At 70.4% G+C, this 42221-nt stretch carries 41 protein-coding genes and 1 pseudogene; 17 read left to right on the plus strand and 25 right to left on the minus strand.

Annotation, left to right across the window (positions count from 1 at the left end; genetic code table 11):
* Positions 1–315: 315 nt before the first annotated feature.
* The 8 genes from fahA to ACZ7HQ_RS40805 all read left to right on the plus strand — a co-directional run bounded on the left by fahA (position 316) and on the right by ACZ7HQ_RS40805 (position 10078).
* Positions 316–1533 (plus strand): fumarylacetoacetase, encoded by a 1218-nt coding sequence (gene fahA, locus ACZ7HQ_RS40770; protein ID WP_471001383.1) that lies wholly within the window; start codon positions 316–318, stop codon positions 1531–1533.
* Positions 1534–2093: 560 nt separating this feature from the next.
* Positions 2094–3032 (plus strand): M56 family metallopeptidase, encoded by a 939-nt coding sequence (locus ACZ7HQ_RS40775; RefSeq protein WP_471001386.1) that lies wholly within the window; start codon positions 2094–2096, stop codon positions 3030–3032.
* Positions 3033–3166: 134 nt separating this feature from the next.
* Positions 3167–3955, plus strand: a complete 789-nt coding sequence (locus ACZ7HQ_RS40780; protein WP_351246300.1) for a GntR family transcriptional regulator — start codon at positions 3167–3169, stop codon at positions 3953–3955.
* A 62-nt stretch (positions 3956–4017) separates the two neighbouring features.
* The gene (locus ACZ7HQ_RS40785; protein WP_031166915.1) at positions 4018–4245 is read left to right on the plus strand and encodes a 4Fe-4S dicluster domain-containing protein; all 228 of its coding nucleotides are present in this window, start codon (positions 4018–4020) and stop codon (positions 4243–4245) included.
* A 14-nt stretch (positions 4246–4259) separates the two neighbouring features.
* Positions 4260–5618, plus strand: a complete 1359-nt coding sequence (locus tag ACZ7HQ_RS40790) for an ABC transporter substrate-binding protein (protein ID WP_471001390.1) — start codon at positions 4260–4262, stop codon at positions 5616–5618.
* Complete coding sequence (locus ACZ7HQ_RS40795; protein ID WP_471001393.1) at positions 5615–6529, plus strand: ABC transporter permease; 915 nt, start codon at positions 5615–5617, stop codon at positions 6527–6529. Before ACZ7HQ_RS40790 ends, ACZ7HQ_RS40795 begins: the two co-directional genes overlap by 4 nt.
* Complete coding sequence (locus ACZ7HQ_RS40800) at positions 6513–7301, plus strand: ABC transporter ATP-binding protein (RefSeq protein WP_471001396.1); 789 nt, start codon at positions 6513–6515, stop codon at positions 7299–7301. The genes ACZ7HQ_RS40795 and ACZ7HQ_RS40800 overlap by 17 nt, the downstream gene beginning before the upstream one ends.
* An 11-nt stretch (positions 7302–7312) precedes the next feature.
* Positions 7313–10078, plus strand: a complete 2766-nt coding sequence (locus ACZ7HQ_RS40805; protein ID WP_471001399.1) for a fumarate reductase/succinate dehydrogenase flavoprotein subunit — start codon at positions 7313–7315, stop codon at positions 10076–10078.
* Positions 10079–10113: 35 nt separating this feature from the next.
* Here ACZ7HQ_RS40805 and recQ read toward each other — a convergent pair whose 3' ends face one another.
* From recQ to ACZ7HQ_RS40880, 15 genes are all read right to left on the minus strand, one after another.
* Entirely contained in the window at positions 10114–12075 is a 1962-nt protein-coding gene (gene recQ, locus ACZ7HQ_RS40810; RefSeq protein ID WP_471001402.1) for a DNA helicase RecQ, read from the minus strand.
* 244 nt (positions 12076–12319) lie between these two features.
* A complete protein-coding gene (nuoN, locus tag ACZ7HQ_RS40815; RefSeq protein WP_471001405.1) occupies positions 12320–13969 on the minus strand; it encodes an NADH-quinone oxidoreductase subunit NuoN in 1650 nt (549 codons plus the stop codon).
* A complete protein-coding gene (locus tag ACZ7HQ_RS40820; protein WP_471001408.1) occupies positions 13966–15537 on the minus strand; it encodes an NADH-quinone oxidoreductase subunit M in 1572 nt (523 codons plus the stop codon). Before ACZ7HQ_RS40820 ends, nuoN begins: the two co-directional genes overlap by 4 nt.
* Positions 15538–15542: 5 nt before the next feature.
* The gene (gene nuoL / locus ACZ7HQ_RS40825; protein WP_471001411.1) at positions 15543–17489 is read right to left on the minus strand and encodes an NADH-quinone oxidoreductase subunit L; all 1947 of its coding nucleotides are present in this window, start codon (positions 17487–17489) and stop codon (positions 15543–15545) included.
* A 15-nt stretch (positions 17490–17504) separates the two neighbouring features.
* Entirely contained in the window at positions 17505–17804 is a 300-nt protein-coding gene (nuoK, locus tag ACZ7HQ_RS40830; protein ID WP_028420845.1) for an NADH-quinone oxidoreductase subunit NuoK, read from the minus strand.
* Entirely contained in the window at positions 17801–18643 is an 843-nt protein-coding gene (locus ACZ7HQ_RS40835) for an NADH-quinone oxidoreductase subunit J (RefSeq protein ID WP_471001414.1), read from the minus strand. The genes nuoK and ACZ7HQ_RS40835 overlap by 4 nt, the downstream gene beginning before the upstream one ends.
* Entirely contained in the window at positions 18640–19281 is a 642-nt protein-coding gene (gene nuoI / locus ACZ7HQ_RS40840; RefSeq protein WP_471001417.1) for an NADH-quinone oxidoreductase subunit NuoI, read from the minus strand. Before nuoI ends, ACZ7HQ_RS40835 begins: the two co-directional genes overlap by 4 nt.
* Positions 19274–20635, minus strand: coding sequence for an NADH-quinone oxidoreductase subunit NuoH (nuoH, locus tag ACZ7HQ_RS40845; protein ID WP_471001420.1), 1362 nt, complete (start codon positions 20633–20635; stop codon positions 19274–19276). Before nuoH ends, nuoI begins: the two co-directional genes overlap by 8 nt.
* A complete protein-coding gene (locus ACZ7HQ_RS40850; protein WP_471001423.1) occupies positions 20632–23136 on the minus strand; it encodes an NADH-quinone oxidoreductase subunit G in 2505 nt (834 codons plus the stop codon). The genes nuoH and ACZ7HQ_RS40850 overlap by 4 nt, the downstream gene beginning before the upstream one ends.
* Positions 23133–24479 carry an NADH-quinone oxidoreductase subunit NuoF gene (gene nuoF / locus ACZ7HQ_RS40855; RefSeq protein WP_471001426.1) on the minus strand — a complete coding sequence of 449 codons (1347 nt, stop codon included), beginning with the start codon at positions 24477–24479 and terminating at the stop codon, positions 23133–23135. Before nuoF ends, ACZ7HQ_RS40850 begins: the two co-directional genes overlap by 4 nt.
* Positions 24479–25345 (minus strand): NADH-quinone oxidoreductase subunit NuoE, encoded by an 867-nt coding sequence (nuoE, locus tag ACZ7HQ_RS40860; protein WP_471001429.1) that lies wholly within the window; start codon positions 25343–25345, stop codon positions 24479–24481. The genes nuoF and nuoE overlap by 1 nt, the downstream gene beginning before the upstream one ends.
* The gene (locus ACZ7HQ_RS40865) at positions 25342–26667 is read right to left on the minus strand and encodes an NADH-quinone oxidoreductase subunit D (RefSeq protein ID WP_471001431.1); all 1326 of its coding nucleotides are present in this window, start codon (positions 26665–26667) and stop codon (positions 25342–25344) included. The genes nuoE and ACZ7HQ_RS40865 overlap by 4 nt, the downstream gene beginning before the upstream one ends.
* A complete protein-coding gene (locus ACZ7HQ_RS40870; RefSeq protein WP_471001434.1) occupies positions 26664–27434 on the minus strand; it encodes an NADH-quinone oxidoreductase subunit C in 771 nt (256 codons plus the stop codon). Before ACZ7HQ_RS40870 ends, ACZ7HQ_RS40865 begins: the two co-directional genes overlap by 4 nt.
* On the minus strand, positions 27431–27985 hold the full coding sequence (locus ACZ7HQ_RS40875) for a NuoB/complex I 20 kDa subunit family protein (RefSeq protein ID WP_007383964.1): 555 nt from the start codon (positions 27983–27985) through the stop codon (positions 27431–27433). Before ACZ7HQ_RS40875 ends, ACZ7HQ_RS40870 begins: the two co-directional genes overlap by 4 nt.
* A gap of 14 nt (positions 27986–27999) precedes the next feature.
* Positions 28000–28359, minus strand: coding sequence for an NADH-quinone oxidoreductase subunit A (locus ACZ7HQ_RS40880; RefSeq protein WP_003992243.1), 360 nt, complete (start codon positions 28357–28359; stop codon positions 28000–28002).
* A 751-nt stretch (positions 28360–29110) separates the two neighbouring features.
* Between ACZ7HQ_RS40880 and ACZ7HQ_RS40885 the strand changes: the two genes are divergently transcribed.
* Both ACZ7HQ_RS40885 and def read left to right on the plus strand, forming a co-directional pair.
* The gene (locus ACZ7HQ_RS40885; protein ID WP_471001437.1) at positions 29111–29923 is read left to right on the plus strand and encodes a C40 family peptidase; all 813 of its coding nucleotides are present in this window, start codon (positions 29111–29113) and stop codon (positions 29921–29923) included.
* Between the two features lie 151 nt (positions 29924–30074).
* Entirely contained in the window at positions 30075–30698 is a 624-nt protein-coding gene (gene def / locus ACZ7HQ_RS40890) for a peptide deformylase (RefSeq protein WP_471001441.1), read from the plus strand.
* Between the two features lie 82 nt (positions 30699–30780).
* Here def and ACZ7HQ_RS40895 read toward each other — a convergent pair whose 3' ends face one another.
* The gene (locus ACZ7HQ_RS40895; protein WP_471001444.1) at positions 30781–32073 is read right to left on the minus strand and encodes a geranylgeranyl reductase family protein; all 1293 of its coding nucleotides are present in this window, start codon (positions 32071–32073) and stop codon (positions 30781–30783) included.
* Positions 32074–32170: 97 nt separating this feature from the next.
* Between ACZ7HQ_RS40895 and ACZ7HQ_RS40900 the strand changes: the two genes are divergently transcribed.
* Positions 32171–32701, plus strand: coding sequence for a GNAT family N-acetyltransferase (locus ACZ7HQ_RS40900; RefSeq protein ID WP_471001447.1), 531 nt, complete (start codon positions 32171–32173; stop codon positions 32699–32701).
* Positions 32702–32810: 109 nt separating this feature from the next.
* Positions 32811–33119: a PASTA domain-containing protein gene (locus ACZ7HQ_RS40905; protein WP_471001449.1), complete on the plus strand. Its 309-nt coding sequence runs from the start codon at positions 32811–32813 to the stop codon at positions 33117–33119.
* A gap of 28 nt (positions 33120–33147) precedes the next feature.
* On the opposite strand, the gene ACZ7HQ_RS40910 is transcribed toward ACZ7HQ_RS40905, so the two are convergent.
* From ACZ7HQ_RS40910 to ACZ7HQ_RS40930, 5 genes are all read right to left on the minus strand, one after another.
* Entirely contained in the window at positions 33148–33843 is a 696-nt protein-coding gene (locus ACZ7HQ_RS40910) for a demethylmenaquinone methyltransferase (protein WP_471001452.1), read from the minus strand.
* Between the two features lie 155 nt (positions 33844–33998).
* Positions 33999–34598 carry an imidazolonepropionase-like domain-containing protein gene (locus ACZ7HQ_RS40915; RefSeq protein ID WP_471001455.1) on the minus strand — a complete coding sequence of 200 codons (600 nt, stop codon included), beginning with the start codon at positions 34596–34598 and terminating at the stop codon, positions 33999–34001.
* Positions 34599–34615: 17 nt separating this feature from the next.
* A complete protein-coding gene (gene mqnC / locus ACZ7HQ_RS40920; RefSeq protein ID WP_471001458.1) occupies positions 34616–35815 on the minus strand; it encodes a cyclic dehypoxanthinyl futalosine synthase in 1200 nt (399 codons plus the stop codon).
* Between the two features lie 72 nt (positions 35816–35887).
* Entirely contained in the window at positions 35888–36673 is a 786-nt protein-coding gene (locus ACZ7HQ_RS40925; RefSeq protein WP_471001461.1) for a prepilin peptidase, read from the minus strand.
* Positions 36670–36852: a hypothetical protein gene (locus tag ACZ7HQ_RS40930; protein ID WP_471001485.1), complete on the minus strand. Its 183-nt coding sequence runs from the start codon at positions 36850–36852 to the stop codon at positions 36670–36672. Before ACZ7HQ_RS40930 ends, ACZ7HQ_RS40925 begins: the two co-directional genes overlap by 4 nt.
* A gap of 113 nt (positions 36853–36965) precedes the next feature.
* Between ACZ7HQ_RS40930 and ACZ7HQ_RS40935 the strand changes: the two genes are divergently transcribed.
* Positions 36966–37967, plus strand: a complete 1002-nt coding sequence (locus tag ACZ7HQ_RS40935; RefSeq protein ID WP_471001464.1) for a DUF8017 domain-containing protein — start codon at positions 36966–36968, stop codon at positions 37965–37967.
* Positions 37968–38053: 86 nt separating this feature from the next.
* On the opposite strand, the gene ACZ7HQ_RS40940 is transcribed toward ACZ7HQ_RS40935, so the two are convergent.
* Positions 38054–38899 (minus strand): menaquinone biosynthetic enzyme MqnA/MqnD family protein, encoded by an 846-nt coding sequence (locus ACZ7HQ_RS40940; protein WP_471001466.1) that lies wholly within the window; start codon positions 38897–38899, stop codon positions 38054–38056.
* 286 nt (positions 38900–39185) lie between these two features.
* On the opposite strand from ACZ7HQ_RS40940, the gene ACZ7HQ_RS40945 reads away from it, so the two are divergent.
* Positions 39186–39389 (plus strand): cold-shock protein, encoded by a 204-nt coding sequence (locus tag ACZ7HQ_RS40945; protein ID WP_003992177.1) that lies wholly within the window; start codon positions 39186–39188, stop codon positions 39387–39389.
* A 140-nt stretch (positions 39390–39529) separates the two neighbouring features.
* Here the strand turns inward: ACZ7HQ_RS40945 and ACZ7HQ_RS40950 are convergent, their stop codons facing one another.
* On the minus strand, positions 39530–40093 hold the full coding sequence (locus tag ACZ7HQ_RS40950; RefSeq protein ID WP_471001470.1) for a helix-turn-helix domain-containing protein: 564 nt from the start codon (positions 40091–40093) through the stop codon (positions 39530–39532).
* Between the two features lie 67 nt (positions 40094–40160).
* Here ACZ7HQ_RS40950 and ACZ7HQ_RS40955 point away from each other — a divergent pair, with 67 nt between their 5' ends.
* Genes ACZ7HQ_RS40955 through ACZ7HQ_RS40965 form a run of 3 tightly spaced genes read left to right on the plus strand, consistent with a single transcriptional unit; the run spans position 40161 to position 41855 of the window.
* The gene (locus ACZ7HQ_RS40955) at positions 40161–40850 is read left to right on the plus strand and encodes an AzlC family ABC transporter permease (protein WP_471001473.1); all 690 of its coding nucleotides are present in this window, start codon (positions 40161–40163) and stop codon (positions 40848–40850) included.
* The gene (locus tag ACZ7HQ_RS40960; protein ID WP_471001476.1) at positions 40847–41161 is read left to right on the plus strand and encodes an AzlD domain-containing protein; all 315 of its coding nucleotides are present in this window, start codon (positions 40847–40849) and stop codon (positions 41159–41161) included. The genes ACZ7HQ_RS40955 and ACZ7HQ_RS40960 overlap by 4 nt, the downstream gene beginning before the upstream one ends.
* A 43-nt stretch (positions 41162–41204) precedes the next feature.
* Positions 41205–41855, plus strand: a complete 651-nt coding sequence (locus tag ACZ7HQ_RS40965) for a class I SAM-dependent DNA methyltransferase (protein WP_471001479.1) — start codon at positions 41205–41207, stop codon at positions 41853–41855.
* Here ACZ7HQ_RS40965 and ACZ7HQ_RS40970 read toward each other — a convergent pair.
* Both ACZ7HQ_RS40970 and ACZ7HQ_RS40975 read right to left on the minus strand, forming a co-directional pair.
* Positions 41814–42068 (minus strand): DUF397 domain-containing protein, encoded by a 255-nt coding sequence (locus tag ACZ7HQ_RS40970; RefSeq protein WP_471001482.1) that lies wholly within the window; start codon positions 42066–42068, stop codon positions 41814–41816. The genes ACZ7HQ_RS40965 and ACZ7HQ_RS40970 overlap by 42 nt on opposite strands.
* 29 nt (positions 42069–42097) lie before the next feature.
* A pseudogene (locus tag ACZ7HQ_RS40975) lies at positions 42098–42181 on the minus strand (IS5/IS1182 family transposase); the annotation flags it as partial.
* Positions 42182–42221: the final 40 nt, after the last annotated feature.

The following is a 42221-nucleotide window of genomic DNA, read 5'->3' on the forward strand; positions in this document are numbered from 1 at the left end:
CCCCCCCCCCCCCCCCCCCCCCCCCCCCCCCCCCCCCCCCCCCCCCCCCCCCCCCCCCCCCCCCCCCCCCCCCCCCCCCCCCCCTCCCCCCCCCCTCCCCCCCCCCCCCCCCCCCCCCCCCCCCCCCCCCCCCCCCCCCCCCCCCCCCCCCCCCCCCCCCCCCCCCCCCCCCCCACCGCTGAGTGCACTGCTGGGGCCACTGCCGGGGCACTACTGGGGGCACTGCCCAAGACACGCATCACGGCCGTAACGTGTGGCGCGACCACATGGAACGCACCGCCATGCACGGCCCGGATGAGAGTGAGGCAGTACCGCATGCCCCCCTTCGACGTCCCCGAGGGCGACCCCTTCGGCCCGCACAACCTTCCCTATGGCGTGTTCTCGCCCTCCGGCAGTACGGAGCGGAGGGTCGGCGTCCGGCTCGGGGACCACGTCCTCGACGCGGGCGCCGCGGCCGCCGCCCTCCGCTCACCCCACCACCCGCTGCTGGCGCGGCCCACCCTCAACGCACTGCTGGCCGCCGGCCGCCCGGCCTGGTCGGAGGTACGGCGCGCCATCACGGCCTGGGTCACGGAGCCCGCCCACCACGAGACCCTCGAGCCGCTGTTCCACCCGCTGTCCGAGGTGACCCTGCACCTGCCCTTCGAGGTGGCGGACTACGTCGACTTCTACGCCTCGGAGAACCACGCCAGGAACGTCGGCCAGATCTTCCGCCCGGACGCCGAGGACTCCCTCACCCCCAACTGGAAGCACCTGCCGATCGGTTACCACGGCCGCTCCGGCACGGTCGTGGTCTCCGGCACGGACGTCGTGCGGCCCTCCGGGCAGCGCAAGGCCCCGACCGACCCCGCACCCGTCTTCGGGCCGTCGATCCGGCTGGACATCGAGGCGGAGGTCGGTTTCGTCGTGGGCGCGCCGTCCGAGCTGGGCCGGCCGGTCGGGCTCGGCGACTTCCGGGAGCACGTCTTCGGGCTGTGCCTGCTGAACGACTGGTCCGCGCGGGACATCCAGGCCTGGGAGTACGTCCCCCTCGGGCCCTTCCTCGGCAAGTCGTTCGCGACCTCGGTGTCCGCGTGGATCACCCCGCTGGAAGCACTGGAGCACGCGCGCGTGACGCCTCCGCAGCGCACGCACCCCCTGCTGCCCTACCTGGACGACTCGGCGCCCGGCATCGAGCCCGGCGGCTACGACCTGCGCATCTCCGTCGCCATCAACGGCCACGTGGTCTCCGAGCCGCCTTTCTCGACCATGTACTGGACCGCCGCCCAGCAACTCGCCCACATGACGGTGAACGGCGCCTCCCTGCGCACCGGCGACCTGTACGGCTCGGGCACGGTGAGCGGCCCGGAGGAACGTCAGCGCGGCTCACTGCTGGAGCTCACCTGGAACGGCCGCGACCCGCTGGAACTCCCGGACGGCAAGCGGGCCTTCCTGGAGGACGGAGACGCGGTGACTCTGTCGGCCTGGGCCCCGGGGGCGGACGGACGCCGGGTCGGCCTGGGGGAGGTCAGCGGGCGGGTCGTGTCGGGGTGAGCGGCACCGCGGAGAGAGGCCGGCTCGCAGCAAGAGGCTGACGCAAGTTCGCCGTAGCGAGACCGGGGGCACGGCGCCTGTGGACCGGTCTCTTCTCCGGCCGGGCCTGCCGGCCTCCCCCGCCGTCGCCACGGGCGCGTGCGGCTGGTCGCCGTGGGCGGATCATCACGCCGCCCAGCGACGAACAGCCCCGCGCGCCCGCAGGCCGGCGATGGTGGCCGCCTGGGGGCGTCGTCACCACGTCGCTGCGGGGCCCGGCATCGAGGACCCCGGGCACCCTGGCGAGCATGACGTGCGACGGAGCCACGGGCAACGTGGTCCCGCTGCCGCTCACGCTGGTCTCGAGCGGGAGACCTCACGCTTCCGCACCCGGAGGCGGGGCAGGCCGGAGGCGAAGGAGAACGGGCGATCGGAACCGCGGGACCGATCAGCGCCGAGGCCTGACTCTCGCCGCCCGTCAGCGTCATACTGGGCGGACACGCACCACCCGACGCGCCCTCGGGCGTCACGCGCACCACCGCCACCCGCACAACTCTCCGACCAGGAACCGGAGCCCCGGCATGACCGTCTGCCTGCTCCTGCTGAGCGTCGTCGCTCTGACGGCCGCCCTCCCGGCGCCACGCGCGCTGACCCGTGCCTCCTGGCCCGACCGGGAACCGGTGGTCGCGTTGTGGGTGTGGCAGTGCCTGGTCGCCACCGTCCTGCTGTGCTGCCTGGCCGCACTGGTCCTGGGCACGGCGGCCGTCTTCCACACCGTCCGCGACCGCGTCTTCGCCCCCGCACCGCCCTCCGTCACCGCCGCCTACGACCTCTCCTCCGCGCCGGTGTGGGCCGCCGCCCTCACCGTGCTGCTGGCCTGCGGAGCCGCCTGGACGACGGCGATGCTGGGCCGGGAGCTCGTCGAGGCCCGCCGCAGCCGCGGCCAGGCCCGCGCGCAGCTGCGCGAGCGCGCCCCCGACCTGCCGGCGGGACTGCCGGCTGCGCGCGGTCCGATGCTGGTGCTGGAGGACGAATACCCGGACGCCTGGTGGATGCCGGGACACCCGCCGCAGCTGGTCGTCACGACCGGAGCACTGCAACGCCTCACCGACCACCAACTGGACGCCGTCCTCACCCACGAACGCGGGCACGCGCGTGCCCATCACGACTGGCTGCTGCATCTGTCCACCGCGCTCGCCACGGGCTTCCCGCGCGTGCCGCTCTTCGCGCACTTCTGCGACCAGACGCACCGCCTGGTCGAGCTGGCGGCCGACGACACCGCGTCCCGGCGCTGCGGTCACCTCACCACGGCCCTCGCGCTGATCGAACTGAACCAGCACCGTGGCGTCCTGTCCTGCGACTCCAGCCGGCGCCTCCTCGGCGAGCGGGTGGACCGCCTGCTGGAGCCGCCGCCACGGCTGCTGCGCCGGCACCGGGCTCTGACGACGACGATCGCAGCCCTGGTGCCGCTGCTCCCGCTCCTGATCACGTTCGCCCCGGGCCTGACGGCACTGTCCTGACCGGCCCCGGCGGGTGGCAGATCTTCCCGCCCAAGGCGTAGAACCCGCAGCTCAGCGCCGTATCCAATGCCCCTTCACCTGGCGCAACACTGCAGCAACACCCCATTCCCTACCGCGTCGGTATGGTTTCAGCCATGCCACCCACCGACCGCCCCCGCGACCATGCCGGTCAGGGCGCCGCGACTACCGTCGCCGCCCACCGCACGCGTCGACGGCTGCGTGCGGACCGGGCCCGGCAACTCGCCGACCTGCTGCGCCACCAGATCCTCACCGGCGCCTTCCAGAACGGCCCCCTCCCCCACGAGTCGACGCTCGCCGCCGACTACCGCGCCTCCCGCAACACCGTCCGCCAGGCCCTGGACCTCCTCCGCGCCGAGGGGCTGGTGGAACGGCTGCCCGGAGTGGGCACCGTGGTCGTCGCCCAGAAGTACCCACACGGGCTCGACCGTCTGATGGGCCTCGCGGAAACCCTCCGCGAACACGGCCGCGTCACCAACGAGGTCCGCACCATGGGCCCCGCCCCCGCGCCCGCCCCGGTGGCCGACCGCCTCCGCATCCCCGCCGGCGCCGACGTCCTGTACATCGAGCGCCTGCGCCGCCTGAACGGCCTGCCCCTCTCCCTCGACCTCACCTACATCCCGCTCGACATCGGCACCGCCCTGCTCGGCGCCGACCTGGAGAACACCGATGTCTTCCGCCTCCTGGAAGCCATCACCGGCCAGCGCCTCGGCCACGCCGAGATCACCCTGGAAGCGGTGAACGCGGACACCCACTCCGCCGCCGTACTCCAGGCCCCGCGCGGAGCCGCCGTACTGATGCTGGAACGCCTCACGCACCTCGCCGACGGCCGCCCCGTCGACCTGGAGTTCATCCGCTTCCGCGGCGACCGGATCACCATGAGCGGCCTGCTCCACCGGTCGTAGCCCCCACCTGCACACAAACCCGCCGGCACCCATCCCTGCCTGCACGTTTCCTGGAGACAGCCATGCCCTTGGCGCCCCAGCGGGCCGACGTGCCCGTGACCATCGACGAGTCGAAGTGCATCGACGGCTGCACCCTCTGCGTGGACATGTGCCCGCTGGACTCCCTGGCCATCGACGAGACCAATGGCAAGGCGTACATGCACGTCGACGAGTGCTGGTACTGCGGCCCGTGCGCGGCCCGCTGCCCCACCGGAGCCGTCACGGTCAACATGCCCTACCTGCTGCGGTGAGAGGTACAACCACCATGAGTACAACCACCGTGAAACGAACGGCAGTCGCCCTGTCCGCCGCCATACTCCTCCTCCCCCTGTCCGCCTGCGGCGGCAGCGCGGAAGCGGGCAGCGGCTCCACGGTCACTGTGACCGTCGGCTACCAGTCCAAGACCATCAACACCGTTACCGCCGGCACGCTGCTGCGCTCTCTCGGCTACTTCGAGAAGCAGCTCAACGCCCTGCATGACGGCCACACCTACAAGGTCGACTGGCAGGACTACGCCACCGGCGCCCCGATCACCGCCCAGATGACGGCCGGAAAGATCGACATCGGCTCGATGGGCGATTTCCCGCTGCTGCTCAACGCGGCCCGCGGCAAGCAGCTCGGCCGTCCCACTCACCTGGTCTCGGTGACCGGCTACAACCTGCGCGGCGGCCTCAACACCGTAGTCACCGCCGCTGGTTCGAAACTCGCCTCACTGAAGGACCTGAAGGGCAAGAGGGTCTCCACAAGCGTCGGTTCCGCCGCGGACGGCACCCTCGTAAGGGCTCTGCAGCGCGCCGGCATCGACCCGGACAAGGGCATCTCCAAACTCAACCAGCAGCCCGCCGTGGGCGCCTCCGCGCTCTCCTCCGGCAGTGTGGACGCCCTGTCGCAGTTCGTCGCCTGGCCGGGCCTGCTCGCCTACCAGGGCAAGGCCAAAGCGCTGTACGACGGCGCCCAGCTGAATCTGCCCACCTTCCACGGCGTCACCGCCCGCCAGGACTTCGCCCAGCAGCACCCCGGCGTCCTGAAGGCATTCCTCAAAGCCCAGGCGGAAGCGACGGACTACCTCAACGCCCACCCCGTCGCCGCCGCCGAAAAGGTCGCCGAGGCCACCGGTCTGCCCGCCGAGGTCGTCTACCTCTACAACGGCGCCCATGGCATCGCCACCTTCGACCCGGCGGTCAAGCCACAGCTCGTCTCCGCGCTCAAGCAGGACGTGTCCGTGCTGAAGGCCGCCAAGCTGACCGGAGACATCGACGTGGACTCCTTCGTCGACGATCAGTACGTCAAGAAGGCCCTCGGCGCCTCCTACGCCAAGCGCCTGTCCGCCACACCCGCGCCGGCCGCGAGCGAGGTGTGGTCCAAGGCCAGCGAGAAGACCGTCTCCTTCAAGTCCGCGAAGGAGCTGCTGGCCTACGTGGCGGGGCACCGAGACGACATCCGCGCCGCCTATGTGCCCGACGCCACCACCGGCACCCTATGGTTCGCCGACAAAGCGCTGTGGGTGGCTGACGGCGACCAGCTGCTGCCGTTCGTCACCCCGGCGAACGCGCAGGCCTATGTCACCGCGCACGGCGGCGCCCGTACGGTGTCGTACCGCGAGGCGCTGGAGCAGGCCTCATGACCCGGCGGCCGCTGGCCCGGTATGCGCTGCGGACGGCCTCCCTTGCCGCTTTCCTCGGCCTGTGGCAGTTGCTGACCAGCCTGGACGTGAATCTGTGGCTGCGGTTCTCGCAGTTCCCGACGGTCGCCGACGTGGCCCGCACCTTCGCCGGCCGGGTCTCCGGCGGCGACTACTGGACCGACCTCACCGACAGCCTCACCCGGATCCTCACCGGCTTCGCGCTGGCAGCCGTCCTGGGCGTGGCGACGGGCGTGCTCGCGGCCCGCTCGCGCCTGGCCGAGGATCTGCTCGGCCCGGTCCTCGAGGTGATCCGCCCGATCCCCGCGATCGCTCTGGTCCCCGTCGCGATCCTGCTCTTTCCCTCCAATGAGCAGGGCATCGTCTTCATCACCTGCACCGCCGCCTTCTTCCCGGTGCTGGTCTCCACCCGGCACGCGGTCCGCGCGCTGACCCCCGTCTGGGAGGAGGCGGTGCGCACCATGGGCGGTGGCCGGCTGCGGATCCTCGGTTCGGTCGTCCTGCCGGGCGCGCTGCCCGGCATCTTCGGCGGGCTGTCCGTCGGCATCGGCGTGTCGTGGATCTGCGTGATCTCGGCCGAGATGATCTCCGGCCAGTACGGCGTCGGCTACCGCACCTGGCAGGACTACACGGTGGTGGACTACCCGGGCGTCTTCGTCGGCATGGTCACGATCGGTGTCCTCGGCTGGATCACCTCCACGGCCGTGGAAGTCCTCGGCCGGCGTCTGACCCGCTGGCTGCCCCGCACCTCGTACGTCCCCGGTGGCCGCACCCGCGTGCCCCGGCCTGCCGTCCTCCCCGCACCTGTCGACGGCACCTCCGAGCACGAGGCCCAGCCCGAGCAGCAGAGCCACAAGGACACCGAGGAGGCCCGTGATGAGCACCTCGTCTGAGACGGTCGCCGCTCCCGTCGCACCGGCGTCGGGGGCCGTGCGCGGCGCCCGGCTCGCCTTCCGTTCCGCCGTGCTCGGCCGCCCGGATGCGCCGGTGCTGTACGACGTCGACCTGGACGTCTCTCCCGGCGAGATCCTCACCGTCGTAGGTCCCTCAGGCTGCGGCAAGTCCACGCTGCTGCGCACGCTCGCCGGGCTGCTGCCCTCGCTGGGCGGCACGGCCGAGGTGGACGGTGTTCCGCTGGTGGGGCCGTCGGCCGACCGTGCGCTGGTCTTCCAGGAGGACGCGCTGCTGCCCTGGCGCACCTTGCGTGGGAACGTCGAACTGCCGCTCGCCATCAGCGGCGTCCCCCGCTCCGAGCGCCGTTCCCGGGCCGAGTCCTGGCTTGCCCGGGTCGGGCTCAGCGCGCAGGCCGGGCAGTTGCCGCACCGGGTGTCCGGAGGGCAGCGCCAGCGCGCCCAGTTGGCGCGCGCCTTGGCCGACAGCCCCCGCGCCGTCCTCATGGACGAGCCCTTCGGCGCCCTTGACGCCCAGACCCGCTCCGGCATGCAGGACCTGCTGGTGGAGGTGTGGCGCGGCACGGGCGCGACCGTCGTCTTCGTGACGCACGACGTGGACGAGGCCCTCTTCCTCGGCGACCGCGTGGCCCTGCTCGGCTCCGGCCGGGTGACCGCCGTACGGGACGTGCCCGGGCCCCGTGACCGCGGGGCCGTGGACGACCCGGCCCGCGTGGCCCTGCGCCGCGACATCCTCACCTCGCTTCGCTCCTGAAAGGCACCCCGGTGACCACCCCCGCGTCCACTTCCCTGGAGATTCCCGCCGTCGGCGACGCCGAGGAACTGACCTGCGACGTCCTCGTCATCGGCGGCGGCACCGCCGGCACCATGGCCGCCCTCACCTCCGCCGAGCACGGCGCGGACGTGCTGCTGCTGGAGAAGGCCCACGTCCGCCACTCCGGTGCGCTCGCCATGGGCATGGACGGCGTCAACAACGCGGTCATCCCCGGCCGCGCCGAACCCGACGACTACGTCGCCGAGATCACCCGCGCCAACGACGGCATCGTCGACCAGTCCACCGTCCGCCAGACCGCCACCCGCGGTTTCGCTATGGTCCAGCGGCTGGAGTCGTACGGGGTCAAGTTCGAGAAGGACGAGCACGGTGAGTACGCGGTGCGCCAGGTCCACCGCTCCGGCTCGTACGTACTGCCGATGCCAGAGGGCAAGGACGTCAAAAAGGTCCTGTACCGGCAGTTGCGGCGGCGTGAGATGCGGGAGCGGATCCGGATCGAGAACCGGGTGATGCCGGTCCGGGTGCTGACCGCGGAGGGGCGGGCCGTGGGCGCCGTCGGTTTCAACACCCGTACCGGCACGTTCGTCACCGTCCGCGCGGGTGCGGTCATTCTCGCCACCGGCGCGTGCGGCCGGCTCGGTCTGCCTGCCTCCGGCTACCTCTACGGCACCTACGAGAACCCCACCAACGCCGGTGACGGGTACGCCATGGCCTACCACGCGGGGGCCGAGCTGACCGGTATCGAGTGCTTCCAGATCAACCCGTTGATCAAGGACTACAACGGGCCGGCCTGCGCCTACGTCGCCAACCCCTTCGGCGGCTACCAGGTCAACCGGCACGGCGAACGGTTCGTCGACTCCGACTACTGGTCGGGGCAGATGATGGCCGAGTTCGCCGCCGAGGTCGCCAGTGACCGCGGCCCGGTCTACCTGAAGCTCAGTCACCTGCCCGAGGAGTCGGTCTCCGTCCTGGAGTCGATCCTGCACTCCACCGAGCGGCCCACCCGGGGCACCTTCCACGCCGGCCGCGGGCATGACTACCGCACCCATGACGTCGAGATGCACATCTCGGAGATCGGCCTGTGCGGCGGTCACTCCGCCTCCGGCGTTCGCGTCGACGACCACGCCCGCACAACCGTCCCCCGCCTCTACGCCGCCGGTGACCTCGCCTGCGTCCCGCACAACTACATGATCGGCGCGTTCGTCTTCGGCGACCTCGCCGGCGCGGACGCCGCCCAGTACACGGCGTACGAGGGTGAGCTTCCCGCGGACCAGGTGAGTGCGGCGCACGAGCTGATCTACCGCCCGCTGCGCAACCCGGACGGCCCGCCGCAGCCCCAGGTCGAGTACAAGCTGCGCCGTTTCGTGAACGATTACGTGGCACCGCCGAAGTCCGGTGCGCGGCTCTCCCTCGCCCTGGAGGCCTTCGAACGGATGCGCGCCGACATCGACGCCATGGGCGCCCGCACCGCGCACGAGCTGATGCGCTGCGCCGAGGTCAGCTTCATCCGTGACTGCGCCGAGATGGCCGCCCGTGCCTCTCTCGCCCGCACCGAGTCCCGCTGGGGCCTCTACCACGACCGTCTCGACCATCCCCGCCGTGACGACGTCTCCTGGTTTCACCATCTCGATCTGCACAAGTCCCCCTCTGGTGCGATGGAGTTCACGGCCCGTCCCGTGGCTCCCTATCTGGTCCCGGTCGAGGAATTCGCCCCGGTCGGCGGCCCCTCCCGGCGGTTGGGCGAGGTCCGTCCCGAGCACGTGGCCACGGCCGGGCCACGCGAGGTGGCGCCGGTCGCCGCAGGACCGACGTCCGCGCGCGCCACCGTTTCCGCCGACCGGCCCGGCGCGCCGGGCACCGCCTCACCCCGGCTCCTGGAACTGCTGGAGCTGGCCGATGCCGAACCCGAACTCGACCTGATCCAGCCGTACTTGGCGGACGCAGATCCCGCGGTACGGCGTACGGCCGTCTCGGTCCTCACCGAGACCGTTCCGCCCGGCACGGGGCAGGCCCTGGCCGGTGCCCTCGCCGACTCCGACGCCGAGGTCCGCGCGACCGCCGCGGCCTCTCTGCGTGAACTGGTCGAGACCCTGCCGCCCGAACCGGACCTGGGCACCGCCCTCACCGGCGCCCTCAGCGCAGCCGACCCCGTGGTCCGCGCCGCCGCCCTCGATGTGCTGCGTGCTCTGCGGCTCGGGGAGGCCGGGGCGTTCGCGGGGGCACTGGACGATCCCGACATCGCCGTGCGCACCGAGGCCGTACGGGCACTCGTCTCCGTCGACGCGGTCCGGCCGCTGGCGGGTGCCGCGGACGATCCCTCCCGGGAGGTCCGGGTCACCGTGGCCAAGGCGCTGACGACCGTCGGTTCGGCGTCCCTGACCTCGGCCGACCGCGCGTTGCTCGCCGCCACCCTGGACCGGCTGACCGGGGACACCGATCCCCTGGTGCGCGGTGCCGCGTTCGCCGCGCTGGCCGGCACCGGCTGCCCGTCGCCGCTCGCCGCCCGAGCCGTGGCCGCGCTGTCCGACCAGGCCTGGCAGGTCCGCTCCGGCGCCGCCACCGCGCTGTCGGCCGCGTCCGCTGAGACCGCCGTCCCCGCGCTGGCCAAGGCGCTGGCCGACCAGAACGCCGACGTGCGCAAGGCGGTGGTGCTCGCCCTGACCCGGCACCGGGCCACGGAGGAGGCTCGCGCGGCCCTCGCCACGGCCACGGCCGACTCCGACGCGGACGTCAGGGCGTACGCGGCTCGGGGGCTGTGACTACACCGCTTCCCGCATCGCCTCGGACCGGCCCGTCATATCCAGTCGTCCGGTTCCGGTTCCGGCTCCTGGTCCGGCCCCGGCCAAGCGGCGTCCTGCGCGTCGTCGGAGGCCGGAGCCGGGCCGTCCAGGGAGGCCAGCACGCCGAGCACGCCCTCCCCGTACGTCGCCAGCTTCTTCTCGCCGACCCCGCTCACCGTGCCCAGCTCGCGCACCGAGCCGGGCCGTCGGCTGACGATCTCCCGCAGGGTGGCGTCGTGGAAGATGACGTACGCCGGCACGCCCTGCTCGCGGGCCTGTTCGGCGCGCCAGGCACGCAGGGCCTCGAAGGCGGGCAGCAGTTCGTCGGGCAGTTCCGCCACGGCATTCCTGGCCTTGCGGTCGCCTCCGGAGGCGCCTGCCGACCGCGAGCGGGAGGCGGCCGGCTTCGTCGGCTCCTTGCGCAGCGGCACCTCCCGCTCACTTCGCAGCACCGAGCCGCTGGCCTCGGTGAGCACCAGGGTGCCGTACTCTCCCTCGACCGCGAGCAGGCCCTGGGCCAGCAGCTGCCGGATGACGCCCCGCCACTCGGCCTCGGCAAGGTCCTGGCCGATACCGAAGACGGACAGCTGGTCGTGGTCGAACTGGATGACTTTGCCGGTGCGCTTGCCGAGCAGGATGTCGACGATCTGCAGGGCGCCGAACTTCTGCCCGCGCTCCCGCTGCAGCCGCACCACCGTCGACAGCACCTTCTGCGCGGCGATCGTGCCGTCCCAGGTCTCCGGCGGGGTGAGGCAGGTGTCGCAGTTGCCGCAGGCCGCAGCGTCGGGGTCCTGGCCGAAGTAGGCGAGCAGCTGGCCGCGGCGGCACCGGGCCGTCTCGCACAGCGCGAGCATGGCGTCGAGGTGGGCGGCGGCCCGGCGGCGGAACGCCTCGTCACCCTCGCCGGACTGGATCAGCTTGCGCTGCTGAATGACGTCGTTCAGGCCGTACGCCATCCAGGCCGCGGACGGCAGTTCGTCGCGGCCCGCACGGCCGGTCTCCTGGTAGTAGCCCTCGATCGACTTGGGCAGGTCCAGGTGGGCGACGAACCGTACGTCCGGCTTGTCGATGCCCATGCCGAAAGCGATCGTCGCCACCACGACCAGGCCGTCCTCGCGCAGGAACCGGGACTGATGGGCGGCGCGCATGCCCGCGTCCAGGCCCGCGTGGTACGGCACCGCCTCGATGCCGTTGGCGGTGAGGAACTCCGCAGTCCGCTCGACCGAGTTACGGGAGAGGCAGTAGACGATGCCTGCGTCACCCGCGTGCTCCTCCCTCAGGAAGGCGAGCAGCTGCTTCCTGGGGTCGGCCTTGGGCACGATCCGGTACTGGATGTTGGGCCGGTCGAAGCTGGCGACGAAGTGGCGGGCCGCCGGCAGGTTCAGCCGCTGGGTGATCTCCTCGTGGGTGGCGCGGGTCGCCGTGGCGGTGAGGGCGATCCGCGGGACGTCCGGCCAGCGCTCGCCGAGCAGGGACAGGGAGAGGTAGTCGGGGCGGAAGTCGTGGCCCCACTGGGACACACAGTGAGCCTCGTCGATCGCGAAGACGGAGATCTTGCCGCGTGAGAGGAGGTCCAGCGTGGCGTCCAGCCGCAGCCGCTCGGGCGCCAGATACAGCAGGTCCAGCTCGCCGGCCAGGAACTCGACCTCGACCACGCGCCGCTCGTCGAAGTCCTGCGTGGAGTTGACGAAGCCGGCCCGCACGCCGAGGGCGCGCAGGGCGTCCACCTGGTCCTGCATGAGCGCGATCAGCGGGGAGATCACGATGCCCGTACCGGGTCTGACCAGGGCCGGGATCTGGTAGCACAGCGACTTGCCGCCGCCGGTGGGCATGAGGACGACGGCGTCGCCGCCCGCCACCACATGGTCGATGATCGCTTCCTGCTCGCTGCGAAAGCCCTCGTATCCGAAGACCCGGTGCAGCGTGGCCAGCGCCTCGCTGTCGGCCGCGCCCGGCCCCTCGGTCACCTGTGGCATCTCACTGATCCCGCCCGTCACGCGCATCGTCCTGTCCCCCGTCGGTCCCCCGTGTGTCGTTTCTCGACCGCTGCCTCCACGATAGGGGTCCGGACCGACAGCGTCGGAGTATCCACAGGCCGGGGGCACCCGCCGGAGCCCTGCAACGTCCTCGCGCGGGCCATCCGGGCCGGATCCACAAGAACAACCGAGCGGCGCGCGAAGGCCCCGGTTCCCTGGGGAACCGGGGCCTTCGGCGGGGGACTCAGCGCACGAACACTCCCGCCTGGCTCGCCAGGTCCAGGAAGTACTGCGGCGCCACACCGAGCACCAGCGTGACCGCGACGCCCACGGCGATCGCCGCCATGGTCAGCGGGGACGGCACGGCCACGGTCGGGCCCTCCGGCCGCGGCTCGCTGAAGAACATGACCACGATCACACGGATGTAGAAGAACGCGGCGATCGCCGAGGAGATCACACCGATCACCACCAGCGGGGCCGCACCGCCGGCCGCCGCCGCCTTGAAGACGGCGAACTTCCCCGCGAAGCCGGAGGTCAGCGGGATGCCCGCGAAGGCCAGCAGGAACACCGCGAACACGGCGGCCACCAACGGCGACCTGCGGCCGAGCCCGGCCCACTTGGACAGGTGGGTCGCCTCGCCGCCCGCGTCGCGCACCAGTGTGACGACCGCGAAGGCACCGATCGTCACGAAGGAGTAGCCGGCCAGGTAGAAGAGGACCGACGAGACGCCGTCCTTCGAGGTGGCGATGACACCCGCGAGGATGAATCCGGCGTGCGCGATGGACGAGTACGCCAGCAGCCGTTTGATGTCGGTCTGGGTGATCGCGACGATCGCACCGCCGAGCATGGTGATGATCGCCACCGCCCACATGACCGGCCGCCAGTCCCAGCGCATCCCGGGCAGGACGACGTACAGCAGGCGCAGCAGCGCCCCGAAGGCCGCCACCTTCGTCGCCGCCGCCATGAAGCCGGTCACGGGCGTCGGTGCGCCCTGGTAGACGTCCGGCGTCCACATGTGGAACGGCACCGCGCCCACCTTGAACAGCAGGCCCATCACGATCAGGGCGGTGCCGAGCAGCAGCAACGCGTCGTTGCCCATGGTGCCCGCGAGCGCCGGGTCGACGTCGGTGACCGTGCCGTCGACGACCTGTGCGATGCGCGCGTACGACACCGAGCCCGCGTAGCCGTACAGCAGGGCGATGCCGAACAGCGTGAACGCCGAGGCGAACGCGCCCAGCAGGAAGTACTTGACCGCGGCTTCCTGGGACATCAGCCGCTTGCGGCGGGCCAGCGCGCACAGCAGGTACAGCGGCAGGGAGAAGACCTCCAGGGCCACGAACAGCGTCAGCAGGTCGTTGGCCGAGGGGAACACCAGCATGCCAGCGATGGCGAAGAGCAGCAGCGGGAAGACCTCGGTGGTGGTGAAGCCGGCCTTGACCGCGGCCTTCTCGCTGTCGCTGCCCGGGATGGACGCGGCCTGCGCGGCGAAGGAGTCGACGCGGTTGCCGTGCGCGGCCGGGTCAAGGCGCCGCTCGGCGAAGGTGAACAGACCGACGAGGCCGGCCAGCAGGATCGTGCCCTGCAGGAACAGGGACGGGCCGTCGACGGCGATGGCGCCCATCGCCGCGATGTGCGCCTTCGTCGTGCCGTAGCCGTCGGCCGCCAGCGCGACGACCGCGGCGAACGCGGCGCACAGCGCGACGACGGACACGAACACCTGGGCGTAGTAGCGGGACCTGCGCGGGAGGAACGCCTCGATCAGCACGCCGACCAGCGCCGCGCCGACGACGATCAGCGTCGGCGACAATTGTCCGTATTCGATCTTCGGCGCCGGGATCTTCGAGATCGGGTCGGCCGCGGTTGTCCACAGGCTGTGGACGGCTGCTGTGCTCACTTGGCCGCCTCCACCGAGGGCTTGGGGTCGGTCTTGTGGACGTCGGACATGGTCTGCTTGACCGCCGGGTTGACGATGTCCGTGACGGGCTTCGGGTAGACGCCCAGGAAGATCAGCAACACGATCAGCGGGGCGACGACGACGAGTTCACGCGCGCGTAGGTCGGGCATCGCCGACACCTCCGGCTTCACCGGCCCCGTCATCGTCCGCTGGTACAGGACGAGGGTGTAGAGCGCGGCGAGGACGATGCCCAGGGTGGCGATGATGCCGATCGCCGGATAGCGCGTGAACGTACCCACCAGGACCAGGAACTCGCTCACGAACGGGGCGAGGCCAGGCAGGGAGAGGGTGGCGAGACCGCCGATCAGGAAGGTACCGGCGAGCACCGGAGCGACCTTCTGCACGCCTCCGTAGTCGGCGATGAGCCGCGAGCCGCGCCGGGAGATCAGGAAGCCCGCGACCAGCATCAGCGCGGCCGTGGAGATGCCGTGGTTGACCATGTAGAGCGTCGCGCCGGACTGGCCCTGGCTGGTCATCGCGAAGATGCCCATGATGATGAAGCCGAAGTGCGAGATCGACGCGTAGGCCACCAGGCGTTTGATGTCCCGCTGGCCGACGGCGAGGAGCGCGCCGTAGACGATGCTGATCAGGGCCAGTACGAGGATCACCGGCGTCGCCCACTTGCTGGCCTCCGGGAACAGCTGGAGGCAGAAGCGGAGCATCGCGAAGGTGCCGACCTTGTCGACGACCGCCGTGATGAGGACGGCGACCGGGGCGGTGGCCTCCTGCATGGCGTTGGGCAGCCAGGTGTGCAGCGGCCACAGCGGCGCCTTCACGGCGAAGGCGAAGAAGAAGCCGAGGAACAGCCAGCGTTCGGTGCTCGTCGCCATGTGCAGCGAACCGTTGGCACGGGCCTGCACGATCTCCTGGAGGCTGAAGTTTCCGGCCACCACGTAGAGGCCGATCACCGCGGCCAGCATGATCAGGCCGCCGACCAGGTTGTACAGCAGGAACTTCACCGCCGCGTACGACCGTTGCGTAGAGGCCGCCTTCTCGCCCTGTGCGTGGGCGCGGTCGCCGAAGCCGCCGATGAGGAAGTACATCGGGATGAGCATGGCTTCGAAGAAGATGTAGAAGACGAAGACGTCGGTGGCCTCGAAGGAGATGACCACCATCGCCTCGACGGCGAGGATCAGCGCGAAGAAGCCCTGGGTCGGCCGCCAGCGGCGGCTGCCCGTCTCCAGCGGATCGGCGTCGTGCCAGCCGGCGACGATGATGAACGGGATCAGCAGCGCGGTCAGCGCGAGCAGCGCCACCGCGATGCCGTCCACACCCAGCTCATACCGCACTCCGAAGTCCTTGATCCAGGCGTGCGACTCGGTGAGCTGGTAACGGGCGCCGCCCGGGTCGAAGCGGACCAGGACGGTGATCGCCAGCGCGAGCGTGGCCAGCGAGACGAGCAGCGCCAGCCACTTGGCCGCGGTGCGCCGCACGGCCGGTACGGCGGCCGTGGCGACGGCCCCGACGGCCGGGAGCGCCGCCGTCGCTGTCAGCAGAGGAAACGACATCGGTATCAGACCGCCCTCATCAGCAGGGTCGCGGCGACCAGAAGTGCCGCACCGCCGAACATCGAGACCGCGTAGGAGCGGGCGAAGCCGTTCTGGATCCGGCGGAGCCGCCCGGACAGGCCGCCGAAGCCGGCTGCCGTGCCGTTGACGACACCGTCGACCAGGGTGTGATCGACGTACACCAGGGAGCGCGTGAGGTGTTCGCCGCCGCGCACCAGGACCACGTGGTTGAAGTCGTCCTGGAGCAGGTCGCGGCGGGCCGCGCGGGTGAGCAGGGAGCCGCGCGGGGCGACGGCGGGGACGGGCTTGCGGCCGTACTGGGCCCAGGCGATTCCGACGCCGATGACGAGGCACACGAGGGTCGCCGCGGTGACCACCCATGCGCTGACCGGCGAGTTGCCCTCGCTGTGTCCGGTGACCGGCTCGAGCCAGTGGAGGAAGCGGTCGCCGATGCTGAAGAAGCCACCGCCGAAGACCGAACCGACGGCCAGCACGATCATCGGGATCGTCATGACCTTCGGGGACTCGTGCGGGTGGGGTTCGGCGTGCTCGCCGTGGTGTTCGGCGGCGGGCTCGGCGCTGGGTGCCTCCGGGGATCGGGTGGGCTGGTTCTTCCAGCGCTCCTCTCCGAAGAAGGTCATCAGCATCACGCGCGTCATGTAGAAGGCGGTGATGGCCGCGCCCAGCAGGGCCGCGCCGCCGAGGATCCAGCCCTCGGTGCCGCCCTTGGCGAAGGCCGCTTCGATGATCTTGTCCTTGGAGAAGAAGCCAGACAGGAACGGGAAGCCGATGATGGCGAGGTAGCCGAGCCCGAAGGTGATGAACGTGATCGGCATGTACTTCCTGAGGCCGCCGTACTTGCGCATATCGACCTCGTCGTTCATGCCGTGCATGACGGAGCCCGCACCGAGGAACAGTCCGGCCTTGAAGAAGCCGTGTGTCACCAGGTGCATGATCGCGAAGACGTAGCCGATGGGGCCGAGGCCCGCGGCGAGCACCATGTAGCCGATCTGCGACATGGTCGAGCCGGCGAGCGCCTTCTTGATGTCGTCCTTCGCGCAACCGACGATCGCACCGAAGAGGAGCGTCACTGCGCCGACGACGGTGACAGCCAGCTGGGCGTCGGGGGCGGCGTTGAAGATGGCTCCGGAGCGGACGATGAGATACACGCCCGCCGTCACCATCGTCGCCGCGTGGATCAGGGCCGAGACCGGGGTCGGGCCCTCCATGGCGTCCCCGAGCCAGGACTGCAGCGGCACCTGGGCGGACTTGCCGCAGGCGGCGAGCAGGAGCATCAGGCCGATGGCGGTGAGCCTGCCCTCGGAGGTGTCCCCGGTGTGGCTGAGGACCGGGCCGAAGGCGAAGCTGCCGAAGGTGGCGAACATCAGCATGATCGCGATCGACAGGCCCATGTCTCCGACGCGGTTGACCAGGAAGGCCTTCTTCGCGGCCGTCGCGGCGCTGGGCTTGTGCTGCCAGAAGCCGATCAGCAGGTACGAGGCGAGGCCGACGCCTTCCCAGCCGACGTACAGCAGAAGGTAGTTGTCGGCGAGGACGAGCAGCAGCATCGCCGCGAGGAACAGGTTCAGGTAGCCGAAGAAGCGGCGGCGCCGCTCGTCGTGCTCCATGTACCCGACCGAGTACAGGTGGATCAGTGAGCCGACGCCCGTGATCAGCAGCACGAACGTCATGGACAGCTGGTCGAGGCGGAAGGTGACGTCCGCCTGGAAGCCGGCCACGGGGACCCAGCTGAACAGGTGCTGCATCAGGGTCCGGTGTTCGGCTCCCTTGCCCAGCAGGTCGGCGAAGAGCACGAGACCGAGGGCGAAGGAGACGAACGAGAGCAGCGTGCCGATCCAGTGGCCGACGGCGTCGAGCCGCCGGCCGCCGACCAGGAGGACGGCCGCTCCGAGCAGGGGCGCCGCGATGAGCAGCGCGATCAGGTTCTCCACGATTCTTCCGACCCCTTACAGCTTCATCAGGCTGGCGTCGTCGACCGAGGCCGAGTGGCGGGTACGGAACAGCGACACGATGATCGCGAGGCCCACCACGACCTCCGCGGCGGCGACGACCATCGTGAAGAAGGCGATGATCTGGCCGTCGAGGTTGCCGTGCATCCGGGAGAAGGCGACGAACGCGAGGTTGCAGGCGTTCAGCATCAGCTCGATGCACATGAAGACCACGATGGCGTTGCGCCGGATCAGTACGCCGGTCGCGCCGATCGTGAACAACAGGGCCGCGAGGTAGAGGTAGTTGACCGGGTTCACTTGGACGCCTCCTCGGGCCGCTTGAACGTCGCCGGTTCGATCGCCGTGCGCTCCAGGCGGTCCTCCGCGCGCTGTTCCAGTGCACGGAGGTCGTTGAGGGCCTCCGCGGACACGTCACGGATCTGGCCGCGTTCGCGCAGCGTCTTGTTGACGGTCAGCTCGGACGGCGTGCCGTCGGGGAGCAGGCCCGCGATGTCGACGGCGTTGTGCCGGGCGTAGACACCGGGGGCGGGCAGCGGCGGCAGGTGCTTGCCCTCGCGGACGCGCTGTTCGGACAGCTCGCGCTGGGTCTTGGCACGCTCGGTGCGCTCCCGGTGGGTGAGCACCATGGCGCCGACGGCGGCCGTGATCAGCAGGGCGCCGGTGATTTCGAAGGCGAAGACGTACTTGGTGAAGATGAGGGAGGCGAGGCCCTCCACGTTGCCGTTCGCATTGGCCTGGCCGGTGCCGTCGAACTCCTTCAGGGAGGCGTTCGCGATGCCGGTGAGCAGCAGGACACCGAAGCCGACCCCACACAGAAGGGCCAGCCAGCGCTGGCCCTTGATGGTCTCCTTCAGCGAGTCCGCGGCCGTGACGCCGACGAGCATCACCACGAACAGGAACAGCATCATGATCGCGCCGGTGTAGACGACGATCTGCACGATCCCCAGGAAGTAGGCGCCGTTGGCGAGGTAGAACACCGCCAGGACGATCATGGTCCCGGCGAGACACAGCGCGCTGTGCACGGCCTTCTTCATGAAGACGGTGCACAGGGCGCCGATCACCGCGACGGTGCCGAGGACCCAGAACTGGAACGCCTCACCGGTGGAGGTGGTGTAGGCGGCGAGGTGCGTCGTCATCGGCCGATCACCTTCTCCGAGGCCGGCTCGTCCTCCCCGAAGGTGGACGCGGCCTCCTGCGGCACCTCGCCCTTGGAGAGGGCGACCTGGCGGACCGTGCCGGGAGCGGCCTGGGTGACCAGGCCCCGGTAGTAGTCCTGTTCGTCCGTCCCGGGAAAGATCGCGTGCGGCGTGTCGACCATGCCCTCTTCGAGGCCGGCGAGGAGCTGTTCCTTGGTGTAGATGAGGTTGGCGCGGCTGGAGTCGGCCAGTTCGAACTCGTTGGTCATCGTCAAGGCGCGCGTGGGGCACGCCTCGATGCACAGTCCGCACAGGATGCAGCGGGCGTAGTTGATCTGGTAGACGCGGCCGTAGCGCTCGCCCGGCGAGTAGCGCTCCTCGTCGGTGTTGTCGGCGCCCTCCACGTAGATGGCGTCGGCGGGGCAGGCCCACGCGCACAGTTCGCAGCCGACGCACTTCTCGAGACCGTCCGGATGGCGGTTGAGCTGGTGCCGTCCGTGGAACCGCGGAGCCGTGGTCTTCTTCTGCTCCGGGTACTGCTCGGTCAGCCGCTTCTTGAACATGGCCTTGAAGGTCACGCCGAAGCCGGCAACGGGGTTCTGGAAACCGGGCTTGGTCTCCTTGGCCTCCTCAGCCATCGGACGCCTCCTTTCCATCCGAAGATCCGTCACTGACAGTGTCCGGTCCACCACTGACAATCAGCTCCCGCTCGCGGCGCGAGCGGCGCCTCGGCACCGGTGGCAGTTCCTGACCGGGCAGCGGCGGTACCGGGAATCCGCCCGCCATCGGGTCGAATCCGGCCTGCTCCGCGGGCTGGCCGGCCGCCCTGGCCCTCTCGCGGAACATGTCGGCGACGAAGGAGATCAGCAGCAGGGCGAGGACTCCGCCGCCCACATAGAGGGCGATGTCGGCGAAGGCGTAGTGCTCGTTGCGCAGGGCCCGCACGGTCGCCACCAGCATCAGCCAGGTCACCGAGACCGGGATGAGGACCTTCCAGCCGAGCTTCATCAGCTGGTCGTAGCGGACCCGCGGGAGCGTGCCGCGCAGCCAGATGAAGAAGAACAGCAGCAACTGGACCTTGATGACGAACCACAGCAGCGGCCACCAGCCGTGGTTCGCGCCCTCCCAGAAGGAGCTGATCGGCCAGGGGGCGCGCCAGCCGCCGAGGAACAGCGTGGTCGAGACGGCCGAGACCGTCACCATGTTCACGTACTCGGCGAGCATGAACATCGCGAACTTGATGGACGAGTACTCGGTGTTGAAACCGCCGACCAGGTCGCCCTCGGACTCCGGCATGTCGAAGGGGGCGCGGTTGGTCTCGCCGACCATCGTGACGATGTAGAGGATGAACGAGACCGGCAGCAGCAGGATGTACCAGCGGTCGTGCTGCTGCTCCACGATCGTGGACGTCGACATCGACCCCGAGTACAGGAACACGGAGGCGAACGCGGCGCCCATCGCGATCTCGTAGGAGATCATCTGCGCACAGGAGCGCAGGCCGCCCAGGAGCGGGTAGGTGGATCCGGAACTCCAACCCGCGAGGACGATGCCGTAGATGCCGACGGAGGCGACCGCGAGGATGTAGAGCATCGCGATCGGCAGGTCGGTGAGCTGCATCGTGGTGCGGTGGCCGAAGATCGAGATCTCGTTGCCGGCCGGGCCGAACGGGATCACCGCGATCGCCATGAAGGCCGGGATGGCCGCGACGATCGGCGCGAGGACGTACACCACCTTGTCGGCGCGTTTGACGATGATGTCTTCCTTGAGCATCAGCTTCACGCCGTCGGCGAGCGACTGGAGCATGCCCCAGGGGCCGTGCCGGTTGGGGCCGATGCGCAGCTGCATCCAGGCGACGACCTTGCGCTCCCAGACGATGGAGAACAGCACGGTCACCATCAGGAAGGCGAAGCAGAACACGGCCTTGACGACGACCAGCCACCACGGGTCGCGGCCGAACATCGAGAGGTCTTCAGCTGCGAGGTACGGGCTCATGCCTCCACCTCCTTGGGGGCCTGTTCGGCGGATGCCGCCGGGCCGATGCGAACGAGGGAGCCGGGCTGAGCCCCGGTGTCGGAGGCGACGCCTGCGCCGACGGAGTTCAGCGGGAGCCAGACCACCCGGTCGGGCATCTCGGTGGTCTGCAGCGGGAGTTCCACGGTGCCGGCGGGGCCGGTGACCGTGAGGATGCCGCCGTCCTCGACGCCCGCCTCGGCGGCCGTCGCCGCGGACACGCGCGCGTGGGCGGCGTGCCGGGTTCCGGCGAGCGCCTCGTCGCCCTCCTGGAGCACGCCCTGGTCGAGCAGCAGGCGGTGCCCGGCGAGTACGGCCTCGCCGCCGGCCGGGCGGGGCAGCGCTCCCGCGGACTCCTGGGGCTCGGTGGCACGCGGGCCGTCCCAGGCGCCCAGCCGGTCGATCTCCGCGCGCGTGGTACGCAGATCCGGCAGGCCCAAGTGGACGTCCATGGCGTCGGCCAGCATCTGCAGCACGCGCGCGTCGGTCGGTGCGAGGCGGCGGGTCATCTGCTCGGGCTTGAGGGCGGCCTCGAAGAAACGCACCCGGCCTTCCCAGTTGAGGAAGGTGCCCGCCTTCTCGGCGACCGCGGCGACCGGCAGGACGACGTCGGCGTGTCCGGTGACCTCGCTGGGCCGCAGTTCGAGCGACACCAGGAAGCCGGCGCTTTCGAGTGCTTCACGCGCGCGTGCCGGGTCGGGCAGGTCGGTGACCTCCACACCGGCGACCACCAGGGCCGACAGTTCACCGGTCGCGGCGGCCTCGATGATGTGGTGGGTGTCGCGGCCGTAGCGCAGCGGGAGTTCGGCGAGCCCCCAGACGGCCGCGACCTCCTCACGCGCGCGCGGATCGGTCGCCGGGCGGCCTCCCGGCAGCAGCGACGGCAGCGCGCCCACCTCGACGGCCCCGCGCTCACCGGCCCGGCGCGGGATCCACACCAGGTGCGCGCCGGTCGCGGTGGCGGCCCGTACGGCGGCGGTGAGGCCGCCCGCGACCGAGGCGAGCCGCTCGCCGACGACGATGACCGCGCCCTCGGTGCGCAGGGCCTCGGCGGCCCGTGCGCCGGACCCCTCCAGGCCGACGCCGCTCGCGAGGGCGTCCAGCCACTCGGTCTCCGTGCCCGGCGCGGCCGGCAGCAGGGTGCCGCCCGCCTTCTCAAGGCCCCGGGTCGCGTGCGTGGCCAGCGCGAACACCTGCTGCTTGCGCTTGCGCCACGCCTTGCGCAGCCGCAGGAAGACGCCCGGCGCCTCCTCCTCCGACTCGAAGCCGGCCAGCAGGACGGCCGGAGCCTGCTCCAGGGAGGTGTACGTGACACCCGTACCGTCGAGGTCGCGGCCTCGGCCGGCCACCTGGGAGGCCAGGAAGTCGGCCTCCTCGCCGCTGTGCACGCGCGCGCGGAAGTCGATGTCGTTCGTGTCGAGTGCCACGCGCGCGAACTTGCTGTACGCGTAGGAGTCCTCGACGGTCAGCCGGCCGCCGATGAGGACGCCGGCCCGGGAGCGGGCGGCGGCGAGGCCGCGCGCGGCTGCCTCCAGCGCCTCTGGCCAGGACGCGGGCTCCAGGACACCGTCCGCGTTGCGTACCAGCGGGGTGTCGAGGCGGTCCTTCTGCTGCGCGTACCGGAACGCGAAGCGTCCCTTGTCGCAGATCCACTCCTCGTTGACCTCGGGGTCGTCGGCGGCGAGCCGCCGCATGACCTTGCCGCGCCGGTGGTCGGTGCGGGTGGCACAGCCGCCGGAGCAGTGCTCGCACACCGACGGCGAGGACACCAGGTCGAAGGGGCGGGAGCGGAAGCGGTAGGCCGCCGAGGTGAGGGCGCCGACCGGGCAGATCTGGATGGTGTTGCCGGAGAAGTACGACTCGAACGGGTCGCCCTCGCCGGTGCCGACCTGCTGCAGCGCGCCCCGTTCGATCAGCTCGATCATCGGGTCGCCCGCGATCTGGTTGGAGAACCGGGTGCAGCGGGCGCACAGCACGCACCGCTCGCGGTCGAGCAGGACCTGGGTGGAGATCGGCACGGGCTTCTCGTAGGTCCGCTTCTTGCCGTCGAAGCGGGACTCGGGGTTGCCGTGCGACATGGCCTGGTTCTGCAGGGGGCACTCGCCGCCCTTGTCGCAGACCGGGCAGTCCAGCGGGTGGTTGATGAGCAGCAGCTCCATCACGCCGTGCTGGGCCTTCTCGGCGACCGGCGAGGTGAGCTGGGTCTTCACCACCATGCCGTCGGTGCACGTGATGGTGCAGGACGCCATGGGCTTGCGCTGGCCCTCGACCTCGACGATGCACTGGCGGCAGGCGCCGGCGGGGTCGAGCAGGGGGTGGTCGCAGAACCGGGGGATCTCGATGCCGAGCTGCTCGGCGGCCCGGATGACCAGGGTGCCCTTGGGCACGCTGATCTCGATGCCGTCGATCGTCAGCGTGACGAGGTCTTCCGGCGGGACCGCCGCCTCTCCGCCACCCGCGGGAGCGTTGGTGGTCACGGTCATGCGTTCACCTCCGGGCGGTCCGCCCAGGCCGTCGACTTGGCCGGGTCGAAGGGGCAGCCCCGGCCGGTGATGTGCTGCTCGTACTCCTCGCGGAAGTACTTCAGCGAGGAGAAGATCGGGGACGCGGCGCCGTCTCCGAGAGCGCAGAAGGACTTGCCGTTGATGTTGTCGGCGATGTCGGCGAGCTTGTCGAGGTCGGACATGGTGCCCTTGCCGGCCTCGATGTCCCGCAGCAACTGCACCAGCCAGTACGTCCCTTCGCGGCACGGCGTGCACTTTCCGCAGGACTCGTGGGCGTAGAACTCGGTCCAGCGGGTCACCGCCCGCACCACGCATGTCGTCTCGTCGAAGCACTGCAGCGCCTTGGTGCCGAGCATCGAGCCGGCGGCGCCGACGCCCTCGTAGTCGAGGGGGACGTCGAGGTGTTCGTCGGTGAACATCGGCGTGGAGGAGCCGCCCGGCGTCCAGAACTTCAGCCGGTGGCCGGGCCGCATGCCGCCGCTCATCTCGAGGAGCTGGCGGAGCGTGATCCCGAGCGGGGCCTCGTACTGGCCGGGGCCGGCGACGTGGCCGCTGAGCGAGTAGAGCGTGAAGCCCGGGGACTTCTCGCTGCCCATCGACCTGAACCAGTCTTTCCCGTTTTGCAGGATCGCGGGAACCGACGCGATCGACTCGACGTTGTTCACAACAGTCGGGCAGGCATAGAGCCCTTCGACAGCAGGGAAAGGGGGACGCAGCCGCGGTTGACCACGGCGGCCTTCGAGCGAGTCGAGCAGTGCGGTCTCCTCACCGCAGATGTACGCGCCGGCGCCGGCGTGCACGGTGAGCTGGAGGTCGAGCCCGCTGCCCAGGATGTTCTCGCCGAGGTAGCCCGCCTCGTAGGCCTCGCGCACGGCCTCGTGCAACCGCCGCAGAACGGGGACGACTTCACCACGCAGATAGATGAAGGCATGCGACGACCTGATGGCATAGCACGCGATCACCATGCCCTCGATGAGGCTGTGCGGGTTCGCGAAGAGGAGCGGGATGTCCTTGCAGGTCCCAGGCTCCGATTCGTCGGCGTTGACAACTAGATAGTGCGGTTTCCCATCACCCTGCGGAATGAACTGCCACTTCATTCCGGTCGGGAACCCCGCGCCGCCGCGGCCACGCAGCCCGGACTCCTTGACGTACGCGATCAGGTCGTCCGGCGACATGGCGAGCGCCTTGCGGAGCCCCTCGTACCCCTCGTGCCTCCGGTAGACGTCCAGAGTCCAGGACCGGTCCTCGTCCCAGAAGGCCGACAGCACGGGTGCGAGCAGCTTCTCCGGGCTCGTGTCCTTGACCTCGGGTACCACGGTCATCACTCCCCCTCCTCGGCGGTAGGCCCTGCCGGGTGGGCTGGGTCGGAGGCCGATGTCTCCTGCGGCGCGTCATGGGAACTGAGGTGCTCGGCGGGCGACGGCTCGTGCACCTTGTCCTGCGGTTCCTCATGCGGACCTCCGCGCGGATGGACCACGCGCGCGGGTGCGGTCTCTCCCCTTGCCAGGCGAAGACCCACCAGCGACGCCGGTCCCGCACTGCCGCCCTCCTCGACGGCCCCGGGCCGCTCGTCGGGGAAGCCGGCCAGGATCCGCGCGGTCTCCTTGAACGTGCACAGCCGCGCCCCGCGCGTGGGCTGGACGGGCCGGTCCGCACGCAGGTCGTCGACCAGGCGCTTGGCGCTCGCCGGGGTCTGGTTGTCGAAGAACTCCCAGTTGACCATCACGACCGGCGCGTAGTCGCAGGCCGCGTTGCACTCGATGTGCTCCAGGGTGACCTTGCCGTCGTCGGTGGTCTCGCCGTTGCCGACGCCCAGGTGCTCCTGGAGGGTCTCGAAGATGGCGTCGCCGCCCATCACCGCGCACAGCGTGTTGGTGCAGACGCCGACCTGGTAGTCACCGGAGGGCTTGCGCCGGTACATGGTGTAGAAGGTGGCGACGGCGGTGACCTCGGCCGTGGTGAGGTTCAGCATGTCCGCGCAGAACCGCATGCCGGTGCGTGTGACATGGCCTTCCTGCGACTGCACGAGGTGGAGCAGCGGCAGCAGGGCGGACCGGGAGTCCGGGTAGCGCGCGATGACCTCGCGCGCGTCCGCCTCCAGCCGGGCCCGGACGTCGTCCGGGTAGGGGGGCGCGGGCAGTTCCGGCATGCCCAGGCTGACGCCCCGCTCCGAAGAAGAGGTGGTCACCGGTCGACGCCTCCCATCACGGGGTCGATGGACGCGACGGCGACGATGACGTCGGCGACCTGGCCGCCTTCGCACATCGCCGCCATGGCCTGCAGGTTGGTGAAGGACGGGTCCCGGAAGTGGACCCGGTAGGGGCGGGTGCCGCCGTCGGAGACGGCGTGTACGCCGAGCTCGCCCTTGGGGGACTCGACCGCCGCGTACGCCTGGCCCGGCGGGACGCGGAAGCCCTCGGTGACGAGCTTGAAGTGGTGGATCAGGGCCTCCATGGAGGTGCCCATGATCTTCTTGATGTGGTCGAGGGAGTTGCCGAGCCCGTCCGGTCCCAGGGCGAGCTGGGCGGGCCAGGCGATCTTCTTGTCCGCGACCATGACCGGTCCGGGCGCGAGCCGGTCCAGGCACTGCTCGACGATCCTGAGCGACTGGCGCATCTCCTCCAGGCGGACCAGGAAGCGGCCGTAGGCGTCGCAGCTGTCGGCGGTCGGGATGTCGAAGTCGTACGTCTCGTAGTCGCAGTACGGCTGTGCCTTGCGCAGGTCGTGCGGCAGGCCGGTGGAGCGCAGGATCGGGCCGGTGGCGCCGAGGGCCATGCAGCCGGCCAGGTCGAGGTAGCCGACGTCCTGCATGCGGGCCTTGAAGATGGGGTTCCCGGTGGCGAGCTTGTCGTACTCCGGGAGGTTCTTCTTCATCTTCTTCACGAACTCGCGGATCTGGTCCACCGCGCCGGGTGGCAGGTCCTGGGCGAGTCCGCCGGGGCGGATGTACGCGTGGTTCATCCGCAGGCCCGTGACGAGCTCGTAGAGGTCGAGAATCATTTCACGATCACGGAAGCCGTAGATCATGATCGTGGTGGCGCCCAGCTCCATGCCGCCGGTGGCGATGCACACCAGGTGGGAGGAGAGCCGGTTCAGCTCCATCAGGAGCACCCGGATGATCTTGGCGCGTTCGGTGATCTGGTCCTCGATGCCGAGGAGCTTCTCGACGGCGAGGCAGTAGGCGGTCTCGTTGAAGAAGGACGTCAGGTAGTCCATGCGCGTGACGAAGGTGGTGCCCTGCGTCCACGTGCGGTATTCGAGGTTCTTCTCGATGCCGGTGTGCAGATAGCCGATGCCGCAGCGGGCCTCGGTGACCGTTTCGCCCTCGATCTCCAGGATCAGGCGGAGCACTCCATGGGTGGAGGGGTGCTGGGGACCCATGTTGACGACGATGCGCTCGTCGTCGGCGCGGGTCGCGGACTGGACGACCTCGTCCCAGTCACCACCGGTGACCGTGTATACGGTGCCCTCGGTGGTTTCCCGGGCGGCTGCTGACTGGGTGCTGCTCACGAGTACGACCTCCGCTGGTCCGGAGCCGGGATCTGGGCGCCCTTGTACTCGACGGGGATGCCGCCGAGGGGGTAGTCCTTGCGCTGCGGGTGGCCCTGCCAGTCGTCCGGCATCATGATCCGCGTCAGGGCCGGGTGACCGTCGAAGACGATTCCGAAGAAGTCGTAGGTCTCGCGCTCGTGCCAGTCGTTCGTCGGATAGACGGAGACGAGGGACGGGATGCGCGGGTCGGCGTCGGGGGCGCTGACTTCGAGGCGGATCAGCCGGTTGTGGGTGATCGAGCGCAGGTGGTAGACGGCGTGCAGCTCGCGGCCCTTGTCGTGCGGGTAGTGGACGCCGCTGACGCCGGTGCACAGTTCGAAGCGCAGGGCCGGGTCGTCGCGCAGGGTGCGGGCGACGCGGAGCAGGTGCTCGCGTTCGATGTGGAAGGAGAGCTCGCCGCGGTCGACGACCGTCTTCTCGATGGCGTTGTCCGGCAGGAGTCCCTGTTCCTCCAGAGCGCCCTCCAGCTCGTCGGCGACCTCGTCGAACCAGCCGCCGTAGGGCCGGGTCGCCGGTCCCGGGAGCCGGACCGAGCGGACCAGGCCGCCGTAGCCGGAGGTGTCGCCGCCCTTGTCGGCGCCGAACATGCCGCGCTGGACGCGGATCTCCTCGCCGCCCTGGCCGCGCTGGCCGGGGAGGTTGGAGGCGGAGAGGTCCTTCTCGGGGTTCACCCCGTTCGCGGAGCCGTTCACGCCGCCCGTGCCGTTGCCGTTCGCGTCGCTCACCGCAGCAGCCCCTTCATCTCGATCGTGGGCAGGGCCTTGAGCGCTGCCTCCTCCGCCTCGCGGGCCGCTTCCTCGGCGTTGACGCCGAGCTTGGAGGACTGGATCTTCTGGTGGAGCTTGAGGATCGCGTCCATCAGCATCTCGGGGCGGGGCGGGCAGCCCGGGAGGTAGATGTCGACCGGGACGATGTGGTCGACGCCCTGGACGATCGCGTAGTTGTTGAACATGCCGCCCGAGGAGGCGCAGACGCCCATGGAGATCACCCATTTCGGGTTGGGCATCTGGTCGTAGACCTGCCGGAGCACCGGCGCCATCTTCTGGCTGACCCGGCCGGCGACGATCATCAGGTCGGCCTGGCGCGGCGAGCCGCGGAAGACCTCCATGCCGAAGCGCGCGAGGTCGTAACGGCCGGCGCCGGTGGTCATCATCTCGATGGCGCAGCAGGCGAGGCCGAAGGTCGCGGGGAAGACGGACGCCTTGCGCACCCAGCCCGCGGCCTGCTCGACGGTGGTCAGCAGGAAGCCGCTCGGCAGCTTTTCTTCGAGTCCCATGTCTTAAAGGCCCCTCAGTCCCATTCCAGGCCGCCGCGCCGCCATACGTACGCGTACGCGACGAAGACGGTGAGCACGAAGAGCAGCATCTCCACGAGCCCGAAGATCCCCAGGGCGTCGAAGGTGACGGCCCAGGGGTAGAGGAAGACGATCTCGATGTCGAAGACGATGAAGAGCATCGCCGTCAGGTAGTACTTGATGGGGAAGCGCCCGCCGCCGGCCGGCGTGGGGGTCGGCTCGATACCGCACTCGTAGGCCTCGAGCTTGGCGCGGTTGTACCGCTTCGGACCGATCAGCGTGGCCATGACCACGGAGAAGATCGCAAAGCCTGCCCCGAGGGCTCCCAGTACGAGGATGGGCGCATACGCGTTCACCGCTCCTCGCTCCTCTCAGTCGGCGCTGACTGCTGGCGGTTGCACTGGTGCACTGCGCTCACTTCCGCCTCACCGGTCCCACGAGACCCGTCGTCCCGGGTGAAGATCGAGAACATGTGAAGCAGGTCACAAGCCCAGTTGCCACGCATCTTATGCCCGTCGCTCTGTGATCTGCGACACGGGGTATTCCACAAGCTTTGTGATCTCCACCACCTGACGAAGGATCATGAAGTCGGATGATGAGTGATCTTCATACGCGAAGCGTTCAGTTGATCACCAGAAGTGACATTTTCGCTTGTCGTCGCAGGCCGGAGGGGGCGTCTCCATATCAAGAGAGTTCCGCTGCATGCAAATTGGCGCTGGACGCCGGTGCCTGCTAGTGGGGGCGTTCACACATCAGTGGGAGGTGCGGTGTGCGATGTGGACGGGGGTACGGACGCGTGCACGCGTTCACGAGCGCCGCACACCCCGGACGCCACGCTTCCGGTAACCGTTCCGTGACCTCCGCCACATCGCTGGGAAGCCTCTGAGAACCGGGCTTGGCCAACGACCTCAACCGATGGTAGGTGGGGGGCAATTCGGACGTAATGATCAAAGACCGTGATCAAGGCCTTGATCACCGAGGTCCGCTATGTCCGTTACGGCGTCAATAAAGAGCGACACGCCCGGGATTCTGAGTCTCGATTGAGCAACTGTGGCGCACCACACGTTTCTTGAAGATATGAAGGAGCCCCTGGTACCGGTTATTCCCATGTCCCACACCGCTCACATACGCAGCCACCGGAAGCCCCGCCGCAGCGCGTCGACCCTCGCGATGCGGGCCGGAGTTGCCGGTGGCGTCCTCAGCACCCTGGCAGTCGCCGGGGCGTCCGGCTCGGCGAACGCGGCCGAGCCGGTGACGCAGACCCTCGAACTGCCCACCCTGACGGCCGACCTGGCCGCTCAGGCGGCCCAGTCCGCGGACGCCACCCAGCAGGCCGCCGCGAACTACCAGCTGCAGGCCGAGCGTGACGCGGCCGCCGCAAAGGCCGCGAAGCAGGCGAAGGCGGACCTCGCCGACGCGAAGCAGAAGGCCGCCGAGGCCAAGAAGAAGGCCGAGGAGTCCGCCCGCAAGGAGGCCGCCGCGCGCGCCTCGCGCAACGCCGAGCGGACGACGCTCTCCGCCACGGCGGACACCGGCAGCACCTCCACGAGCACGTCCACGGCCACCGGTTCGGCCGCGGCCGTCGTCAGCTTCGTCAAGGCGCAGATCGGCAAGGCGTACGTCTCCGGCGCCACCGGTCCGTCGGCGTACGACTGCTCCGGCCTGGTGCAGACGGCCTTCAAGCAGGTCGGGATCAGCCTGCCGCGCGTCTCCCAGGACCAGTCGACCCAGGGCACCCAGGTGTCGCTGAGCAACCTGCAGCCGGGCGACATCCTGTACTGGGGCAGCGCGGGCAGCGCCTACCACGTCGCGGTGTACGTGGGCGACGGCATGTTCGTCGGCGCGCAGAACCCCTCCAGCGGTGTCGGCGAGCACCCGCTGTCGTACGACCCGCCGTCCGGCGCCGTGCGGGTGCTCTGAGCACACCCCGCACCTCTCACGCGCGTAGGGCCGCAGCCGCTCGGGGGCAGCGGCCCTTGCGTCGTTGCCGGCCCACCGACGTGGTCGCTCCTGGCATGCTCGGCACGGGCCGCCGCCCGGCGGTCCGTCCACGAGCGAAGGAGACCGCGCGATGCCACGCGTGTTCGTCCAGGGACAGCCCGCCGACTACTACCCGCGCCACGCCCCCGAGGCCCGGCGCGGTGCGGTGCGGCGGATCACCGAGGTCGGCGAGGAGGTCCTGCACAAGCCGTGCCGGGACGTCACGGAGTTCGGGCCCGACCTCGCCGCACTCATCGACGACATGTTCCTCACCCTGTACGCCGCCGAAGGGGCGGGGCTTGCGGCGAACCAGGTCGGGGTCGATCTCCGGCTGTTCGTGTACGACTGCCCCGATGACGGCGGTGTCCGGCATGTCGGACACATCGTCAATCCGGTGCTCGAAACGCCCACGAGCGGGCGACGGCTGCTGGACGAGGACGAGGGCTGTCTGTCGGTGCCGGGTGCCGTGATGGCCGTATCGCGGCCGGACCGGGCCGCGGTGCGCGGGCAGGACAAGGACGGCCGGCCGGTCGTCATCGAGGGCACCGGTTACTTCGCGCGGTGCCTCATCCACGAGACCGACCACACCAACGGGTACATCTACCTGGATCGGTTGTCCAAGCGGGAGAAAAAGGACGCGCTGCGACAGATGGCGGCCCAGCGGGACGAGGTGCTCGCCCGCCGGGCCGCCAACGCGGCCGCGCTCAACGACTAGGGCCTGTCCGGCGGAGCCTGTCGCAGACGCGGCGTCCGGCACCGGTGCCTTCCTCCGGCCTGGTCCGCCGGACAGGACCTGGTCACGCCTTCGGGGCCACCTTGCTCAGGCCGTTGATGATGCGGTCCATCGCGTCGCCACCCGTGGGGTCGGTGAGGTTCGCGAGGAGCTTGAGGGTGAACTTCATCAGGACCGGGTGCGTGAGGCCGCGCTGGGCGGCGATCTGCATGACCTTCGGGTTGCCGATGAGCTTCACGAAGGCGCGGCCGAGCGTGTAGTAGCCGCCGTAGGTGTCCTTGAGGACGCGCGGGTAGCGCTGCAGGGCGATCTCGCGCTGCGCGGGCGTGGCACGCGCGTGCGCCTGGACGATGACGTCGGCGGCGATCTGGCCGGATTCCATGGCGTAGGCGATGCCCTCGCCGTTGAAGGGGTTCACCAGGCCGCCGGCGTCACCCACGAGCAGCAGCCCGCGCGTGTAGTGCGGCTGGCGGTTGAAGGCCATGGGCAGCGCGGCGCCGCGGATCGGGCCGGTCATGTTGTCGGGGGTGTAGCCCCAGTCCTCCGGCATGGAGGCGCACCAGGCCTTGAGGATCTCGCGCCAGTCCAGCTCCTTGAAGGAGGCGGAGGTGTTCAGCACGCCGAGGCCGACGTTGGAGGTGCCGTCACCCATGCCGAAGATCCAGCCGTAGCCGGGCAGCAGACGGTCCTGCGGGCCGCGGCGGTCCCACAGTTCCAGCCAGGACTCCAGGTAGTCGTCATCGTGACGGGGGCTCTCGAAGTACGTCCGGACCGCGACGCCCATCGGGCGGTCCTCGCGGCGGTGCAGGCCCATCGCGAGGGACAGCCGGGTGGAGTTGCCGTCGGCGGCGACGACGAGCGGCGCGTGGAAGGTGACCTCGCGCTTCTCCTCACCGAGCTTGGCGGTGACGCCGGTGATGCGGCCGGTGCGGTCGTCGATGACGGGCCCGCTCACGTTGCAGCGCTCGTACAACCGCGCCCCCGCCTTCTGGGCGTTACGGGCGAGCTGCTCGTCGAAGTCGTCGCGCTTGCGGACGAGTCCGTAGTTCGGGTAGGTGGCGAGATCCGGCCAGTCGAGCTGCAGGCGGGAGCCGCCGCCGATGATGCGCAGGCCCTTGTTGCGCAGCCAGCCGGCCTCCTCGGAGATGTCGATCCCCATCGCCACGAGCTGCTTGACCGCGCGCGGGGTGAGGCCGTCGCCGCAGACCTTCTCGCGCGGGAACTCGGTCTTCTCCAGAAGCAGGACGTCGAGACCGGCCTTGGCGAGGTGGTACGCGGTCGTGGAGCCGGCCGGCCCCGCGCCGACGACGATCACGTCGGCGGTGTTTTCGGAGAGGGGCTCCTTCACGACGGTCACGGCGGGATCTCCCCTGGTTCGAAATCTGCGTGCCGACCGGCACTGGACATGGGCAGTCTATTCAGCAGAATTGATCACCCGGCTGAAGGGCTGCCCTGTGAACCGACCCCTCCCCGCGGTACGGCTGCGCGTCCCCACCCACGAGGACGCGATCGCCTGGCACCGGGTCTTCGACGACCCCGAGGTCATGGAGTTCTACGGCGGCAGGCCGGCCGCGCTGTCGGTCTACGAGGAACTCACCGCGCGCCAGCGGCGGCACGACGCCGAACTCGGCTTCTGCCTGTGGACCCTGCTGGACGAGGCCGGGGAGGTCATCGGCTTCACCGGGGCGCAGCCCTGGCGGCCCGGCTGGGGCCCGGTCGGCGAGGTGGAGATCGGCTGGCGGCTGGGCCGGGCGCACTGGGGCCGGGGGTACGCCACCGCGGCCGCGCGCGAGACGCTCCTGCGGGCGCGGGCGGCCGGGGTGCCGGAGGTGGTGGCGATGGTCCGGCCGGGCAACGAACGGTCGATCGCGGTGACCCGGCGGCTCGGTATGCGGCCGGCGGAGAGCTACCCGCATCCCACGCTGGACGAGTCGGCGCTCTGCTTCCGGCTGGCGCTCAACACCGGTACTGATAACACAGAGTAGCCATCTGTTACAGAAAGACACCAACTCCTTCCGGCCGGGGCTCACGGGAGTTACCCTTCCAGTACCGCTGGGGGTGACATCTGTGCGTATAACACCCAAAACACCCGAAGTGCGCGTACCGCGGCTGGTCGGACTGATGGCCGTGGATGCGCGCGAAACGGCCCGGGCGCGGGGCCTGTTCCTCAACGCGCCGGACCGCCCGGACTTCCACCTCACGGTCGTCGACTACGTCGTACGCCAGTACCCGCAGCCCGGCGCCGAGGTGCCGCGGGAGTCGATGGTGTACGTGTGGTTCGACTTCGGTGAGAGCGAGGGCGGCGGGGGCGTGCGCGAGCCACGCATCCCGCGGCCGCCCGCGGGAGGGCTCCAACGCGAACTCGGCGAGCCCGGTGACGCCTTCGAGATGATCAACCGCTGAGCCCGCCGCCCGGGCGGAAGAAGACCGCTCAGCTCTCCTTGAAGCCCCGGTGCAGCGCGACCACACCGCCGGTGAGGTTGCGCCAGGCCACCTTGGACCAGCCGGCCTTGCGCAGCCGTTCGGCGAGGGCGGGCTGGTCGGGCCAGGAACGGATGGACTCGGCGAGGTAGACGTAGGCGTCCGGGTTCGAGGAGACCGCGCGGGCCACCGGCGGCAGCGCCCGCATCAGGTACTCGGTGTAGACGGTGCGGAACGGCGCCCAGGTCGGGTGCGAGAACTCGCAGATCACCACGCGTCCGCCGGGCCGGGTCACCCGGTACATCTCGCGCAGGGCCGCGTCCGTGTCCTGCACGTTGCGCAGCCCGAAGGAGATCGTCACGGCGTCGAAGGTGTCGTCCTTGAACGGCAGCCTGGTCGCGTCGCCGGCCGTGAACGGCAGCCAGGTGTGCTTCTTCTTGCCGACCTGGAGCATCCCGAGGGAGAAGTCGCAGGGGACGACGTAGGCGCCCGTCCGTGCGAAGGGCAGCGAGGAGGTGGCCGTACCGGCGGCCAGGTCGAGGACCTTCTGCGCGGGGCGTGCGTCGACCGCCTTCGCCACCTCCTTGCGCCAGCGCCGGTCCTGGCCGAGCGACAGCACGTCGTTCGTCAGGTCGTACCGTTCCGCCACGTCGTCGAACATCGAGGCGACTTCGTGCGGCTGCTTGTTCAGGGAAGCGCGGGTCACCCGCCCATTGTTGCAGCCCGGTCTCACGGCAGGGGCCTCGGCTTCCTGCGTGCCGCGGCGTCCTCCACCCAGCCGCACAGCCGGGCAGTACCAGGGTCCCGGGCGTCCGGGAGGCGTTCGCGGGCTGAGCCGGCGTTGCCCGGCATCAGCCGTGTTCAGCGGCCGCGGTACACCAGCCGCCCGCCGATCACGGTCGCCACGCAGGTCCCGGCGCCGCGCCGGACCAGTTCGGCGCGGTCCGCGACATCGAACACGGCGAACCGGGCGGGGCCGCCCGCGACCAGCTTCGGCAGCAGGATCAGCGGGGCCGGGGACAGCGCCGCGGGGCCCGGGAGGCGGTCGGGCCGCTGTCCCACCGCGAGCCCGGCCCTGCGCACCGCGTCGACCACGGCCCGCGACCGCAGTTCCCCGGCCACCGCCACCGTGCCGTGCGCCAGCATCCGCTGTACCCCGCGCCGCGCGCTCGCGCCGAGCCGGGCGGGGTCGGTGCGGAAGATCTCCCGCGCCCGCTCCCCGCCGATGGGCTCGGTCCCGAGGGCGTCGGCCTCGCGCGGGTCGGGGTGGTAGGTGGCCTCCAGCAGCTCCGGGCCGTACGGGTTCAGCAGTCCCGGCGTCAGGATGCCGGGCCAGCGCCGCACCCGTGCCCGCGGGTGGGCGTCGGCCAGTTCCTGGTACGGGCCGACGGCGGCGACGGACGCCCCGTCGACCAGAACCGCCGCGTCGGGCGACTTCTCGGCGATGTGAAGTGTCAGCACGGGACGCCTGGCCGGCCCTAGTTGGACGCCAGCAGCTTCAGTTCGGGGTGGGCCGTGCCGCCCTCGATCGCCGTCGACGAGATGTGGGACATCACCCGCTCGTCGACCGGGTCGTTCGCCGGGTCGTCGTGGACGACGAGGTGCTCGTACGTCGTCGCGCGCTGCGCCGGCACGCGGCCCGCCTTGCGGATGAGGTCGATGATCTCCAGGCGGTTGGAGCGGTGCTTGGCGCCGGCCGAGGAGACCACGTTCTCCTCCAGCATGATCGAGCCGAGATCGTCCGCGCCGTAGTGCAGCGACAGCTGGCCGACCTCCTTGCCCGTGGTCAGCCAGGAGCCCTGGATGTGCTGGACGTTGTCGAGGAAGAGGCGGGCGATGGCGATCATGCGGAGGTACTCGAAGAGCGTCGCCTGCGTCCGGCCCTTCAGGTGGTTGTTCTCGGGCTGGTAGGTGTACGGGATGAAGGCGCGGAAGCCGCCCGTGCGGTCCTGTACGTCCCGGATCATCCGCAGGTGCTCGATCCGCTCGGCGTTGGTCTCGCCGGTGCCCATCAGCATGGTGGAGGTGGACTCCACACCCAGCCGGTGCGCGGTCTCCATGATCTCCAGCCAGCGCTCGCCGGACTCCTTGAGGGGCGCGATGGCCTTGCGGGGGCGCTCGGGGAGGAGTTCCGCGCCGGCGCCCGCGAAGGAGTCCAGGCCCGCCTCGTGGATACGGGTGATGGCCTCCTCGACCGACACGCCGGAGATACGGGCCATGTGCTCGACCTCGGACGCGCCGAGGGAGTGGATGACCAGCTGCGGGAAGGCGTCCTTGATGGCCTTGAAGTGCTTCTCGTAGTACTCGACGCCGAAGTCCGGGTGGTGACCGCCCTGGAACATGATCTGGGTGCCGCCCAGTTCGACGGTCTCGGCGCAGCGGCGCAGGATGTCGTCGAGGTCGCGGGTCCAGCCCTTGTCCTTGTCCTTGGGGGCCGCGTAGAAGGCGCAGAACTTGCAGGCCGTGACACACACGTTCGTGTAGTTGATGTTCCGCTCGATGATGTACGTCGCGATGTGTTCGGTACCGGCGTACTTGCGGCGGCGTACGGCGTCGGCGGCGGCGCCCAGTGCGTGCAGCGGGGCGTCGCGGTAGAGGACGAGCGCCTCTTCCGGGGTGATCCGCCCACCGGCTGCGGCACGGTCGAGGACAGACTGGAGGTCGGCCTTCTCGGTCACCAGGGGGTCCCTTTCGTCAAGGGTTGTGGACGGACCGAACCAGCGTACGCCAGCCCTTTCGGCCATCCGCCCTCAGGCCGCGCACGCGCCGATCAGCAGCCCGGCGAAGGCCCCGGCCAGCAGGAACGGGCCGAAGGGGATCGCGGTCTTGCGGCCCGCGCGTCGTACGACGACGAGCGCACCGCCGTACAGCGCGCCGAGCAGGAAGCCGGCGAAAGCGCCGAGCAGGACCGCCGACCAGCCGTACCAGCCGAGTACGGCGCCCATGCCGACGGCCAGCTTCACATCACCGAAGCCCATGCCGGCCGGGTTGATGAGGTACAGCGCGTAGTAGCCGGCGCCGAGCGCGAGGGCGCCGTACAGCGCGGTGGGCCAGTGGCCGGCGTGGCCGGGCAGCAGCGCGACGAGGCCCAGCAGGGCGAGGGCGGCCGCGGCGAGGGGCACGGTCAGCGGGTCGGGAAGTCGCTGCACCCGGAAGTCCACGGCCGCCAGCAAGGTGCCGACCGGCGCGAGCAGCAGCCAGACCGCCAGCTCCGGGCGGGTTCCGGTGGCGGCGGCCAGCGCGGCGCACAGAAGTGCGGTCGCCGCGGAGAGCAGGGGGACGGAGGGGGCGTACGGCGGCTCGGCCGCACCGGACGACTCCACTGCACCAAGCGGTCCGGAGGAACCCGCGCCACCCCGCGCGCACCGACCGCAGCGCGCCGGCCCGAGCCAGCCCCGAAGCGCGTGTCCCCAGGGGCACCGGTCCCGCCACTCCTCACCCGCCGGGACGGCGAAGCGGTAGGCGGCCCTGGGAAGCAGTGCTCCCGCCGCCGCGCCCCACAGCGCAGCGGCGGCCCACAGCAGCACGTCGCTCATCCGGCCGCGGCGACGCCCGCCCGCCCTGTGGGCAGGAGTTCGCCGAGGAGGGCTTCGGTGCGCGGCGGGAGGCCGCGAGCACGTCTGCGCGTCACGTCAGGGTCGAGGCCGAAGCGGGCCGCCACCTCGAACGGAGACACCCTGTTGCGCGCCGGTGCGCGGGTGCAGGAGGCGTCCATACTCCGGATCCTACAGATCGTCAGGCTTCGGGGGCCGGGGAGCGGACAGGGCGGTGGCGTACCGGATGCCCTCGGTCGGCGTGCGGAAGTTGGCCGCCGTATCGTTACCGCACATGTGGCCTGGAGAGCAGCCGCCGGGAGGCGGCCAGAACCCGCAGCAGCCCCACGTCGGACAACAGCCGAACCCGTACCAGCAGGCCGGTCCTGGTCAGCCGAACCCCTACCAGCAACCCGGACCCGGGGTCTTCCAGCCGAACCCCTACCAGCGGCCTCAGCCCTGGCAGACGCCCACCCAGCCGGCCGCCGGCGCGCCCGGGCCCGCGCCGACGGGTGGCGGCCGGAACCGGAGCGGCATCATCGCCGTCGTCGCCGCGGCGGCGGTCGTACTCGCCTCGGGCGTCACCGGATTCCTGGTGCTCGGCGGCCACAGGAGCGACGGGCCCGGCCCGAAGCCGGCCAACTCCCCCTCATCGTCCCAGAGTTCCCCCAACCCCCGGGGGGTCGACACCGCGACTGCCACGATCAAGGGCTGGAAGGTCCTGACGAACCCGACCCAGGGAATCGCGTTCGACGTCCCGCCCCAATGGGAGATCCAGTCGGCTTCCTGGGTCAGCTATGTCTCCAAGGACGGGGACCCGGAGGACAATCCACTCATCGCGATCCGCAATGTCGCCATGCTGCAGAAGACCTGGTGTTCCTCGGACAACGACCGGAACGGCACCCTGGAGAACACACCACTGGCCCAGGTGGGTACGAGGGGCAACAACGGTTACCGAAGCACCCGGGACATCGCCGACTCCGACCCGGAGACCTGGGTGTACGGAGGGTACGCCCAGCCGGACAGGAAGAAGGTGAAGGCCGGCGCCGTCGAGGCGTTCACCACGAGCTCCGGCCTCAAGGGCACTCTGGGCACAGCCTGGTCCGTGGGCGTGCCGAAGTCGAAGAAGTGCGCGTCGGACGGCAAGGCGTGGACCTTCGGCTTCAAGAACGCCTCAGGGGATCTGGTCTCCTGGTCGTTCTTCGGCGCCAAGAACGTGGGCAGCGAGGTACCGGACGCGACGATTCGGAGAGTCCTCGGCACCGTACGGCTCTACAAGGCCCCGTCGGACTCCTGATTCCGCGGGGGCGTCCACCTCGCTCGTCCCTTCCGGGGGTGGGTACGCAGTGCCCCGAATTGTCCTGCGCCGGAAGCGAGCGCCAACTACTGCAGCAGGTCCACCCTCACGTCCGCCGGGAAGCCGGTCGTCGGGCCGACGCGGCGGGCGAACTCGGCGACCGCCGCCAGCTGCGGGGTGCCGAAGCTGAAGTCGAGGGTGGTGAAGTACCGCGCCAGGGTCGCCTCGTCGAAGGACTCCCAGCGGGCGGCCTGTTCGGCGACCTTGGCGACCTCCTCCAGGGAGAGGTTGCGGGATTCCAGGAAGGCCTCGTGGACCTTGCGGGTGATGTCGGGCTCGCGGTCGGCGTAGTCGCGGCGGGCCGCCCAGACCGCGAAGACGAACGGCAGGCCCGTCCACTCCTTCCAGAGCGCGCCGAGGTCGTGGACCTCGAGGCCGTAGCGCGGGCCGTCCAGCAGGTTCGCCCGCAGGGCCGCGTCGCCGATCAGGACCGCCGCGTCCGCCTCCTGCATCATCAGGCTGAGGTCGGGCGGGCAGGTGTAGTAGTCGGGCCGGACGCCGTAGCGGTCCGCGAGCAGGAGCTGGGCGAGGCGGACCGAGGTGCGGGAGGTCGAGCCGAGGGCGACCCGGCGGCCGTCCAGCTGGTCCAGCGGGACCTGCGAGACGATCACGCAGGACATCACCGGGCCGTCGCAGCCGACGGCGATGTCCGGGAAGGCGACCAGGTCGTCGGCGTTCTTCAGGAACTCGACGAGGGTGACGGGGCCGATGTCCAGGTCGCCGCGCACGAGCTGCTCGCTGAGCTTCTCCGGGGTGTCCTTGGTCAGCTCGAAGTCGAGGAGGGTGCCGGTTCTCGCGAGCCCCCAGTAGAGGGGCAGGCAGTTCAGGAACTGGATGTGGCCGACGCGCGGCCGGGTGCGAGCATTGTCCACATCGCGAGACTAGACCTCGTGCGCTACGGTGCTGGGACCGACCCCACCGTCAAATGGCCCAACGGCCGTTCAAACATCCGGGTGAAGTGATCTTGCCCTCTATTGCTTTCCGCTGCCCGGATGCTAGGCTTGCCGCAAGTTGCAGTTTGGTTTCCCTTGCAGTACAGAGCCTGCGGAGCATGTAACCGCAGGCTCTCGTCGTTTTCAGACGTATGCAGTTGCGCAGCACCGTTTCGCACGTGCAGGTTCTGGAGCAGGGCAACCCTTTTGAGCCCAAGGAGGGCTTATGGCTACCGGAACCGTTAAGTGGTTCAACGCCGAAAAGGGCTTTGGCTTCATCGCCCAGGAGGGCGGCGGCCCCGACGTCTTCGTTCACTACTCCGCGATCAACGCCTCCGGCTTCCGCTCCCTCGAGGAGAACCAGCAGGTGAGCTTTGACGTGACGCAGGGCCCGAAGGGTCCGCAGGCGGAGAACGTCACCCCCGTCTGATCACTGCCTGATCGCAGAACCTGAGAGCAGTACCCAAGGAGCCCCACGCCGTTACGGCGACGGGGCTCCTGCCTTTTCCCGCCCCCGCGTCGGTGAATTCTGTGCGAATTCTCGGCGCTCGCGGCGCTGCTCCTCCGGGGTTACGTGTGCTGCATGACGAGGACGAAGGCCGTTCCGGCCTCCAGAGCCTCGTACGAGTGAGCGACATCTCCCCGATAGGTCATGTAATCGCCGGGTCCGAGTTCGGCCTCCTCCCCGGCCGGCCCCGCCTTCACCCGGCCCGAGCCGACGATCAGATGCTCGACCGTGCCAGGGATGTGCGGTTCCGACACCCGGGCCGCCCCCGGCTCGGCCCGGAGCCGGTAGATGTCCCGCCGGGCCGCCGGAGGGCTCGCGGACAGCAGGGTGGCGACGTAGTTCGCCTGCTCCGACGCGACCTCGGGACCCTCCCCCGCCCGGATCACCTGGACGCTCGGCGCCGGCGGCTCCACCAGCGCGCTGAAGGGAACGCCCAGGGCGACCGCGAGCGCCCAGAGCGTCTCCACGTTCGGATTCCCGCTCGCCCCCTCCAGCTGGGAGAGCGTGGACTTCGCGATTCCGGCGCGCTTGGCCAGCTCGGACAGGGACAGGCCGGTGCGGGTGCGCTCGCGCTTGAGGGAGGCGGCGATCCACTCCAGGGGGAGCCGGGCGGGAGGCTCGGTCATCTCGTTCGCTCCATCGGTACGATCGTTCGGCTTGACGGACAGGTGCTCACTGTTCATTGTAGAAAACATGCGTTCGCTTCTCCGAACACCCAGTGACCGTTCGCTCGTCCGGGACAGCTCCCTCGTCTGGGTGGCCAGCGGTGTCGTCGGCGTCTCCTTCGGTGCCGTCTCGGTGGCGGGCGGCCTGCCGGTGTGGGTGCCGGTGCTGCTGTCCCTGGTGGTGTACGCCGGCTCGGCCCAGTTCAGCGCGGTCGGTGTCCTGCTCGCCGGGGGCGGGCCGATCGCCGCCGCGGCGACCGGGCTGTTGCTGAACACCCGCACCGCCGCGTTCAGCCTGGCCGTCGCCGAGATCCTCGGGACCGGACGGGCGGCCCGTTTCCTCGGCGCCCACCTGGTCACCGACGAGACCGTGGCCTTCGCCCTCGCCCAGCCCGACCCGGTACGGCAGCGCAGGGCGTTCTGGATCTCCGGACTCGGGCTGTTCGCCGTGTGGAACCTCGGAGTGCTGGGCGGTGCGCTCGCCGGCGGCGCCCTGGGGGACACGGCCCGCTACGGCCTCGACGCCGCGTTCCCCGCGGTCCTGGTGGCCCTGGTACTGCCCCAGCTGCGGGCCGACGCGGCGGTACGGCGGTGTGCCGTGCTCGGCGCCTTCATCGCCCTCGTGGCGACACCCGCCGTGCCCGCCGGGGTGCCGGTGCTGCTCGCACTGGCCGGACTCTTCCTCCATCGCCGACAGCCCGCGGAGGCCGCCGCATGAACGCCACCGTCGTCGTGATCCTCGCGCTGGCCCTCGGCACGTACGCCTTCCGGCTCGTGGGCCCGGTACTGCACGGGCGGGTCGAGATACCGGCCCGGGCACAGGAACTCGCCTCGGCCGGGGCGGTGGTACTGCTCGTCGCCCTGCTGGCCACCGGTGCGCTGACGGAGTCCGGCGGCTTCGCGGGCTGGGCCCGCCCGGCCGGGGTCCTGGCCGGCGGCGCCCTGGCCTGGCGCCGCGCCCCCTTCGCCGTCGTGGTCCTGGCCGCCGCCGCGACGACGGCACTGCTGCGGGCGGCCGGGCTCGGCTAGCAACCCGAAGGCTTGTCAGTGCGGGTCGCTACGGTTCCCCGTCATGACCGACACGGCTGACTTTCTCACCGCCACCCGCACGTTCTACGACACCGTCGCCGAGGACTACGCCGCCCACTTCGGGGACCACCTCGGGGACAAGCCGCTGGAGCGGGCGCTGCTCGGTGCGTTCGCCGAACTTGTCGGGGCGGCCGGAACCGTGGCCGACCTCGGCTGCGGCACCGGCGTGGCCACCGCGTACCTCGCCTCCCTCGGACTGGACGTCTTCGGGCTCGACCTCTCCGCGTCCATGCTCACCGTCGCCCGCCGCGAGCATCCCGCTCTGCGGTTCGAGCAGGGGTCGATGCTGGAGCTGCCCCTCGACGACGGTTCCCTCGCCGGGGCCCTCTCCTGGTACTCCAGCATCCACACACCCGTGACCGAACTCCCCCGCCTCTTCTCCGAGTTCTCGCGTGCGCTGGCTCCTGGCGGCCATCTCCTGCTCGCGTTCCAGTCCGGGGACGAGCCGCGCCGCCTGGATCGGCCGTGGGGACGTCCGGTGACCCTGGACTTCCAGCGGCGTCGTCCCGAGTTCATGGCGGGGCTGCTGGCCGACGCCGGTTTCGTCCTCCGCTCCAGCACCGTCCGCGGGCGGGACACGGCGACGGACGAGTCAGCGGACCAGGCGTTCCTTCTCGCCCAGAAGAAAGGCTGACCAGGCGGAGGGGGTGACGGTGAGGTGGGGGGCGGCGGGTTGCTTCGAGTCGCGGATGTGGATGACGGTGGGGTGGGGGGCCATCTCCAGGCATTCGCCGCCTTCGCCGCCGCTGTGGGTGGACTTGCGCCAGGTGTAGGCGAGTTCTACGCAATCACCGCCTTCGCCGCTGCTGTAGCTGGACTTGAACCAGGTGAGTGGCTCGCTGTTCATAGCTCCTCCAGCTTCTTCTCGATCAACGCCCGGGACTCCAAGGGCGGGATCAGCGGCTCCGCGATCTCCCACAGCCCGTCCGGAACAATCCAACTCCACGTACCCCGCCCCATAACCAAGTCCAACGACCCAGCCCCACATAGGACACGGTCT

It is taken from the genome of Streptomyces sp. NPDC037290, from assembly GCF_055603245.1.

Excerpts from the sequence above, each read along its gene's own strand:
- fahA (WP_471001383.1), top strand. The coding sequence starts at position 316 with ATGCCCCCCTTCGACGTCCCCGAGGGCGACCCCTTCGGCCCGCACAAC.
- ACZ7HQ_RS40775 (WP_471001386.1), top strand. The coding sequence starts at position 2,094 with ATGACCGTCTGCCTGCTCCTGCTGAGCGTCGTCGCTCTGACGGCCGCC.
- ACZ7HQ_RS40780 (WP_351246300.1), top strand. The coding sequence starts at position 3,167 with ATGCCACCCACCGACCGCCCCCGCGACCATGCCGGTCAGGGCGCCGCG.
- ACZ7HQ_RS40785 (WP_031166915.1), top strand. The coding sequence starts at position 4,018 with ATGCCCTTGGCGCCCCAGCGGGCCGACGTGCCCGTGACCATCGACGAG.
- ACZ7HQ_RS40790 (WP_471001390.1), top strand. The coding sequence starts at position 4,260 with ATGAGTACAACCACCGTGAAACGAACGGCAGTCGCCCTGTCCGCCGCC.
- ACZ7HQ_RS40795 (WP_471001393.1), top strand. The coding sequence starts at position 5,615 with ATGACCCGGCGGCCGCTGGCCCGGTATGCGCTGCGGACGGCCTCCCTT.
- ACZ7HQ_RS40800 (WP_471001396.1), top strand. The coding sequence starts at position 6,513 with ATGAGCACCTCGTCTGAGACGGTCGCCGCTCCCGTCGCACCGGCGTCG.
- recQ (WP_471001402.1), bottom strand. The coding sequence starts at position 12,075 with ATGCCACAGGTGACCGAGGGGCCGGGCGCGGCCGACAGCGAGGCGCTG.
- ACZ7HQ_RS40820 (WP_471001408.1), bottom strand. The coding sequence starts at position 15,537 with ATGTCGTTTCCTCTGCTGACAGCGACGGCGGCGCTCCCGGCCGTCGGG.
- ACZ7HQ_RS40835 (WP_471001414.1), bottom strand. The coding sequence starts at position 18,643 with ATGACGACGCACCTCGCCGCCTACACCACCTCCACCGGTGAGGCGTTC.
- nuoI (WP_471001417.1), bottom strand. The coding sequence starts at position 19,281 with ATGGCTGAGGAGGCCAAGGAGACCAAGCCCGGTTTCCAGAACCCCGTT.
- nuoH (WP_471001420.1), bottom strand. The coding sequence starts at position 20,635 with ATGAGCCCGTACCTCGCAGCTGAAGACCTCTCGATGTTCGGCCGCGAC.
- ACZ7HQ_RS40850 (WP_471001423.1), bottom strand. The coding sequence starts at position 23,136 with ATGACCGTGACCACCAACGCTCCCGCGGGTGGCGGAGAGGCGGCGGTC.
- nuoF (WP_471001426.1), bottom strand. The coding sequence starts at position 24,479 with ATGACCGTGGTACCCGAGGTCAAGGACACGAGCCCGGAGAAGCTGCTC.
- ACZ7HQ_RS40875 (WP_007383964.1), bottom strand. The coding sequence starts at position 27,985 with ATGGGACTCGAAGAAAAGCTGCCGAGCGGCTTCCTGCTGACCACCGTC.
- ACZ7HQ_RS40885 (WP_471001437.1), top strand. The coding sequence starts at position 29,111 with ATGTCCCACACCGCTCACATACGCAGCCACCGGAAGCCCCGCCGCAGC.
- def (WP_471001441.1), top strand. The coding sequence starts at position 30,075 with ATGCCACGCGTGTTCGTCCAGGGACAGCCCGCCGACTACTACCCGCGC.
- ACZ7HQ_RS40925 (WP_471001461.1), bottom strand. The coding sequence starts at position 36,673 with ATGAGCGACGTGCTGCTGTGGGCCGCCGCTGCGCTGTGGGGCGCGGCG.
- ACZ7HQ_RS40930 (WP_471001485.1), bottom strand. The coding sequence starts at position 36,852 with ATGGACGCCTCCTGCACCCGCGCACCGGCGCGCAACAGGGTGTCTCCG.
- ACZ7HQ_RS40935 (WP_471001464.1), top strand. The coding sequence starts at position 36,966 with ATGTGGCCTGGAGAGCAGCCGCCGGGAGGCGGCCAGAACCCGCAGCAG.
- ACZ7HQ_RS40945 (WP_003992177.1), top strand. The coding sequence starts at position 39,186 with ATGGCTACCGGAACCGTTAAGTGGTTCAACGCCGAAAAGGGCTTTGGC.
- ACZ7HQ_RS40950 (WP_471001470.1), bottom strand. The coding sequence starts at position 40,093 with ATGACCGAGCCTCCCGCCCGGCTCCCCCTGGAGTGGATCGCCGCCTCC.
- ACZ7HQ_RS40955 (WP_471001473.1), top strand. The coding sequence starts at position 40,161 with ATGCGTTCGCTTCTCCGAACACCCAGTGACCGTTCGCTCGTCCGGGAC.
- ACZ7HQ_RS40960 (WP_471001476.1), top strand. The coding sequence starts at position 40,847 with ATGAACGCCACCGTCGTCGTGATCCTCGCGCTGGCCCTCGGCACGTAC.
- ACZ7HQ_RS40965 (WP_471001479.1), top strand. The coding sequence starts at position 41,205 with ATGACCGACACGGCTGACTTTCTCACCGCCACCCGCACGTTCTACGAC.
- ACZ7HQ_RS40970 (WP_471001482.1), bottom strand. The coding sequence starts at position 42,068 with ATGAACAGCGAGCCACTCACCTGGTTCAAGTCCAGCTACAGCAGCGGC.